The following is a 57,671-nucleotide window of genomic DNA, read 5'->3' as shown; positions in this document are numbered from 1 at the left end:
ACCCGTTGTCCGAGATCCGCGCCCAGTCCAGCTGGGAGGGCCTGCCGCTCCACTCGGGGTCGACGTAGACCGGGTAGGTGGTGCTCTTGGCGGTCAGCAACTTCTGGTCCAGGCGCAGCAGTTGCTTGCCGTTGTGCAGACTCACCCGCACCTGGGCACGGTGCCTGCCGACCTTGGCGGCTGCCTTCTGTTCGGCACGGGCCGAGGAGACGGTCGCCGTGTGGGCCGTCGGCACGCCGGAGGACTTCTTGCCGGCGCTGTCCCACATCAGCGCGGTGTCACTGTGGAACACCGTCTCGCCGGTGCGCTTGTCTGTGGCCCGGGCCCCACCGTCACGGGTGGGAGTCACCTCGACATGGGAGGAGGTGGTGTTCAACGTGAGGCTCCGCAGGCGCGGATCGGCCGCCGCCTTACGGGACTTGACCACGAGGATCGAGGAGTAACCAGAGGCGTCCGCGGTCAGCTGCAGGTCCACCTGCGGCAGGACGTCGGGGTAGGTGGCGGTGGCGCCGGAGATCACCGGCTCGGGCAGCTTGCCCGGCCAGGAGAAGCCCAGCCGGTCACTGCCGCTGCGCATCGTGACCAGCGCGCCCGAACCGCCGTCGGAGAACGTCACGTTGGTGACGGCTGCCCTGGGCGCCCAGGTTCCGTTCGCCTGCCGCACCAGCTTTGTGTCGATCGGCACCCACTTCCCGTGCTGCAGCGTGCGCTGCGGCATCGAGGAGTCGGTGCGGGTGAAAGTGCCGTTCGGGTTGGCCATCACCAGCGTTCCGCTGTCGGTGAGTTGGTCGATCGTCACCGGCTTGCCGGTCGCCTTCGCCCGCGCGGACGCCGCCTCCGTGGCGTTGAGACGCCGGCCGGCGGACTGGGAACGCGGGCTGTGCGATTTCGGGTGCGACGACTGGGCGGAGGCGGCAGGCGCCGCGTGGGCCGTCACCGTGGCGGTCAGCGAGCCGGCGGCCAGGGCCGCGACGACAGCGACGGCAACGGGTCTTGGCACGGGCCGTCTGGACGCGGGCATGCGTGTGCGGAAGGCGGACATTCGAAGTCGGGATCCTTTGCAGGTCTCGGGCGGTCCCCCCGTGGGCCCCGCGCCGAGGTGCATTCTGTGGGGCCGGTGTGAGCCGGGTCCATCGTCGATTGATCACCTGGTGACCGAAGTGGGTCCGTTTTTGACGTATGCAAGTCAAATTGGGTTCAACCCTGGGGGATTCCTTTGCAATCCATGTGCGTGCGCTTTGCAAGCTGTGTTGATCCCAGGACCTAGCGTGAAGCTTCCGTGGGGGCTTGATCAACTGTGCCCCCGCTTTGGCGTGCGCTCAACCGGCCCTGACCTAAGGCCACTTGGGCGCCCACAGCAACACCCGGGGGCGGCTTCGCCGTGCCCTGGGCCGGGAACGGGGGAGCGCTCACCATGACACGAACGGCCGGGTTGGGAAGACGGATACGACGGGGCGTCAGACGGCTTCGTGGCCTCAGCCTCGCGACGACGGGTGTCCTCATGGTGAGCATGCTCGCCCCCGCCGCGGACGCGATGGCTGCGCCGGGTTGGCATCGGCACGTCTCCGCCCCCGCCGTGGCCAAGGACAAGCGGATTTCCTTCACGCACGCGAAGCCGAAGGCGGCAGCCGTGTCGAAGGGATTCACACGGTTCGATCCCGCGGGGCACGCGTCGTTGCCGGGTGCGGGGAGCTCGACGGTGTCGCTGACCGCTCCGCCCACCGGCGGGCGCTCCGCGCACGCGCCGACGGGTTCGGCGTCCTCGCAGCGAAGGGCATCGCGTGTGCGGGCGGGGTCGTCGCCGGTGCTGCTGTCGGCGGTGCGTTCGGGCACCACGGCGCGCCGGGTCCAGGTGACCACGGTCGACCAGAAGACCGCGCGGGCCGCCGGTGTGCACGGCGTGCTGTTCACCCTGCGCAGCGTGGGCGGTACCGGCTCCGGCAGCGTCGGGGTCGACGTGGACGACGCGACCTTCCGCAACGCCTTCGGCGGCGACTACGCCTCCCGGTTGCACCTGGTGCGGCTGCCGGCCTGCGTGCTGACGGCCCCTCGACTGCCACGGTGCCAGGCGCAGACCCCGCTGCGCACCAAGGCCGGTGCGCCGTTGTCGGCCCAGGTCTCGCTGCCGGCGACGACGACGTCCAAGACCCTTTCCGCGCACACCGCCGCGGCCTCAGGCGGCATGGTGGCGCTGGCCGCGACCTCGGGTACGAGCGGCTCGTCCGGCGACTACACGGCGAGCAGTCTGTCGTCCGGTGGCACGTGGTCCACTGCGGGCAACACCGGCGCCTTCACCTACAACTACCCCATCGCCGTGCCCGGAGCCATCGGCGGTTCGGCACCCACACTGACCCTGAACTACAACTCGGCGACCCAGGACGCGCGTACCGAGGGCACCAACAACCAGTCCTCGTGGCTGGGTGACGGCTGGTCGACCTCGGACAACTACATCGAGCGGACCTACAAGTCCTGCACGGACGACTCGTCGTCGGACGCGCCCAAGAACGACGGCGACGAGTGCTGGGCGGGCCAGATCCTTACCCTGTCGCTGGACGGGAAGTCCACGCCGATCGTCTACGACGACAGCACCAGGACGTTCCGCCCCGCGCAGGACGACTCCACCACGAAGATCGAGGATCTGACCGGCGCGACCAACGGCACCGACAACGGCGAGTACTTCAAGGTCACCGAGAACGGCATCCAGTACTACTTCGGCTGGAACCGCCTGCCAGGCTGGAGTTCCGGCAAGGAGGAGACCAGGTCGGCCTGGACGATGCCGGTCTACAAGGCGCACGGCGGGGTGTCGGACTGCCCGGCGGGCACCGACTTCGCGTCCAGCTCCTGCACTCTGGGCTACCGGTTCAACCTGGACTACGTCGTGGACCGCCACGGTAACGCGATGGCGTACTACTACGCGCCCGAGACGGGTTACTACGGCCCGGACATGAAGAACACCGCGGTGGCCTACATCCGCGGTGGGACGCTGAAGCGCATCGACTACGGCATGACCTCGTCCACGGTCTACTCGGGTACCGCACCGGAGCAGATCCTGTTCGACGCGACGGCGGAGCGTTGCATCGCGGGCACGCCCGCGGGCAACACGTGCTCGGACTCCCAGTTCACCAAGTCCAACCCGGACTACTGGCCGGATGTGCCGGTCGACCTGAACTGCGCCAAGGACGCGACGGACTGCACCAACCACGGGCCCAGTTTCTGGTCGCGCAAGCGTCTGACCTCGATCACCACGCAGGTGCAGGTCAACGGGGCGACCAAGCAGGTGGACCGCTACGACTTCACGCAGTCCTTCCCCGACGGCGGGGACCACGCCCCGACCCTGTGGCTGGACAGCATCAAGCACACCGGCCTGGACCTGCTCGGCGGGGCCTCCGCCAGTGCCTCAACCCCGTCGGTCAGTTTCGATCCGCCGTTGCAGCTGGCGAACCGGGTCGGGACGATCCCGCAGATGCCGTTGATGTACCACGACCGGATCCAGACGGTCACCACCGAGACCGGTGCGCAGACCACGGTGGCCTACGACACCCCGGACTGCTCCAGCGCCCCGGCAAGTGATCCGTCCGACCCGGCGGACGCGGCGGCGAAGGGGTTCGCCTCGACGAACAAGCTGCGGTGCTTCCCGGCGTACTGGACGCCGGACGGACAACCCGCGCCGATGCTGGACTGGTTCTATCTGCACCCGGTCAAATCGGTGACCACCATCGACCCGCACAACAACTACCAGGACGGCACCGAGCCGGAGTTGCTGACGGAGTACTCCTACAAGGGGAATCCGGGCTGGCACTACGACGACAACGAGACGGTCAAGAGCAAGAACCGCACCTGGGGCCAGTTCCGCGGCTTCCCGGAAGTGGACGTCACCACCGGTGACCCGAACGTCTTCCACTACACCGACGGGGCCAAGGTCTACGACCGGAAGACCCTCACCAAGACCTACTACTTCCTGGGCATGAACGGCGACACCATGCCGTCGGGGACTCGTAGCGTGCCCCCGCTCACCAGCCAGGACGGCAGCGTCAGCGTCGCCGACGACAACCCGCTGGCCGGGCAGGTCTTCGAGACCGACACCTACACCGGTGTGAACGGCGACATCGACAAGGCCGTCGTCAACGTTCCCAAGATCATCGGCCCCACCGCCACGCGGTCCCGGACCGGAATCGCGGACCTGACGGCGAACATGGTCCGTCCCGCCAGAACGCTGACCCGCCAAGCCGTCTCCTACGGCTGGCGCAAGACCGAGACCGACTCCTTCTACAACACGACACTGGGCCAGACCACCACCGGAATGGCTGTCCAGAGCGACGACCGGGGTGAGGTGGGTGCCACCGGCAACACCGCCAGCTGCACCTTCACCCGCTACCTCGACGGCACCCACGCAACCGTGGTGGTTACCGCCGAGAAGATCGTCACCGACCAGGACTGCAACAGCTCCGGGGCCACCCCCTCCGGAAACCTGGTCTCCGACACCCGCACGTCGTACGACGGGCACGCCTTCGCGTACAACGGCGACGGTCAGACCAACCCGGACCTGCCGAGCACGGGCGACGCCACGCTCGTCCAGAAGGCGTCGGCGTCCAGCGGGGCGAGTGCCACCAAGTTCGTCGACCAGACCCAGAGCACGTACGACTCCTACGGCCGAGTCGTACTGGCCACCCGGACGCCGCATTCCACCGCCCAGGACGGCAGCAGCCTGGCTCAGACGGTGGCGACCTCGTACACACCGGCCGCCGGCGCGCTGCCGACCAGCACCACCACCGCCACACAGGTCACCCCGGGCGCGCCCTGCACACCGGCCACCGCCTCGTCCAAGGACTGCCAGGTGGCGACCTCCGACCTGGATGCCGCCCGTGGCCTGCCCGTCACCAAGACCGATGTCGCCGGTCTGGTCACCTCGCTGTCCTACGACGCGCTCGGCCGGCTGACCGGTGTCTGGCTGCCCAACGCGAACAAGGCGTCCGGTGCCGCCGCCAGCATGACCTACAGCTACGCGCTGTCCGCCACGGCTCCTTCGGTGGTGTCCACCGGCACCTTGCTGGACAACGGCAGCTACAGCGTCAACGAGACGCTGTACGACGCCATGCTGCGCAGCCTGCAGACCCAGGTGACGGCGGAGAACGGCAGCACCACGGTCTCGGACACCCAGTACGACTCGCACGGCTGGACCGTGGTCACCAACAACAGCTACGCCGTCTCCGGGAACCCGGGCTCCAGCCTGGTGTCGGTCTCCCAGGTGACCATCCCCGCCACCACCGTCACCGACCACGACGCGATGGGACGCACCACCCGGAGCACCGAGGAGCACGACGGGGCCCAGACCTGGAACACCCGCACCGCCTACACGGGGGACAAGACCACCGTCATCCCGCCCACCGGTGCGGTCGCCACCACCACGGTGACCGATGCTCGCGGTCAGAACACCGAGCTCGACCAGTACACCGCGGCACCGACCGTCGGCGGCAGCGCGACCGACGGCTTCACCACCACCGGCGGGACCTCCCAGGCCACGCGTTACGGCTACAACGCGGCCGGCCAGCAGAACAAGGTGACCGGCCCCGACAACGCGGTGTGGTCCTTCGGCTACGACCTGCTGGGCCGCAAGACCTCGCAGGCGGACCCGGACGCCGGCACCAGCCGCTACGGCGTCGACGACGCCGGGAACCTCTTCTCCACCACCGACTCACGCGGCGACGAACTGGACTTCACCTTCGACCTGCTCGGCCGCAAGCTGACCGAGACGGACAAGGCGAAGAACTTCAAGGTCGCCTCCTGGCTGTACGACACCCTGCGGATCGGCCAGCAGACCTCGTCCACCCGCTATGTGCAGGGCGTGACGGGCGGATACACGGTCGCGACGACCGGCTACACCACACTGGGCAAGTCGACCGGCACGAAGATCACGCTGCCCGACAGCGAGGCGCCGCTGCCGACCAGCTACCAGACCACCTACACCTACACCCCCAAGACGCAGTTGCTGGCCTCCCAGGTCGATCCGCGTACCCAGGGCCTGATCGGCGAGACCATCACCTACGGGCACGACGTGCTCGGCAACCCGACCACGACCGCGAGCAGCGCCCAGACCTACGTCGGCGGCACCGTCTACACCAACTACGGCCAGCCCTCGCAGCTCACTCTGGGCGCGTCCAGCAACCCCGCCTGGATCACCTACTCCTACGACGACCAGACCCGCAAACCCACCGAGCGCCTCGTCTCGCGCACGCAGGCCCCCGGGCCGCAGGTGGACGACACCACGTACGCCTACGACGCCGCTGGCAACCCGCTGCTTGCCGCCGATCAGCAGTCCGAGACCGGCAACACGGTCACCGACACCCAGTGCTACCGGTACGACACACTGGCCCGGCTGTCCCAGGCATGGACGGCGAAGGGCGCCTGCCCGGCGCAGGGCACCGACCCCACCGCCGCGACCGTGGCCGGTACGGCCGGGTCGTACTGGCAGTCGTACAGCTACAACGCCATCGGTGACCGCACCCAGGTGGTCGACCACTCCACCACCGGTGGAGCGGACGTCACCACCGGCTACGTCGAAGGCTGCACCGCCGGTTGCAACGCCACCGGCGCCCAGCCGCACACCCTCACCAAGACCACCGGCGGGAGCGGCCCGGCCGACTTCGTCTACGACGCTGCGGGCAACCTGCTCACCCGCACGCCCACCGGCGGCGGCGCCGGCCAGAACCTGACCTGGGACGACGAAGGCCACCTGGCCCAGGCCGACACCACCGGAAGCAGCCCCACCACCACCAAGTACGTCTACGACGCCGACGGCAACCAGCTGATACGCCGCGACCCCGGGAAGACGACGCTGTTCGCGGGCGACACCGAGATCGTCGTCAACACCGGCGTCACTCCGAACGTCCTGCTCGGTGCCGTACGCACCTACGCGCACGGTGGCGCCGGCAGCGCGGTGGCGGTTCGCTCCAGCCTGCCCGGCGGAGGCACCGACTACCTCTTCGACGACCCGCACGGCACCGGCACCATGGCCATGGACACCACCACGCAGAAGGTGTCCCGTCAGCAGTACACGCCCTACGGTCAGCAGCGGGCCAACGCGAACGGCACCGCGTGGCCCGACCCCACCCACTCGTACCTCGGCAAGTCCCAGGAAGCCGCCACCGGTTACACCGACATCGGCGTCCGCAAGTACGACCCGGCGCTGGGACGCTTCATCAGCGTCGACCCCAAGTTCGAGGCCACCGACCCGCAGCAGCTCGGCGGCTACGCCTACGCCGGTGACAACCCCGTCACGAACGCCGACCCGAGCGGCCAGATGTACCCGGCGGACATGGGTCCCGGCCCGTCCTACCGCCCGCCGACGGACGCGACGGACTGGCTCTTCCGCGGCTCCACCGTGGACTTCGGTGGTTCGGAGCACATTCAGTCCAGCGGGTTCACACCGACCTCTTCGGACCCTGGTGTCTCCGTCCACTTCGCCGTCCAATCCGCGAACGACTACCACACGCAGGGCGTACTCCACATCCTGAACAGACAGGACCTCACCGACGTGGAGGTGATCGACAACTACGAACTGTCGCTCCGGTACGAGAGCGAGGTGCTGGTCGGGGCGTCCGCCAAGGACATTGCCAACCGGGCCCGGGTGACGATTCCGGTCGAGCAGGCGCGGGACATCCTCTCCAAGATGGGGGTGGACGTCGATCCGTCAACCCGGCTCGGTGATCTCAAATACAACATCGAGGCGACCCCGAAGCTGACCCCCGAGCAGATCGGGGAGTTCGCCAAGAGCGCCGGAGCCGACAGCGGTTCGGGCGGCGGTGCCGCCTCGACCGCGAGCAAGCTGGCGGACTCGGCGGGCGGCGACGCGGGCTTCATCTCGGTCGGCGGCGCGCTGAAGGGCAGCCTCTTCGTCGGCGCGGTGGCGCTCTCCGCCTACGACGTCGCCAAAGCACCGCCGGCCCAGCGGCTCCACACCGCCACGCGGGACGCCGCGGGCCTCGCGGGCGGCCTCGCGGGCGCTGCCTACGGCGCGGAGGTGGGTGCGGCCATCGGCTCGGCCATACCCGGGGCGGGTACCGTCGTCGGCGGTGTCGTCGGGGGTGTCGTCGGAGGCATCATCGGCAGCGGTGTGGCGTCCGATGTGGCCGACAAGGTAATGAATTGGTTCTGACCCTGGATGGAGGCATCCTCGCAATGAGCGGTACCGAGCCCGTCGGCCTGCTGCAAGTGGACCTCGTGTACGAGCGGCCCTCGGCGAACAGGGTGGTCTGTCACGCCCGCTGCGTCAGTGTGGGGCGGAGTATCTTCCCCGGCGATTCGGTGCTTCCGGTGGACAGCCCAGTGGATGCCGGGCTTTCCCCGGCCCGGGTGGTCCGGATGCACCGGCCGCCGTTCGGAGAGTTCTCCGAACTGTCCCCCGGCTGGCACGCCGTCGTCGATCTCGAGGGCATCGAGGGCACAGACCTGTCCTGGGTGCAGCCCGATGCGAACCTCCGAGTGGTCCCGCCGACGACCGGCACGGAGCAGGGACAGGCGGGCTGAGCACCGCCCGCGGCGGCACCCGGCCAGAACCTGTGATGTGTGATCGGCCCGACGCGCTGAAGATCTCTCCTCCGAGAGCCTCAGCGCGTCGGGCCGCAGAGGCTGGGCGGCCGCCGCAGAGCACGGACGGTCATACGGCACCCGATGCCAGGCGAGTCGACGGATGCGGGGAGCCCCGTGCACGGGGGACCGGGGAAGGCCGCTCGGGGACGAGGTCTGACGTGATGGCGTCGGCGCGCGGGACACGATGTGCGCTGGTGCCGTCTCGGCCAGTGCTCCGGCGACAGGTCTCGACGCGGGCAGCCGGTCACTGGACTGCCGACTGGCCGCCCGGAGTTGGATTTTGACGAATTGATGTCAACTTGCGTTCCAGCATGGGTAGTTCCTTTGCCTTTTCTGTGGAGATCCTTTGGGATCGGGGTCGGCCTCGGGTCCTAGCGTGATCTCCCGCGGGGGGACGTGATCGACGCGTGCCTCCGTTCGGACGTGCAGTCAAATCGCCACAGGTGAAGGTGACTTGGGCGATCCGGGACGGGGGAAGGGACGCACAGCATGGCGCGGACTACGGGGTGGAGACGCGGTCGGGTGGCCTGGGCCACTCGGAGGGTTCGTCGCACGGCAGCGGTGATGGTCGGTGCCTTGGTGGTGGGCCTGCTGCCCGCCGGCGTGGCCACAGCGGCCTCGTCGGTGCAGGAACATGTGGCAGCTCCCGCCGTTCCGCGCAACAAGCGGGTCCCCGTCATTCATGCCAGGCCCAAGCGGGGCTCCACGTCCAAGAGTTTCAAGCACTTCGATCCCAGTGGGCATGCGAAGCTTCCCGCGGCGGGCAGTGCCGTGGTCACTCTGCCGATTGCCACCGCCTCCGCGCGGCTGACCGCCAAGGCGACTCAGCTGCGGGCCAAGGGCACGCCCGTCCTGCTGGGAGCCGTGGCAGGAGCCGGGTCCAAGGCGGGCGCCGTCACCGGATCGCAGCGGGTGCGGGTGACCGTGCTGGACCAGAAGGCCGCGCGGGCGGCCGGTGTTCACGGTGTGCTCTTCACTCTCCAGCGCACCAGCCCCGGTGCCGGAAGGGTCGCGCTGCAGGTCGACGACTCGGCGTTCCGCTACGCCTTCGGCGGTGACTTTGCCGCCCGACTGCACCTGGTCCAGCTGCCCGCCTGCGCCCTGACCACGCCGAAGACGGCTAAGTGCCAGTCACAGAGCGCCGTGCGCACCGCCGCCGGAACACCGTTGTCCGCCCAGGTCACCGTTCCGGGCCCGGGCGTGGCGTCGCCGGGTGCCGCCGGCGCTGCCCGCTCGGCGATGACGTCCTCCGGTGCGACGGTGGTCATGGCGGCGACCTCGGGCACCGCTGGTTCGTCGGGTGACTACTCGGCGACCAGCCTGTCGCCCGGCGGTTCCTGGTCGACTTCGGGGAACACGGGCGCGTTCACCTACAGCTATCCGATCTCGGTGCCGCCGGCGATCGGCGGCGCGGTCCCGAACGTCGATCTCGCCTACAGCTCCGCCGGCCAGGACGCACGCACCGAGGGGACCAACAACCAGTCCTCGTGGCTGGGCGACGGCTGGACCTCGGCGGAGAACTACGTCGAGCGCACGTACAAGTCCTGCAGGGACGACTCGTCGTCCGGGGCGCCGAAGAACGACGGCGACCAGTGCTGGGCGGGACAGATCCTCACCCTGTCGCTGAACGGCAAGTCCACCGACATCGTCTACGACGACTCGACCAAGACCTTCCGCCCCGCCGACGACAGTTCCACGACCAAGATCGAGGACCTGACCGGCGCCACGAACGGTACGGCGAACGGGGAGTACTTCAAGGTCACCGAAGGTGGCGTGCAGTACTTCTTCGGCCGTAACCGCCTGCCTGGCTGGAGCAGTGGCAAGGACGAGACGAAGTCGGTGTGGACCGAACCGGTCTACCACGCGCACAGCGGCGTGTCCGACTGCCCGGACAGCACCGACTTCGCCGCCACCTCCTGCACGCTGGGCTACCGCTTCAACCTGGACTACGTGGTCGACACCCACAGCAACGCCACCGCCTGGTACTACACGCCGGATACCGGCTACTACGGCGCGGACATGAAGGACACCGCGGTGACGTACACCCGCGGCGGCACTTTGTCCCGCGTCGACTACGGCATGACCTCCTCGACGATCTACTCGGCCACCGCGCCGGAGCAGATCGTCTTCGACACCGCGGAGCGGTGCATCCCCGGCGCTCCGTCGGGCAACACCTGTGCGGACAGCCAGTTCACGCCCGCCAACGCCGCGTACTGGCCAGACGTGCCGATCGACCTGAACTGCACCAAGGACGCCAGCTGCACCAACCACGGCCCGAGCTTCTGGTCCCGTAAGCGCCTGACGTCGATCACCACCCAGATCCAGTCGGGCGGGTCGACCAAGCAGGTCGACAAGTACACGTTCACCCAGTCCTTCCCCGACGGCGGCGACCACGCCCCCACGCTCTGGCTGGACTCCATCCAGCGCACCGGCCTGGACACCCTGGGCGGAGCCTCCGGCAGCACCTCGACTCCGGCGGTGAGCTTCGACCCGCCGCTGCAACTGCCCAACCGGGTCGGCACGATCCCGCAGATGCCGCTGATGTACCACGACCGGATTCAGGTGGTCACCAGCGAGTCCGGCGCGCAGACAACGGTCACCTACGACCGGCCCAACTGCTCCAGCGCCCCGGCCAGCGACCCGAACGACCCCACGGACGCGGCTGCCCAGACCTTCGCCTCCACCAACACGCTGTCGTGCTTCCCGGTGTACTGGACCCCTGACGGGCAGCCCGCGCCGTGGATGGACTGGTTTTACAAGTACAAGGTCACCTCGGTCGTCACCGAGGACCCGAACAACTCCTATCAGGACGGTACCCAGCCCAAGCTGGAGACGGACTACGCCTACAAGGGCAACCCCGGCTGGCACCATGACGACAACGAACTCGTCAAGGCGAAGAACCGTACCTGGGGCCAGTTCCGGGGCTATCCGGAAGTGGACGTCACCACCGGCGACCCCACCGTCTTCCACAAGACGGACGGCGCCGAGGTTCACGACCAGAAGACGCTGACGAAGACGTACTACTTCTTGGGCATGAACGGCGACACACTGCCCGGCGGCAAGACCCGCTCGGTACCGGCGCTGACCAGCCAGGACGGCGCCACCTCGGTCGCCGACGACAACGCCCTGGCGGGGCAGGCCTTCGAGACCGACACCTACACCAGTGCCGCGGGCAGCCTGGACAAGGCCGTCGTCACGGTTCCCACGATCATCGGTCCCACGGCCACCCGCGGCCGCAGTGGCGTGCCGGATCTGACGGCGCAGATGGTCCGCACCGCCAAGACGCTGACCCGGCAGGCCGTGTCCTACGGCTGGCGCAAGACCGAGACCGACACCTTCTACAACACGGCGTTGGGCAAGTCGACCACGGGCATGTCCGTGCAGGCCGACGACCGCGGTGAGCCCGCGGCGGGCGACAACGTCGCCAAGTGCACCTACACCCGCTACCTCACCGGTAGTACGGACACCGTGGTGGTGCCGGCCGAGACAATCACCACGGCGCAGGACTGCTCGACCGCAGGTGCCACCCCCGGCGGCACCCTGATCTCCGACACCCGCACCTCCTACGACACCAACGCCTTCGCCTACGACGGTGACGGGCAGACGAATCCGACCCTGCCCAAGACCGGTGACGCCACTCTCGTCCAGGTGGCATCCGCCGCCAGCGGTGCCAGTGCGACCGCCTTCGTCGACCAGACCGCCACCAGGTATGACTCCTACGGCCGCACGGCGAAGGTCACCCGGACCCCGAACTCGACCTCGCCGGACGGCAAGAGCCTCGCCCAGACCGTCTTCACCTCCTACAGCCCGGCGAGCGGCGCGCTGCCCACCGGCAGCACGGTCATCACCCAGGTCACGCCCGGCACGGACTGCTCCACGGCCACCGCGTCCTCCAAGGACTGCCAGCTCGCGAGCGACACCCTGGACCCGGCCCGAGCCCTGCCCACCGCCAAGACCGACGCGGCCGGCCTGCTCACCTCACTTACGTACGACGCGCTCGGCCGTCTGACCGGAGTGTGGCTGCCCAACGAGGTCAAGGCCAACAGCGCACCGGCGAACACGACCTACACCTACGCCATGTCCCAGTCGGCACCGTCGGTCGTCGCTGCCAACACGCTGCTCGACAATGGCAGCTACCAGACCAGCCAGACGCTGTACGACGCGATGCTGCGGCCCTTGCAGGTCCAGGTGACGGCGGAGAACTCCAGCACCGCGGTCTCGGACACCCAGTACGACTCCCACGGCTGGACGGTCGTCACCAACAACAACTACAGCGTCTCGGGCAGCCCCCGCAGCACCCTGATCCCCGTCTCCCAGGTGACCGTCCCCGACACCACCGTCACCGACTACGACGGGCAGGGCCGGACCGACCTGGTCACCGAGGAACACAACGGGTCCAAGACCTGGAACACGACCACCGCCTACACCGGAGACAAGACCACCGTCCTGCCGCCCAAGGGCGGGGTGGCCTCCACCAAGGTCGTCGACGCCCGCGGCCAGACCACCGAACTCGACCAGTACACCGTCCCGCCCACCGTGTCCGGGACCGCGGCCGCCGGTTTCACCGCCACCGGCGGAACTCCCTCGGCCACGACCTACGGATACACGGCCGCGGGCATGCAGCACCAGGTCACGGGCCCCGACAAGACGGCGTGGACGTCCGAGTACGACCTGCTGGGCCGCAAGAAGTCCCAGACCGACCCGGACGTGGGCAAGAGCAGCTACGGCTACGACGACGCCGGCAACCTCGTGTCCACCACCGACGAGGCCAAGCAGACCGAACTCGACTACACCTACGACCTCCTGGGCCGCAAGCTCACCGCCACCGACAAGTCGAAGTCCAACTTCCAGTTCGCCTCCTGGGCCTACGACACACTGCGCATCGGCCTGCCGACCTCCTCCACGCGTTACGTCCAGGGCGTCACCGGCGGCTACACGGTCGCCGCCACCGGCTACACCACCCTCGGCAAGCCGACCGGCACCAAGATCACCCTGCCCGACTCCGAGGCCCCGCTGCCCTCGACCTACACCACGACCTACACCTACACGTCCCGCGACCAGTTGCTCGCCTCGCAGAGCGATCCGCGCACCCAGGGACTCAGCAACGAGGTCATCACCTACGACCGCGACGCACTGGGCAATCCGAACATCACCAAGAGCAGTGCCTTCACGTACGTCAGCGGGACCGTGTACACGGACTTCGGCGCGCTGTCCCAGGTCACCCAGGGCGCCTCGACCAACCCGGCCACGACCACCTACGACTACGACGCCCAGACCCTCCGGATGACGGACCGTGTGATCAGCCGGACCCAGGCGCCCGGCCCGACGGTCGATGACACCAAGTACGCCTACGACGCCTCCGGCAACCCCACCTCCATCACCGACCAGCAGTCGGAGACCGGCACCACCGTCACCGACCAGCAGTGCTTCACCTACGACGCCCTGGCCCGGCTCACCGACGCCTGGACCGCCAACGACAACTGCACCGCCAAACCGCCCACCAGCAGCACTGTTACCACGGCGCCCGGCTCGTACTGGCAGACCCTCAGCTACGACGCCATCGGCAACCGCCACCAGAGCATCGACCACGCCATCGGCAGCACCAGCAGCACGGTCACCACCACCTATACCGACGGGTGCACCGCCAACTGCAACTCCACCGGCGCCCAGCCCCACACCCTCACCGCCACGACCGGCGGTACCAATCCCACGGCCTTCGGCTACGACGAGAACGGCAACCTGCACACCCGTACCCCCACCACCGGCCCAGGCCAGACCCTGACCTGGGACGACGAGGGTCACCTGGCCGAGGTGGACACCACCGGCGCCAGCCCCACGAGCACCAGGTACCTCTACGACGCCGACGGCAACCAGCTCATCCGTCGCGACCCCGGCCAGACCACGCTCTTCGCCGGCGACACCGAGATCGTCGTCAACACCAGCGTCACCCCCAACACCCTGCTCGGCGCCCTGCGTTCCTACCTCCACGGCGGCGCAGGCACCCCCGTTGCCCTCCGCTCCAGCCTCACCGGCGGCGGACTCAAGTACCTCTTCAGCGACACCCACGGCACCTCGACCCTGGCGATGGACGCCACCACCCAGCAGGTCGCCCGCCAGCAGTACACCCCCTACGGCCAGCCACGCAGCAGCGCCAACACCGTCACCTGGCCCGACCCCACCCACTCCTACCTCGGCAAACCCCAGGACAGCAGCACCGGCTACACCGACATCGGCGCCCGCAAGTACGACCCCACCCTGGGCCGCTTCATCAGCGTCGACCCGGTGTTCGAAGCCACCAACCCCCAGGAACTCGGCGGCTACACCTACGCCGCCGACAACCCCGTCGCCTCAGCCGACCCGACCGGCCTCGAATCGTGCTTCCCGAGCGCCTACTGCTCCGGCAGCAACGGCACCTACGGGCCCTACAAGTCGCACAACGACCCCCAGTCGCCCGACTACGACGGAACCAGCTACGACGCACCCGGAGACGAAGGCACCCTGCCGCCGATGAAGCTCATGAAGAGCTTCAACAGTGCGCATCCGGTACCCACCATCAAAATGATGGTGAACTACGGGACCTACCGTTCTGACCTTTCCCCGGCGAGAAACGTCGAACTGTACTTCCGGGAACGGTGCACCGGCGAAGATCTTCTGTGGACCAGTTCGTGCCAGGGATTCCAGCAGTACTACCACACCTGGGCCGACATCAAGGACGTCCCGAGCAACCCCTGCGAGGCTGTGAGTCTGTGTCAGTCCCTCGGCGATCTGGCTGTGGGAATGTTCGCCAAGGGTGGCCTGGCGGAGGAGGCTGCTGCGGAGGGTGTGCCGATCTGCAGCTTCGATCCGCAGACTCCGGTCCTCATGGCGGGCTGGAAGACAAAACCCATCGGCAGCATCGAACCGGGTGACCGGGTGGAGAGTGCCGACCCCGCCACCGGTAAGCACCGCGGCTCGCGCAAGGTCACCGCTCGCCTGGTTCACCATGACGACGACCTCGTCGACGTGACGATCCGCGGCGCAGACGGTCACGAAGCGACGCTCCACACCACGGCCCGGCACCCCTTCTGGGATGACACCCTCCACACCTGGATCCCCGCCGGCCAACTCAAGACCGGTCACGTCCTCAACACCGCCACCGACCACCACGTCCGCATCGACGCGGTGATCGCCCGCCCCGGTGCCGCGGACATGTACAACCTCACCGTCCAGCAACTCCACACGTACTATGTGCTGGCGGGGAACATACCGGTTCTGGTTCACAACTCCGGTGGTTGTATTCCGTGGTCGAGCGGAAGCGTTTCCAGAGCGTTCAAATCCCTGACTGATGGCGCGACGAGCGTCACGGTAAAGAGTCGTGCTGAAGCGGAAGAGCTCTTCTTTCGGACGTATCAAGGGGAAGGGTACAGGAACGCATCCGGAATGGACGGCGTCGGAACAAAGCAGTACTACGGAACCAAGCGCGGCACGTATCACTGGGATGACCAGCTCGGGGAGGACGGCCGAGTCCTTGGGCACGGTGAAGGAAACCGTGACGGGGATCTTCCGCATCTTCAAGTCCATACCTTCGACGGTCCGATCGTTCGAATCTTCTGGGAGCCCTGACATGCAGATTCAGGCGATGAACCGGCTTCTCATGTCCAAATCGGAGATCGCTGCTCGCAGGGCGCCCAGCTCCGCAGAGAGCGAGTCGTGGATCTGGGTTATACCGCTTCGATCCGGAGAATTCAGAGTTCGTGCATTCGAAGTTCTTCGTGATCTGTTGGCCGACGGCAATGACATCTATGACGGGAACATGTCGATCGTCCATGACGAGGTCGTCTCGTCGATCGACGATGTTGACGAGTCGGTCATCCGGGCGGGTGTCGACCCCGAAGAGCTGGATGTTCCATGGAAATGTGATTTTCCGCTTTAGTCGTACGGTCACCCATTTCGCAAAGGCCGAGTGGTGACGTACAAGAGTGGGTCTTTCGGTGGCTGAGCCAAGATATTTCCGAGTGAGGCACCCCGCTCATCGTCGCCCGCGAGGGTGACCGCCGCTGCGAACTCCCGCCGTGTCGGCGGGGCCGACTTCTCCCGCCGGCACCGCTGACACGGCGCTGCGGCACACCTGTGCATCGATCGTGCTGGAGGCCTGAAAGTCAGTCGTGAGAGTGCACGGCGGCGATCACCCTCGGTTACTATGTTCACTTCATACCGGAGGTCGGCAGCAAGGGGCGGTCCCAGGTCGGCCATGGGCTGCAAGGTCAATGAAGTGGATGGCCTGAGAGAATGCTGAGAGAGGTCACCGCGACCCGCTATGTCGCGCCCCTGCACTCCGGCGGCTCCGTGCCCGGCATCGTCGAGGCCGACGACCTGGGGACGTACGTCGTGAAGTTCACCGGGTCCGCGCAGGGGCGCAAGGCGCTGGTCGCCGAGGTGATCGTGGGGGAGCTGGCGCGGGCGCTCGGGCTGCGGTTCCCGGAGCTGGTCCTGGTGCACTTCGACCCGGTGATCGCCGGGGACGAGCCGCACCAGGAGGTGCGCGACCTGCACGCGGCCAGCGGCGGGGTGAACCTCGGAATGGACTTCCTGCCCGGTGCGGAGGACTTCACCCCCGAGGTCGCCGAGGTCTTCCCGGTGGACCCGCTGGAGGCGGGCCGGATCGTCTGGCTGGACGCGCTCACCGTCAACGTCGACCGTACGGTGCACAGCTCCAACCTCATGGTCTGGCCGACCCTCGGCATCGCACCCCCGCGCCTGTGGCTCATCGACCACGGCGCCGCGCTCGTCTTCCACCACCGCTGGGACACCTCGGCCCCCGGGAAGCCGTACGACTTCCGGCACCACGCCCTCGGCCGGTACGGCCCCGACACCCGGGCCGCCGACGCCGAACTCGCGCCCAGGGTGACCGAACAGCTGCTCCGGGACGTCCTCGCCGAGGTCCCGGACGCCTGGCTCACCGGCTTCGGGACGCCCGAGGAGACGCGCGAGGCCTACGTCGGCTACCTGCTGGCCCGGGTGCGGGCCTCCGCCGAGTGGCTCCCCACCGATTTCCCGGGCCGCGACCAACTCGCGGCCGAGGAGGCCGCCCGCGCGGACAGGACCCGGCGGGGCCGCCCGGCCTGGCTGCAGCGAGTCCCCGACCTGCACGGAAAGCCCGCGGCCCAACAGGATTGGTCGGTACACCTGGGATGAGCGACAGCCGACGCGTAGAGATCGAGTACTGCACCCAGTGCCGCTGGCTGCCACGGGCGGCCTGGCTGGCGCAGGAGCTGCTGACCACCTTCGAGACCGAGCTGACGGAACTGGCGCTGAAGCCCGGCAGGGGCGGCGTGTTCGTCGTACGGGTCGGTGACGAGGTGGTCTGGGACCGGCGCGAACAGGGATTCCCCGAGCCCACGGCCGTGAAGCAGGCCGTACGCGACCGAGTGGCCCCGGGGAAGTCCCTGGGCCACTCGGACAAGCCGGCGCAGGACTAGCTCAGCCGCGCAGCTGCTGGTACGCGGGCAGCGTCAGGAAGTCCGCGTAGTTCTCGTCGAGGGCGACCGTGAGCAGCAGGTCGTGGGCCTGCTGCCAGTGGCCGGCCGCGAAGGCCTCGTCGCCGATCTCCGCGCGGACGGCGTCGAGTTCCTCGGCGGCGATCTTGCGGGCCAGCTCCGGCGTGGCCTTCTCGCCGTTCTCGAACTCGACACCGGCGTTGATCCACTGCCAGATCTGCGAGCGCGAGATCTCCGCGGTGGCCGCGTCCTCCATGAGGTTGAAGATGGCCACCGCGCCGAGCCCGCGCAGCCACGCCTCGATGTAACGGATCCCCACCTGGACGGCGTTGACCAGACCTGCGTAGGTCGGCTTCGCCTCCAGCGAGTCGACCGCGATCAGGTCGGCGGCCTCGACGTGGACGTCCTCGCGCAGCCGGTCCTTCTGGTTGGGCTTGTCGCCGAGGACCCGGTCGAAGGACTCCATGGCGATCGGGACCAGGTCGGGGTGGGCGACCCAGGAGCCGTCGAAACCGTCGTTCGCCTCGCGGTCCTTGTCGGCGCGGACCTTCTCGAAGGCGACCTTGTTGACCTCGGGATCGCGGCGGGACGGGATGAAGGCCGCCATGCCGCCGATCGCGTGCGCGCCGCGCTTGTGGCAGGTGCGGACCAGGAGTTCGGTGTACGCCCGCATGAACGGGGCCGTCATGGTGACCGCGTTGCGGTCCGGGAGGACGAACCGGGGCCCTCCGTCACGGAAGTTCTTCACGATGGAGAACAGGTAGTCCCAGCGGCCGGCGTTCAACCCCGAGGCGTGGTCGCGCAGTTCGTAGAGGATCTCCTCCATCTCGTACGCGGCCGTGATCGTCTCGATCAGCACGGTGGCGCGGACGGTGCCCTGCGGGATGCCGACGTAGTCCTGTGCGAAGACGAACACGTCGTTCCAGAGCCGGGCTTCGAGGTGCGACTCGGTCTTCGGGAGGTAGAAGTACGGTCCCTTGCCGAGGTCGAGGAGCCGCTGCGCGTTGTGGAAGAAGTAGAGGCCGAAGTCGACGAAGGCGCCGGGCACCTGCTCGCCGTCCACCTCGACGTGCCGCTCGTTCAGGTGCCAGCCGCGCGGCCGCATGACGACCGTCGCCAGCTCCTCGTCCGGGCGCAGGGCGTACGACTTGCCGCTCGCCGGGTCCGTGAAGTCGATGTTCCGGCTGTAGGCGTCGATCAGGTTCAGCTGGCCCAGGACGACGTTCTCCCAGGTCGGAGCGGAGGCGTCCTCGAAGTCGGCGAGCCAGATCCGGGCGCCCGAGTTGAGGGCGTTGATGGTCATCTTGCGGTCGGTGGGACCGGTGATCTCGACCCTGCGGTCGTTCAGCGCCGCGGGGGAGGGGGCCACCCGCCAGGAGTCGTCCGCGCGGACGGCGGCGGTCTCCGGGAGGAAGTCCAGGGTCGAGGTGCGGGCGATCTCGGCGCGGCGCTCGGCGCGGCGGGCGAGGAGTTCGGCGCGGCGCGGCGAGAACCGCCGGTGCAGCTCGGCCACGAAGGCGAGCGCCGCGTCGGTGAGGACCTCATCCTGCCGGGGCAGGGGCTCGGCGTCGACGATGGCCGGCGGAGACGGCGCTGGTGCGGACATGAGCTGTCACTTCCTTCAGCGGTGGCACCGGGTGCCAGTCGTTCCGGGTAGAGCGAAGCACGCCTGATCAGGGGACCGGTGCTTCTGAACAGTGGATACTAGTTTTCTCATCGTGGAAGTTCAATGGTTTGTTGACGTCGAGATTCTCCGGGTCGAGCAAAGGTGGCGCTCGGTGCCATCCCGTTCACTCAAGGTGGCTCAGGTCCGCTTCCGTGTCTATGTCGTACGGCTCGGCCACGTCCCCGCACTCGACTAGCGTGATCGCCTCCTCGTGGGAACCGAGGTAGGCGCGGGCACCACGGTCCCCGGTCGCGCTCGCGGCGATCCCCGCCCAGTGCGCCGAGCCGAACAGGACGGGATGGCCGCGCACCCCGTCGTACGCGGCCGACACCAGCGAGTTCCCGTCCCGGTACCCGCCGAGTACCCGCGCCACGGCCGCGCCCCCGATCCCGGGCTGGTCAACCAGGTACACCAGGGCGGCCCGCGCCCCCGTCCCGGCGAGCGACTCCAGCCCCACCCGCAGCGAGGACCCCATGCCGTCGGCCCAGTCCGGGTTCTCCACGACCACGCAGCCGCCGAGTTCGGCCCGCGCCCGCACCTCGTCCGCGCGGGCCCCCAGGACCACGTGTACGGGTCCGCAGCCGCCCGCCCGCAGCACCCCGGCCGCGTATTCCACCAGCGGCCGTCCCCGGTGGGTCAGCAGCGCCTTGGGCCGCCCGCCGAGCCGTCTGCCACCGCCGGCGGCGAGCAGCAGCCCGGCGATCCGTTCCCGCGTGTCCGTCATGCGTCCTGCATACCCGACGCCGGAGCGGACGGCCGGTTCCGAAGGGCTGAAATTCGGTCCGCGCTGTAGCGCTTTCCGTACGGGAGGGCGTTTACTGACCCGCGTCCCCGGGCGCCCGACCACCGTTCAGGGCACCTGGAGAGGGGGGAGAGCTGTGTTGCGGAGCTTGGGACAGAGGCCAGTGACCGGCAGCGACGAGGATCCGAGGGTGACGGAACTGCGCACGGCGGTCTCCCGGCTGCGCCGTGAACTGGCCGCACATCCGGCCGAGTTCCCGGACCGCGCGATAGCCGAGGACGAACTGGCGGCCCTGGCCGCGATGGCCACCGGCGGCCTGCCGGAGATCCCCCGCCTGCGCCGCTCCCTGTTACTGGTCGCGGGCGCCATCGGCTCGATGAGCGCCCTGTCCAGGGGTCTGTCGGAGGTACGGCAGGCGGTGGACCTGTTCGGTGAAACGCCGAGACGCTGAGCGCCCCGTCAGGGGCGCGGGAACTGCGCGCTCGGCCCCCACCCACCCGCACCCGGCAACGCTCCCGTCGGCCCCACCCCTCAGGCCCCTGAACTCACCAGTGCCTGAGACAACTCGACGGCCACCTGCTGCAGCACCGGCACGATCTTCTCGACCGCCGCCTCGGTCACCCGCCCTGCGGGCCCGGAGATCGAAATGGCGGCCGCGGTCGGCGAGTCCGGCACGGACACCGCCAGGCAGCGCACCCCCACCTCCTGCTCGTTGTCGTCCACGGCGTACCCGAGCTCCCGCACCTCGGCCAGAGCGGCCAGGAACCCCTCCGGCGTGGTGATCGTCCTCTCGGTCGCCGCGGGCATCCCGGTCCGCCCCAGCAGCGCCCGCACCTCGGCATCCGGCACATTCGCCAGCAAGGCCTTGCCCACCCCCGTGGAATGCGGCAACACCCGCCGGCCCACCTCGGTGAACATCCTCATACTGTGCTTCGACGGCACCTGCGCCACGTACACGATCTCGTCCCCGTCGAGCAGCGCCATGTTCGCCGTCTCCCCGGTCTCCTCGACCAGCCGCGCCAGGTACGGCCGCGCCCAGGTGCCGAGCAGCCGGGACGCCGACTCGCCGAGCCGGATCAGCCGGGGGCCGAGCGCGTACCGCCGGTTCGGCTGCTGCCGTACGTAGCCGCAGGCGACCAGCGTCCGCATCAGCCGGTGGATCGTCGGCAACGGCAGCCCGCTGCTCGCGGACAGCTCGCTGAGGCCCACCTCGCCGCCCGCGTCCGCCATCCGCTCCAGCAGATCGAAGGCGCGCTCTAGGGACTGGACGCCGCCGCCGGACTTGGCGGAGTCGGAGGTGCTGGCGCTGGACGTCGGCACGGCGCGTTCCTTTCGGGACTGGCGGGAAGGGCAGAAGCCTACCCGCCGGTCGGTTGACTCCCTGGTGGTACGTAGCTACGTTCTGCTTGCCGGAAGTGTAATTCCGCTTCGTGGAAACGTCCAGAGTGGGCGCCTGCCGGGCCCCCGAGATGCAGTGTGCCCTTGACGGCGCGGGAGCGGGAGTGAAGACTCCTTCAACAGAACGTTGAATTCCGTTGCGTGGGTGTAAATCCCGTTTCGCGGAAGTAAAACGGCGGCAGAGAGAGGGGTCCGGGTGTCCGACGCTGAACTGGTGCTGCGCTCGACGCGCGTCATCACCCCGGAGGGGACACGGGCCGCTTCGGTCGCCGTCTCCGCCGGGACGATCACGGCCGTACTGCCCTACGACGCCCCCGTCCCGGAGGGCGCCCGCCTGGAGGACTTCGGTGACGACGTCCTGCTGCCCGGCTTGGTCGACACCCATGTGCACGTGAACGACCCCGGGCGCACCGAGTGGGAGGGCTTCTGGACCGCCACCCGCGCGGCGGCCGCCGGCGGCATCACCACCCTGGTCGACATGCCGCTCAACTCCCTGCCGCCGACCACGACCGTCGAGAACCTCCGCGTCAAGCAACAGGTCGCCGCGGACAAGGCGCACGTCGACGTCGGCTTCTGGGGCGGCGCGCTGCCCGGCAACGTCAAGGACCTCCGCCCGCTGCACGAGGACGGCGTCTTCGGCTTCAAGGCGTTCCTGTCGCCGTCCGGCGTCGACGAGTTCCCGCACCTCGACCAGGAGCAGCTGGCCCGCTCCCTGGCGGAGATCGCCTCCTTCGACGGCCTGCTGATCGTGCACGCAGAGGACCCGCACCACCTGGCGGCCGCCCCGCAGCAGGGCGGCCCGAAGTACGCCGACTTCCTCGCCTCCCGTCCGCGCGACGCGGAGGACACGGCGATCGCCCAGCTGATCGCCCAGGCGAAACGCCTGCACGCGCGCGTGCACGTCCTGCACCTGTCCTCCTCCGACGCGCTGCCACTGATCGCGGCGGCCAGGGCGGACGGCGTCCGCCTCACCGTCGAGACCTGCCCGCACTACCTCACCCTCACCGCCGAGGAGGTCCCGGACGGCGCCAGCGAGTTCAAGTGCTGCCCGCCCATCCGGGAGGCGGCCAACCAGGACCTGCTCTGGCAGGCCCTGGCCGACGGCACCGTCGACTGCGTGGTCACCGACCACTCGCCCTCCACGGCCGACCTCAAGACGAGTGACTTCGCGACCGCCTGGGGCGGTATCTCCGGCCTCCAGCTCAGCCTCGCCGCCGTGTGGACCGAGGCCCGCAGACGCGGCCACGGCCTCGAGGACGTGGTCCGCTGGATGTCGGCCCGCACGGCCGCGCTCGTCGGCCTCGACGACCGCAAGGGCGCCATCGCGCCCGGGCGTGACGCCGACTTCGCCGTCCTCGCGCCCGACGAGACCTTCACCGTGGACCCGGCGGGCCTGCAGCACCGCAACCGGGTCACCGCCTACGCGGGCAGAACCCTGTACGGCGTCGTGAGGTCCACCTGGCTGCGCGGCGAACGCATCGTCGCGGACGGCGAGTTCACGCCCCCGAAGGGCCACCTCCTCACCCGCACCCCCTGACTCACTTCTTCTCCTCCTTCTCCTCCCGCACCCGCAGCGGCCGACACCGAAAGGAACACCTTTGACGGCGATCCCGACCTTCACCGGCGACGCGCACCCCTACTCCGGCGGCGACCCGTACGCGGACTACCGCACCGCCGACTTCCCCTTCACCCAGTACGCCAACCTCGCCGACCGGCAGCTCGGGGCCGGTGTCATCGCCGCCAACGACGAGTTCTTCGCCCAGCGGGAGAACCTGCTGGTGCCGGGGCGGGCCGAGTTCGACCCCGAGCACTTCGGGCACAAGGGCAAGATCATGGACGGCTGGGAGACGCGCCGCCGCCGCGGGGTCTCGGCCGAGCACCCCTGGCCCACCGCCGAGGACCACGACTGGGCGCTGGTCCGTCTCGGCGCGCCCGGTGTGATCCGCGGGATCGTCGTCGACACGGCCCACTTCCGCGGCAACTACCCGCAGGCGGTGTCCGTCGAGGGCACGTCGGTCGCGGGCTCGCCGTCGCCGGAGGAACTGCTCGGCGGCGACGTGAAGTGGACGACCCTCGTCCCCCGCACCCCCGTCGGCGGCCACGCGGCGAACGGCTTCGCCGTCTCCGTCGAACAGCGCTTCACCCACCTCCGCGTCAACCAGCACCCCGACGGCGGCATCGCGCGCCTGCGCGTGTACGGCGAGGTGGTGCCCGACCCCGAGTGGCTCACCGTGCTCGGCACCTTCGACGTGGCCGCCCTGGAGCACGGCGGCCAGGTGGAGGACGCCTCCAACCTCTTCTACTCGCCCGCGACCAACACCATCCAGCCCGGCCGCTCCCGCAAGATGGACGACGGCTGGGAGACGCGCCGCCGCCGCGACCAGGGCAACGACTGGATCCGCTACCGCCTGGTCACCCAGTCCCAGATCCGGGCGATCGAGATCGACACGGCGTACCTGAAGGGCAACAGCGCGGGCTGGGCGTCCGTGTCGGTACGGGACGGCGAGGACGGCGAGTGGCGGGAGATCCTCCCGCGCACCCGCCTCCAGCCCGACACCGATCACAGATTCGTCCTGGCCTCCCCGGCCGTGGGCACGCACGCGCGCGTGGACATCTTCCCGGACGGCGGAATCTCCCGCCTGCGCCTGTTCGGCACACCGACGGAAGCGGGCGCGGCGGCCCTGACCACAAGGCACCGCGAACTGTCCTGACCCGTCTCCGCCCGACTCGCCTTTCGGGAACCCTTGGCTCTCGTGGGCTGCCGGACCCGGTATCAGCCGTCCGACCGGGGGGAGGCCTTCGCCGCGGGCGTCTCGGACCGTGAGTGGGGACGAGGAGCGTCCTCGGACGGCCCGGCGGACAGGTACGTCGTGCGCACGGTTCCGGCGTCGCTCTCGGCGTTGGACCGGGCGACCGTCCTCGCCTCCAGGAGCTTGGAGGTCTCGGGGTCGATGATCATACGGCTGCTCCCGTACCCCGACTTCAGCTCGACGGCGGTGCCGCCGCGTCCCGCGCTGTCCTTGACGCTTCCGGCCAGGCGCACGTGCGGGATGGCGGCGAGGACCTCGAAGAGCGCGGCCCGCAGACGGGGGCCGGCGGGTGCGTCGGCCAGCAGAGCCTCGATGCCGTTGAAGAGCTGCTCGTCGGCCTCCGTGCCGCCGGAACCGTCGAGGAGCCTCGCCCGGAGAGCCTTCGGCTCCGTCGGAAGTGTCTTCAGGTCGTCCCAGGTGATGGCCCTGCCGCGGGACGGGGGCAGGCCGCCGACGTTCCACGACGTCAGCTCGTGCCGGCCCGGCTGTGCGAGACGGTAACCCGTCGTGGACCGTGCACCGCCGTCGGGCGACAGGGCCCAGCCGTTCGCCAGGCCGGTGAACTCCATGACCTCGCCTTCGCCGGAGGAGGCACGGAGGAAACTGTTCCGGCTGAGCCACTCGGTCGCGGTCTCGGTCCTGGTCCTGGTCCCCGGCACCCCACCGGGAGCCGGGGAGGTCACCGACGTACGCGTCTCGACCTTCCAGTACCGGGCGTCGGAGACCGGCTCGGCGCCCGCGGTGTCCGCCATGCGGTGCAGGAATCCCGCCGCGTCGGCCGAGGCTGCCGGCGGGTTGCCCCCGACACCGATGGTGGGGTAGACGGCCGCGCCCGCCGTGACGGCGGCGACCGCCGCGGCGGAGACCAGGATCCGGCGCCCGCGGTGGCGCGGCCGGGACCCGAAGGGCACCACCGTGGCGCTGTCCGCCGCGGCCGCGCGCACCGCGGTGAGCGCCGCGCCGACGACCGCGGGGCTCGGCGGGGCGACGTCCCCCGCGGCCCGCAGCCGGTCCGCGCCGGGAAAGTCGAGAACATCCAGCTCGTGCCGCTCGTGCCGCTCGTGCTCGGTCATGCGAGATCTCCTGTCAGGGGAAGCGAAGGGGCCGAGCCGAGCGCGGTGCGCAGCCGGGTACGGGCACGGTGCAGCCGGGAGCGGGCCGTGCCCGCCGGGATGCCGACCACGGCCGCGGCCTCCGAGGGCGTGAGCTGCTCCCAGGCGACGAGCAGCAGCAGTTCGCGCTCCACGTGCGGCAGGCCGGCCAGCGTGTCGCGGATCAGCGGCGCGACCGCCGCGGCGTCCAGCCGCTGGTCGACCGCGCGCCACGGGTCGCTGCTCGCCTCGTCCCCGTGAAGCACCCGTCCGTCGTGCTCGTCGCGGCGCCGGTGCGCGGCCAGCACGTTCCTGGCCACACCGAAGAGCCAGCTGCGGAAGGTGCCGCGAGTCGCGTCGTACGTGGCGCGGCCGCTGAATGCCTGCAGCCACACCTCCGCCAGCAGATCGTCCGCGGCGCCCGGCGCCCGGCGCGCGAGGTAGCCGTGCAGCGCTCCCGAATGCCGTACCACCAACTGCTCGAACGCCTCTGGCTCCCGTATCGAGCGGGTGAGTAGATGCTCGTCCGTTTCCACCGGACCTCCCGTCGTCGCCGCGTGAACAGCGGCCCCACCCTGTACTTGTCGCAAGGGGCCCGGAGCGTTCGCCGCGGTGCGAGGAGAAGTCTCGTGCCGCCCGGGTGGGCGGGCGGAGGGAACCGCCGGGCCGTCGGTTACGTTCTCCTCTCGTGACCCTTCAGCAAGAAATCGTCGGCAACGCCATGCAGATGGCCGTCGTCAACCTGCACCCCGGCCAGACCGTGTACTGCGAGGCCGGCAAGTTCCTGTTCAAGACGACGAACGTCACCATGGAGACGCGGCTGAGCGGCCCCAACGGCGGCGGTCAGCAGCAGGGCGGCGGTGGCGGCATGGGCGGCATGCTGCGCCAGGCCATGGGCACCGCCATGCAGGTCGGCCAGCGCATGCTCGCCGGTGAGTCCCTGGCGTTCCAGTACTTCAGCGCGCAGGGCGGGGAAGGCACCGTCGGCTTCGCCGGCGTACTGCCCGGCGAGATGCGCGCCCTGGAGCTCAACGGCACGCGTGCGTGGTTCGCCGAGAAGGACGCCTTCGTGGCGGCCGAGTCCACCGTCGAGTTCGGCATCGCCTTCCAGGGCGGCCGTACCGGCATGAGCGGCGGCGAGGGCTTCATCCTGGAGAAGTTCACCGGCCACGGCACGGTGATCATCGCCGGCGCAGGCAACTTCATCGACCTGAACCCCGCCGACTTCGGCGGCCGCATCGAGGTCGACACGGGCTGCGTCGTCGCCTTCGAGGAGGGCATCCAGTACGGCGTCCAGCGCGTCGGCGGCCTCAACCGTCAGGGCCTCATGAACGCCGTCTTCGGCGGCGAGGGACTCTCCCTGGCCACCCTGGAGGGCAACGGCCGGGTGATCCTGCAGTCCCTCACCATCGAGAGCCTCGCCAACGCCTTGAAGAAGGCCCAGGGCGGCGACAAGCAGGGCCCGACCGGCGGACTGTTCTCCACGCACACGGGCTGAGGGCGCACCGGAGACCGGCCGGACGACGAGTTTCCGGTGGCCCAGGGGCCTGAACCGACGACAACGGACCGCACCCCAGGTCACCGTCGTGCCGCACCACTGCGATCGTGGCGCCGAGTTCCTCCATGACTTCGCGGCGCAGGGCCGCTTCGAGGTCGGCGGCGTAGCCTTCGACGCCGCCACCGACCGTCGTGCAACAGGCCGGGCAAGAGGGCGCCCGGCCCGGTGAGGAGCCCGAACCGGCCGCCGTGCCCCTCACCGTGGGGGGTGAGGGGCACGGCGGCCCCGGGCGGACAGGGGCCGGAATCCCTGAGGGGCGCACCGTTCCTGGCGTCGGCCGGCGGGTGGATCAGCAGCCGAAGTCGACGAGGTCGAACGTGACGTAGTGGTCGGAGGTGCAGTAGTCCTCCTGGTACTCCTCGCCCGTGATGATGCGGCGCGCACCGCGGGTGGAGGAGCCCGGCGTCTTCACGGTGTACTCGTGGTAGTAGCCGGTGGGCTCGCTCGGCAGCACGCCCTCCTGGTTGCGGAAGACGGTCCCGTCCTGGGAGTAGGGGAACGGACCGCCCGACGCGATCAGGTCGAGCGTGTCGTACGCCTGCGCCGGCAGGTCGCTGTAGCAGATACTGCCGACCGAGGCGGCAGCGGCGTCCGCCGTGACGGCGGAGACGGTGCCGCCCACGAGGAGGGCGGACAGCAGGGCGCCCGCAGCGCCGATACGGGTGATTCGTGGGGGAATCTCATGGGCCCATGATGACGCGCGTAGAGTATGGCATGTCAATGACAAGTTGAAAGAATTACCCGTCAAGTCCCGTTCGTTTTCGCGAAGTTAACCTGGGCCGCGGCGCCTTCGCGGACCCCTCAGCCGGTCAGGCGGCGCCGCCACCAGAGGTCGGAACCCCACTGCCGGTCAGCGGCGAACGGATCGGGCAGCGTGCGTTCGACGTACCGGGCGTCAAGGGCTCGCACTTGGCTCGCCAGTTGGGCGCGAGGCCGGGGCGGCACCTGCCGCAGAACCTCCGCGAGCACGTCGCGGGCGTGCCGCACGTCGTCGAAGGAGCAGCCTCGGCACGAACACTCCGCGTTCTGCGGATACCGGGGCCGTCGTCCGGGCGGCTGCAGAAACGCCCGGTACCGGCGCAGCGCACGGTCGGTGACGCCGGGGTGGACGTGGTAGTCGCCCGAGAGCCTCTCCACTCGGTCTATGGCGACGCTGGTGCGGGCGGAGAGCCCGTGGATCCGTTCCGGGGGCAGGGGGGACCACTCGGCACGGGGCAACCGTTCAGCGCGCAGCGCGCCGGGGCGCCTACGCGGCATCGGCCTTTCGGTACGAGGACATGGGCGACATCATGCCGGCAACTCCGGTCCGGGCGCCGGGGTACCTGTTGATGCCGCCCCGGCTACATCGCCGTCGCCGCTCGGCTTTCCGACCGGTGGGTGTCCTCCTCCGCGTCACGGTCCACGCATTTCGCCAGGCAGCGGGTGCGGGAGAGGGTGACGACGCCGTACGAGAGGAGGGCGACCCCGAAAAGGGCCGGCACGACCCACATGCCGTGGCGGGGTGTCTCCGCGTAGAGGGTGACTCCGAGACAGAAGCTGACCACGGCGTCGCCGAGGGTGAGTGCCGGCTGGGAGGCGATGAGGGGGCCTCCCTGCATGGCGTAGCCGAGCAGGATGATGGAGAACGAGCCGACGAGTGCGAAGCCGTAGGTCTGCCACGCGAGGAAGAACGCGGGGGCTCCCTGCCGGGACAGGATGTGCGTCGCGGACTTCACCAGGGCCGCCGTGAGCGCGTTGCCGACGGCGGCGGCCGCGGCCAGGCAGGCCGCGCGGGCCAGGCCGTGCGGTCGGCGCAGGCCGACGAGGACGAGCGCGGCGCCGGCCGCGCCCGTGACGGCGATCGTGGGCACCCACCACACGCCGGGGACCTGGGCGCGTCCGCCGGAGGGAGCGGCGGAGAAGAGGCTGATGGCCAGCCCCGCGAAGATCGCGGCGACGCATCCCCACGCCTTCCGGGAGACCCGGACCCGGAAGACGAGGCTGCCGAAGACGAGCGCGAGCGGCAGTTCGAGGATGAAGACCGGCTGGACGGCGGCCAGGGTCCCGAAGTTGAGCGCGAGTGCCTGGAACAGGGCCGAGCCGATCACTCCGAGGATTCCGCCGAGCCAGACGGGATTGCGCAGCAGGCTCCCGACGAGGGCGAGGGGGGAGCGGGATTCGGGCGTGGCCGTGGCGGCACGTCGCTGCAGGACCGTGCCCCATGCGTTGCTGGCAGCGGCGAGCACGGCACAGGTGAACGCGACAATCATGTCGATCGCATCGCTTCCGGGAGTGTCGGCCGCGTTCCGCGGGCGCGGCGCCGCGGCCCGGGAAGTGCCCCGGGGCCGGCGGTCCGGATGCGGTTCGCGACGGGGAACGGCGAAAGGGTGAGCGGTGCGCTCGTTCCAAGTGTCCGGCCGGAGCGCGGGGCGGGCGAACGGTGACGCCTTCGTCGCCGTCGCCGCAGCCGCCGCCTGCGGGCCGGTCTCAGGCCCGGTGGTACTGGACGGGCGCGCCGACGCTGCCGCCGAGCTGGTCCGCGGCGTGCCGGGCCCAGTAGGGGTTGCGCAGGAGTTCCCGCCCCAGCAGGACCGCGTCGGCGCTGCCGGAGGCGACGACCTTGTCGGCCTGCGCGGGCTCGGTGATCAGGCCCACGGCGGCGACGGGCATGCCGGTCTCGTTGCGGACGCGGTCGGCGAAGGGGACCTGGTAGCCGGGGCCGCTCGTGATCTTCGCGTCGGGGACGATGCCGCCGGTGGAGATGTCCATCAGATCGACGCCGTGCGCCAGCAGTTCCCTGGCGAGGCGGACGGTGTCGTCGGCGGTCCAGCCCGTCCGCCCGTCCTCGGGGTTCTCCGACAGCCAGTCGGTCGCCGAGATGCGGAAGAACACCGGCAGCTCCTCGGGCCACACGGCGCGCACGGCGTCGACGACCTCCAGGGCGAAGCGGATCCGGCCCTCGAAGGAACCGCCGTACTCGTCGGTGCGCCGGTTGCTCTGCGGGGAGAGGAACTGGTGGATCAGGTAGCCGTGGGCACCGTGGATCTCGGCGATCTGGAAACCGGCCGCGCGGGCGCGTACGGCGGCGTCGGCGAACTGCTGGACGATCTCGCGGATGCCGTCCGTGGTCAGCTCCTCGGGCACCGTCGACGTCTCGTCGAAGGCCACCGCGCTGGGGCCCACCGGCGTCCAGCCGTGCGGCTCGTCCGGGGCGATCGGGCGCCCGCGGTCGACCCAGGTGCGCTCGGTCGACGCCTTGCGCCCCGCGTGCGCCAGCTGGATCCCGGGGACCGTGCCCTGCGACTTCAGGAAGGCGGTGATGCGCCGGAAGGCGGCGACCTGCTCGTCGTTCCAGATGCCGAGGTCGTAGGGGGAGATCCGGCCCTCGGGGCTGACGGCCGCGGCCTCGGTGATGATCAGACCGGTGCCGCCGGCCGCGCGTGCGGCCAGGTGGGAGAAGTGCCAGTCCGTCGGGACGCCGGCCGCCGCACCGTCCGGCTCCGCGCTGTACTGGCACATCGCCGCCATCCAGATGCGGTTGGGGATCGTCAGCGACTTGAGGTCGAAGGGGGTGAAGAGCGGGTTCAACACGCGACTCCTTGGGAGGTCCATCGGTGGGTGCCGTGCGGTCGGGCCGTCGGCGACGGTCCTCTCGCCCGGCACAGGACTCATAATTGCATGCGCGGGTATTTTATTTCCGCCCACTATCGGCACTCGCATATATATCCCTGTGACTCACCCGCCACCCGGCCTCCGGCTCCCCGCGGCGGCGAACAGCGCGCACGCCGGCACGATCAGCGCGACGCTCGCGTAGACGCCGTAGGCGTCGAGGAAGGCAAGCCGCCGCAGGACACCCACCCGCCAGTGGGTGAACTCGTGCACCAGCCCCAGCACACCCTGTGCCAGGGCGAGGAATCCGAACAGTTCCAACAACCGTTTCACGGCACGACCCTCGCCCCGCGTCCTCCCCCCCGCACCATCGGCCGTGGGGCCGGCCACGCCCGCCGGAAGACCCTCCGCACGAGCGCGTGGCGCACCGAAAGTCCACACGGGCACAACTTTGGTCGACGATCCCGTGCGCGAGTAGGTGACACGGACCGGTCCTGCGTAGATTTGTCGACCGTGAGCGGTGACATCTCCATACGGACGTTCGAGGGGCGGCGGTGGCTGTTCCCCTCCGCCGTGATCCATGAACTGGACCCCGAGGCCGGTCCGGCCGGCCGTCGGCCCCGGCGCACCGCGCGTGACTGGCTCGTCGACTTCAGCTGTTTCCTGCTGGCCGTCCTCCTCGGCGCGGCCGCCGCCAACACCATGCGCCAGGACCCGAACGTCCCGCACGGCCTCGCCGTCGCCGACCAGCTGATCGGCGGTCTGGCCTGCGCCGCGGTCTGGCTGCGCCGCCGCTGGCCGACCGGTCTGGCCATCGCCATGATCCCGGTCAGCTTCGCCTCCGACACCGCGGGCGGCGCCTCCATGGTCGCGCTGTTCACCCTCGCCGTGCACCGCCCGTTCCGGCACGTCGCCTGGATCACCGCCGCCAACCTCGTGCTGGTCCCGCTCTTCTACTGGCTGCGACCCGACCCCGACCTGCCCTACCTGGCCGTCGTGATCCTCGTCGTGCTGCTCACCCTCCTGGTGGTCAGCCTCGGCATGTTCGTGCGCTCGAAGCGGCAGCTGATGGTCAGCCTGCGCGACCGGGCCCGGCGGGCCGAGACCGAGGCCGGGCTGCGCGCCGAGCGGGCCCAGCGGCTGGCCCGGGAGGCCATCGCCCGCGAGATGCACGACGTCCTCGCCCACCGGCTGACCCTGCTCAGCGTGCACGCCGGGGCGCTGGAGTTCCGGCCCGACGCGCCCCGGGAGGAGGTGGCACGGGCGGCCGGGGTCATCCGGGAGAGCGCCCACGAGGCCCTCCAGGACCTGCGCGAGATCATCGGTGTGCTGCGCGCCGCCGACGGCGACGAGGCGGGCGGCCGGCCGCAGCCGACCCTGGCCGCACTGGAGTCACTGGTCGCCGAATCACGAGGAGCCGGCATGAAGGTGGTGCTGGACAACCACGTCGGCGACCCGGCCGCCGTCCCCGCCTCCGTCGGCCGCACCGCCTACCGGATCGCCCAGGAGGGCCTCACCAACGCCCGCAAGCACGCCCCCGGCGCCGAGGTCACCGTCCGCGTCACCGGCGCCCCGGGCGACGGCCTGGACATCACCGTGCACAACCCCGCCCCCGCGACCGAGGCCCCGCACGTCCCCGGCTCCGGCCAGGGCCTGATCGGCCTCACCGAACGCGCCACGCTGGCCGGGGGGCGGCTGGAGCACCGGTCCGTCGGCGACGGCGGCTTCGAGGTGCGCGCCTGGCTGCCCTGGGCCGCCCCCTCCCCGGCCGCATGACGAGCGGGCGACCGGGCACGTGCCTCCTGACCCGCGTGATTACGTAGGCGCCATGACCACGATCAGACTGCTGCTCGTCGACGACGATCCGCTGGTGCGCGCCGGGCTCGCCCTCATGATGGGCGGGGCCGGGGACATCGAGATCGTCGGGGAGGGCGCCGACGGCGACGAGGTCGAGGCGCTCGTGGACCGCACCCGCCCGGACGTCGTGCTGATGGACATCCGGATGCCTTCCGTGGACGGACTCACCGCCACCGAGCGGCTCCGCGCGCGTGCCGACGCCCCGCAGGTCGTCGTCCTCACCACGTTCCACGCCGACGAACAGGTGTTGCACGCCCTGCGCGCGGGAGCCGCCGGGTTCGTCCTCAAGGACACCCCGCCCGCCGAGATCGTCGCCGCGGTCCGCCGGGTCGCGGCCGGCGACCCCGTGCTGTCGCCCGCCGTCACCCGGCAGCTGATGGCGCACGCGGCCGGCACCCGCGCGGACACCCGGCAGGCACGCGCGCGCGACCGGCTCGCCGCCCTCAACGACCGCGAGCGCGAGGTCGCCGTCGCCGTCGGCCGGGGCCTCGCCAACGCCGAGATCGCCACCGGCCTCTTCATGAGCGTCGCCACCGTCAAGACCCACGTCTCCCGCATCCTGGCCAAGCTCGGCCTCAACAACCGCGTCCAGATCGCCCTGCTGGCGTACGACGCGGGACTGCTGGAGGAATAGGGCGCCTGCGGGGCACCTGTGGGGCGGCCCGTGCGTTCTCCGGGTACGGGACGGCCTCGGGGACCTCCTGAAGGGGGAGCAGAGCATGCAGGTGACCGACCTCGGCGAGTACGGCGACGGTCTGCGCACGGACCCGCACACGGTGTACGCCCGGCTGCGCGAGCGCGGCCCGGTGCACCGGGTGCGGTGGCCGCTTCCGGACCAGTACCACGAGACCTGGCTGGTCGTGGGCTACCAGGAGGCGCGCGCGGCGCTCGCCGACCCCAGACTGGCCAAGGACACCGAGAAGATCGGCTTCAAATTCCTCGACGAGGAACTGATCGGCAAGTACCTGCTGGTCGCCGACCCGCCCCAGCACACCAGGCTGCGCGGCCTGATCACGCGCGCGTTCACCGCCCGCCGGGTGGCCGGTCTCGAGCCGAGGATCCAGGAGATCACGGACCAGCTGCTCGACGAGATGCTGCCGCGCGGCCGCGCCGACCTGGTCGACGCCTTCGCCTACCCGCTGCCCATCACGGTGATCAGCGAACTGCTCGGCGTCCCGGAGCTGGACCGCGAGCGGTTCCGGAAACTGTCCAACGAGGTGGTCGCGCCCAGCGATCCGGGCAGCGAGTACGACTCCTTCGCCGCGCTCGCCGACTACCTGGCGGAGCTGATCGAGGACAAGCGGTGCGCGGGCCCGAGCGGCGACCTGCTCAGCGACCTGATCCGCACCACCGCCGAGGACGGCGACCGGCTCTCTGTCGCAGAGCTGCGCGGCATGGCCTTCGTCCTGCTGATCGCCGGCCACGAGACCACCGTCAACCTCATCGGCAACGGCGTCCTCGCCCTGCTCACCCACCCGGACCAACTGGCCGCCCTGCGCGCCGACATGAGCCTCCTGGACGGCGCGATCGAGGAGACCCTGCGCTGGGAGGGCCCGGTGGAGAACGCCACGTACCGGTACGCCGCCGAGCCCCTGGAGATCGCCGGCACCGCCATCGACCGGGGCGACCCCGTGATGATCAGCCTCGCCGGCGCCGACCGCGACGGTGACCGCTACCCCGAGCCCGACCGCTTCGACATCCGCCGCGACCACCGCGGGCACCTCGCCTTCGGCCACGGCATCCACTACTGCCTGGGCGCACCCCTGGCCCGCCTGGAGGGCCGGATCGCCCTGCGCACCCTCCTGGAGCGCGCTCCGGACCTCGCCCTGGACGGCCCGCACGGGCAATGGCTGCCGGGCACCCTGATGAGAGGGGTCCGCAGCCTCCCCGTGCGCTGGTAGCCGCGGCCGGGGCGGCCGCCGCCGGGGCGGTCGCCGCCGGTCAGGCCAGGCGGTCCGGGATCTCCGCGAGCGCCACCGGCCTGCGCTCGTGCCGGGAGATCTCGCAGGCCTCCGCGATCCGCAGCGCCTGGAGCGCCTCGCGCCCGTCGCAGGGGTTGGCCAGCTGGCCCCGCACCACGTCGACGAAGGCGCACAGCTCGGCTTCGTAGGCGGGCCCGAACCGCTCCAGGAAACCGGGCCAGGGCTTGTCCGCGGGCGGCGGCCCGGTCGGCTCGGTCGAGGCCACCGGCGTACGGTCGTCCAGGCCGACCACCACGGTGTCCCGCTCGCCGGCCAGCTCCATCCGCACGTCGTACCCGGCGCCGTTCAGCCGGGTCCCGGTCGCCGTGGCCAGCGTGCCGTCGGCGAGGGTGAGCACCGCCGCGCCGGTGTCGACGTCACCGGCCTCGCGGAACATCGCGGGCCCCGCGTCCGAGCCGGTCGCGTACACGTCCACGACCTCCCGCCCGGTCACCCAGCGCAGCACGTCGAAGTCGTGGATCAGCGTGTCCCGGAACAGCCCGCCGGACAGCGGCAGCCACTCCGGCGGGGGCGGGGACTGGTCGGAGGTCAGCGCCCGTACGGTGTGCAGCCGCCCGAGCCGCCCCGAGCGCACCGCCTCGCGCGCACCCGCGTACCCCTTGTCGAAGCGCCGCTGGAAGCCCATCTGCAGCACCGTCCCGGCGTTCTCCACCTCCGCCAGGGCCTGCAGCGTGCCCGGCAGATCGAGGGCGATCGGCTTCTCGCAGAAGACCGGCAGCCCGGAACGGGCCGCCCGGCCGATCAGGTCGGCGTGGGCCGAGGTCGTGGCGGTGATCACCACGGCGTCCACACCCCACTTGAAGATCTCGTCCGTCCCGGGTGCCGCCGTCTCCCCGAGCCGGTGCGCCAGATCCTGGGCCCGCTGGGGATCCACGTCCGTGAGGATCAGCGATCCGACCTCGCGATTACGGCTGAGCGTGTTCGCGTGAATGGTGCCGATGCGGCCCGTCCCGATGACCCCGATGCGCATGGGAACAAGGTGCTGGTGCACCCCGCGCGCTGTCAATCCGTATGTCCGGACAATCGAACTACACAACTTCCCGTCAACCCGTCACGGAGATACGCTCGGCCCCGTGCCGAAACCAGATGTGGACCCGACCGTGACGCTCGAGCTCAGTGTGGACCGGAGTTCCCCGGTCCCGTTGTACTTCCAGCTCGCCCAGCAGCTGGAAGCGGCGATCGAGCACGGCTCGCTCACCCCCGGCAGCCTGCTGGGCAACGAGATCGAGCTCGCCGCACGGCTCGGCCTGTCCCGTCCGACGGTCCGCCAGGCCATCCAGTCCCTCGTGGACAAGGGCCTGCTCGTCCGCCGCCGGGGTGTCGGCACCCAGGTCGTGCACAGCCAGGTCAAGCGCCCGCTGGAACTCAGCAGCCTCTACGACGACCTGGAGTCGGCCGGCCAGCGCCCCGCGACGAAGGTGCTGGTCAACACCGTCGTGCCGGCGACCGCCGAGGTCGCGGCCGCGCTCGGGGTCGCCGAGGCCGCCGACGTGCACCGCGTCGAGCGGCTGCGGCTGGCGCACGGCGAGCCCATGGCGTACCTGACCAACCACCTGCCCCCCGGCCTGCTCGACCTGGACACCGCCCAGCTGGAGGCGACCGGCCTGTACCGGCTGATGCGGACCGCCGGGATCACCCTGCACAGCGCCCGCCAGTCCATCGGCGCGCGCGGCGCCACGGCCGCCGAGGCGGACCGGCTCGCCGAGCCGGAGGGCGCCCCGCTGCTCACCATGCAGCGCACCACCTACGACGACACCGGCCGCGCCGTCGAGTTCGGCGACCACATCTACCGCCCGACCCGCTACTCCTTCGAGTTTCAGCTGCTGGTGCGGTCCTGAGGATGCTGACGTTCTGGTTCTAATGTCCGGACAATGTGACCGACGTATCCCGGCGGGCGGCGGTGACCCGGACTCTCCACGCCACGAGCCGCAGCGCCCCGAAAGGGGCGCGGGGAACTGCGCGACCAGCCACAACGGACGGGCACCCGGCCGCGGTGCTCGCCCCTCCTTATCTCCCGCGAACGGCACCCTTTCTCGCGGTGAGGCACAATCAAGCCCGATGAGCACCTACCGCGACCTCACCGCCCCCATCGGCTCCCGCCGTGCCCCCGTCCTGCGGACCGTCGGCACCCGGGAACGCCGCTCCCACCTGACGGCCCCCCGCGTGCCCACGGTCGGCATCGACATCGGCGGCACCAAGGTCATGGCGGGCGTCGTGGACGCCGACGGCAACATCCTGGAGAAGCTCCGCACGGAGACCCCGGACAAGTCCAAGAGCCCGAAGGTCGTCGAGGACACGATCGTCGAACTGGTCCTGGACCTGTCCGACCGGCACGACGTGCACGCCGTCGGCATCGGCGCGGCCGGCTGGGTCGACGCCGACCGCAACCGCGTGCTGTTCGCCCCCCACCTGTCCTGGCGGAACGAGCCGCTGCGCGACCGCCTCGCCGGCCGGCTCGCCGTGCCCGTCCTGGTCGACAACGACGCCAACGCCGCCGCCTGGGCCGAGTGGCGGTTCGGCGCCGGCCGCGGCGAGGACCACCTCGTCATGATCACGCTCGGCACCGGCATCGGGGGCGCGATCCTGGAGGACGGCCAGGTCAAGCGCGGCAAGTACGGCGTCGCCGGCGAGTTCGGCCACATGCAGGTGGTGCCCGGCGGCCACCGCTGCCCGTGCGGCAACCGCGGCTGCTGGGAGCAGTACAGCTCCGGCAACGCGCTGGTCCGCGAGGCCAAGGAGCTGGCCGCCGCCGACTCCCCGGTGGCCTACGGGATCATCGAGCACGTCAAGGGCAACATCGGCGAGATCTCCGGCCCGATGATCACCGAGCTGGCCCGCGAGGGCGACGCGATGTGCGTCGAACTGCTCCAGGACATCGGCCAGTGGCTCGGCGTCGGCATCGCCAACCTCGCCGCCGCCCTCGACCCCTCCTGCTTCGTGATCGGCGGTGGCGTCAGCGCCGCCGACGACCTGCTGATCGGCCCCGCGCGGGACGCCTTCAAGCGCCAGCTGACCGGCCGCGGCTACCGCCCCGAGGCCCGGATCGCCCGCGCCCAGCTCGGTCCCGAGGCCGGCATGGTCGGCGCCGCCGACCTCGCCCGCCTGGTCGCCCGCCGGTTCCGGCGCGCCAAGCGGCGCCGGGTCGAGCGGTACGAGCGCTACGAGCGGTTCGCGGAGGCCCGCCGTACCCGGGACACCGCATGACCGCTTCGCTGCCCCGGCAGGCCGCGTCCCCGGAGGAACCGCAGCGTCCGCCCGAGACCCCGGGGCACAAGGCCCGCCGCCGGGCGCTGACGCTGCTGATCATCGTGCTGCTCATCGGCGTGCCGGCCGGCTATCTGGTGATCTCCGCCGCCCAGAGCCGCAACAGCGGCAAGGACAAGGAGTCCAAGTACTCGGCGACCGGCCTCTCCGAGGGCTGGCCGTCGAAGGTGCAGCGCCGCCTCTACCAGGTCCCGGTCCCGCACCCGGCCGACCGGATCGCGTACTACGAGACGAACAACTGGAAGACCAGCCGTCTCTACGTCCAGTTCCGCACCAACAGCGCCGGACTGGACAGCTTCCTGGCGGGCATGGGCGTCGACCGGGACGCGCTGAAGAAGGACGACATCAGCATCAGCTCGCGCGACCAGAAGGTCAGCGGCTGGAAGTTCACCGGCCCCGGGACCTGGTCGGGCCTGACGCACAAGCAGAAGAACCCGGCGCCCACCCAGGACGTGGTCGTGAACACCGCCGACCCGGACTACCCGATGATCTACGTCGTCTCCCGCACCGTCCCGTAGCGGCACCCCCCGGCAGGCCGCCGGGGCCGATTGTCAGACCCCGCCCGTACAGTCGAAGACGTCTGATCCGACGGGCGGGCGGGAGGTGGCAGAACGTATGAGCGGCACGACGGCCGGGGCCGACGTGGACGTACCGGTGCGCCTGGCGGCGGTCTACCTGCCCGCCGGCCTCCCGCGCCGGGGCCGGATGGCCTTCTGGGACCCCGCCGGGGACCCGCTGCCCGCCACCGCGACCGAGGAGCTCACGGTCGTACGACCGCACGGCGCCACCGGGGTCCGCCGCCGGCAGGTGCCCGCGCTCACCCTGCCGCTCGCCGCCGCCCTCCCGGTGCTCGTCCGGGCCCGCCGCGACCCGGCCGCCCACCCCGCCACCGCCTGCTGGGGCGCCGCCGCCCTGCACGCCCTGCGGCTCGCCGCCCGCGGCCGGCTGCTGCCCGGCCTCACCCCGGCAGGACACGACGCCTGGCGGGCCGGCCCCCTGGAGCCGGCCGACATCGCCCACCTGCGCGCGGTGGCCGCCGCCCTGCCCGCCGAGGGCCACGCCGTCCCGCTGCCCGGCCCCGGTCCGCTCCTGCTGCCCCAGCCGGAAGCACTGATCCGCTCCTTCCTGGACGCGGTCGCCGACACACTGCCCCGCACCCCGGCCGCGCAGCACACGGCGGGCCGGCCCTTCGCCGCCCGCGAAGCCCAGCGGCTGCCCGACGCCCAGGAGTGGGCCGCGGAGGTCGCCGCCGGCATGGACGCGGGCGTGCGGATCTCGCTGCGCCTGGACCTGTCGGCCTACGACCTGTTCGACGACGGCGAGGGCGCGCGCCGTGCGGGAGCCGCGATCGTCCAGGTGCACAGCCTGGCCGACCCGACCCTGGTGACCGACGCGGCGGCACTGTGGTCGGGGACCTCCGACGCCGCCTTCGGCCCCCGCGCGCGCGTGGACGCGGCGCTGGCCGTGCGCCGCGCGGCGCGGGTGTGGCCGCCGCTGGCCCGCCTGGCGGAACAGGACGTGCCGGACGTCCTCGCGCTCTCCGAGGAGGAGCTCGGGCAGCTGCTCGGGGTCGCGGCGACCAGGCTCGCGGCATCCGGGGTGGCCGTGCACTGGCCCCGGGACCTGGCCCAGGACCTGACCGCGGCGGCCGTGGTCCGGCCCGCCCCCGGCTCGGCCACCGACGGCACCGGCTTCTTCGAGAGCGAGGAACTGCTCCAGTTCCGCTGGCAGCTGGCGCTCGGCGGCGACCCGCTCAGCGACGCCGAGATGGACGCCCTCGCCGAGGCCCACCGCCCGGTCGTGCGGCTGCGGGACCGCTGGGTGCTCGTCGACCCCGCCCTCGTCCGCAAGGCACGCAGGCGCGAACTGGGCGTGCTCGACCCGGTCGACGCGCTCTCCGTGGCGCTCACCGGCGAGGCAGAGGTGGACGGCCAGCGGGTCGAGGCGGTCCCCGTCGGCCTCCTCGCGTCCCTGCGCGACCGCCTCACCGCCGGCGTCCGGCCGGCCGAGCCGCCCGCCGGCCTGCACGCCACCCTGCGCGACTACCAGCTCCGCGGCCTGGCCTGGCTGGACCTGATGACCGGCCTGGGCCTCGGCGGCTGCCTCGCCGACGACATGGGCCTCGGCAAGACGATCACCGTCATCGCCCTGCACCTCAAGCGTGCCCGCACCGAGCCGACCCTGGTGGTCTGCCCGGCCTCGCTGCTCGGCAACTGGCAGCGGGAGATCGCCCGGTTCGCGCCCGGCGTCCCGGTCCGCCGCTTCCACGGCCCCGACCGCACCCTGGACGGCCTCGCCGGCGGCTTCGTCCTCACCACGTACGGCACCATGCGCGCCGCCGCGAGCCGGCTCGCCGAACAGCCCTGGGGCATGGTCGTCGCCGACGAGGCACAGCACGTCAAGAACCCCTACTCGGCCACCGCGAAAGCCCTGCGCACCATCCCCACCCCCGCGCGCGTGGCGCTCACCGGCACCCCCGTGGAGAACAACCTCTCCGAGCTGTGGGCCCTCCTCGACTGGACCACCCCCGGACTCCTCGGCCCGCTCAAGTCCTTCCGCGCCCGGCATGCGCGCGCCGTGGAGAACGGCGATGACGACGAGGCCGTGGCGCGGCTCGCCCGGCTGGTCCGCCCCTTCCTCCTGCGCCGCAAGAAGTCCGACCCCGGGATCGTGCCCGAACTCCCGCCCAAGACCGAGACCGACCACCCGGTCCCGCTCACCCGCGAACAGGCCGCGCTGTACGAGGCGGTGGTGCGCGAGTCGCTGCTCGCCATCGAGACGGCCGACGGCATCGCGCGCCGCGGCCTGGTACTCAAGCTCCTCGGCGCCCTGAAGCAGATCTGCGACCACCCCGGGCTGTACCTCAAGGAGGAGCAGAGCCGCATCGAGGGCCTGGCCGCCCGCTCCGGCAAACTCGCCCTGCTGGACGAGCTGCTGGACACCGTGCTCGCCGAGGACGGGTCGGCGCTCGTCTTCACGCAGTACGTCGGCATGGCCCGTATGATCACCGCGCACCTCCAGGCCCGCGCGGTCCCGGTCGACCTGCTGCACGGCGGCACCCCGGTGCCGGAGCGGGAGCGCATGGTGGACCGCTTCCAGAGCGGCGCGACCCCGGTCCTCGTCCTCTCCCTCAAGGCCGCGGGCACCGGCCTCAACCTCACCAGGGCCGGCCATGTCGTCCACTTCGACCGCTGGTGGAACCCGGCGGTCGAGGAACAGGCCACCGACCGGGCCTACCGCATCGGCCAGACCCAGCCCGTCCAGGTGCACCGTCTGGTCACCGAGGGCACCGTCGAGGACCGCATCGCCGAGATGCTGGAGGCGAAGCGCGCCCTCGCCGACGCGATCCTGGGCTCCGGTGAAGCCGCCCTGACCGAACTGACGGACCGTGAGCTGTCCGACCTGGTGTCGTTGCGGAGGACGTCATGAGCGCGGGCGAGGAGCGGCCGGGGGACGCGGCACGGCGTGCGTTGCGGGCGGCGCGGGCGCGCGAGGCGGAGACCGGGGGCGACGGGGTGGCTCCGGACGGGGGAGAGGAAGAACGGGTGCCGAGGCCGGGGGACGCCGCGCGGCGCGCGCTGCGGGTGGCTGCCGCCGCGAAGGAGGCGGAGCAGGGGGACGCCGAGCCCGGGGGCGAGCCCGACGCCGTTGCCGACCGGACCGAGCAGGCCGGCACCGGCGCCTCCGCCGCGGTACCGCCGGGCGGCCGTCCCGGTGACGTGGCGCGGGCGGCGCTGCGGGCGGCGCGCGCGGAGGCGAGGCGGGTCGAGGAGGCGGCTGAGTCGGCAGCTTCCGGACAGTCCGCGGCCCGCCCGGTACGGCGACCGCCGTCGCCGCCTGCGCCGTCCTCTGCGGCCCCGGTGTCCGCAGCTCGCGGTCGCACCGCCCATGACCTGAAGCAGTTCCTGACGACCGCGTTCCGGATGCCACGGGACGAGGCCGAGCCGGAACCGTCTGGGCCGGGGCCGGGGCCGTCTGAGCCCGAACCCGCCGCCACCCCCCACCTCCCGCGCACCATGGGCACCCCCCACCGCGACACCGAACTCCGCCGTACCTTCCCGTCCCTCCCGTCCCATGCCCCCGCCCCCGCCGCTGCTTCGGGGTTCGCCGAGACCTGGTGGGGCAACGCCTGGGTGCGGGCGCTCGAAGAGGGCGCACTGGACGTGAAGCGGCTTGGGCGCGGACGGAGTTACGCCGAGCGCGGGCACGTGGACGCCATCACCGTGACCCCGGGACTGGTCCTGGCGTACGTGCAGGGCAGCCGGCCCCGGCCGTACCGCGTGCAGTTGCGGCTGCGGACCTTCGGCGAGGACGAGTGGGAGCGGCTGCTGGAGGCCGCCGCCGACCGGCCCGCCGACATCGCGGCGCTGCTCGACAAGGAGCTGCCGCAGACCCTTGCCGACAGCGGGGTTCCGCTGCTGCCGGGGCCCGGTGAGCTCGAACCCCGCTGCAGTTGCCCCGACTTCGGTCACCCCTGCAAGCACGCGGCCGCCCTCTGCTACCAGACCGCGCGTCTGCTGGACGCCGACCCGTTCGTGCTGCTCCTGCTGCGCGGCCGCGGGGAGCGCGAGGTACTGGACGTGCTGGCCCGGCGCAACGCCGCCCGCACGGCCCGGGAGCGGCGGCCGGCCGCGCTGCCGGGCATCCGGGCCACCGAGGCCCTCGTACCGCGTCAGCTCCCGCCGCTGCCGCCTCCGTTGCCGTTGCCGGCGCACCCCGAGCAGCCGCCGGTGTATCCGGCGGTGCCCGGCGGCCCGGACCCGTTCGCGCTGGACCAGCTGGCCACCGACGCGGCCGCCCGCGCCCACGCCCTGCTCACCACCGGACACGACCCGGTCGGCGACCTGACCCTCTGGCAGGACGCGGTGCGGCTCGCCGCGGCCCGCCCCGGTTCCGGCCTGACGGCGTCCACCCGCGCCCTCTACGCCACCCTCGCGGACGCCGTCGGCCGTACCCCCGGTGACCTGGCCCGCGCGGTCGCCGCCTGGCGGCAGGGCGGCCTTGAGGGGCTGGCCGTACTGGAGGAGCCCTGGGACCCCCCGGCCGGGCGCTTCGACCGGGCCCGGCCGCTGCTCCTCGCCGCCGACCTCCCGGCCTTCCGGCCGTGGCACAACCACCTCACCCACCCCGGCGGCCATCTCCAGCTCCGCTTCGGCCGCGACGGCCTGTGGTACGCCTACGAGTCGGAGCCGGGCCACGACGACTGGTGGCCCAGAGGCACCCCCGACCTGGACCCGGTGGGCGCGCTGACGGGCCTTGGCGCGTCGGACGACGTCTGAGCATCGCGGCTGTGCCGTCGGCCGGCTGCGGCTCCCGGCTCGTGGCGTCCGCGCCGGGCACCGCCACCACGGAGCGACGGCGCAGGCGGCTGCTCCCAGTCCCTCGGCCCCGCGCGGCGGCGGACGTCAGGCCTCCTCGACCGACACGGCGACCGGGGTACCGGCCTCGATCGTGCGGCTGACCGTGCACAGCCGGTCGTGGGAGACGGCGACCGCCCGGGGCAGGATCGCGCGGGCGCGGTCGCCGGCCGCGCCGGCCGGGAAGCCGACGGAGAAGGCGACCGCCAGGTCCGTCATCCGGTTTCCGTCCTCGTCGCTCACCTTGTGGCCGCTGACCGTGACGGTGAACGCGGCCGGCTCGACGTGACGGCTCGTGGACACGTCGACGTCCGCCGCCGTACAGCCTCCGATCGCGGCGAGCAGCAGCTCGACCGGGGTGAATCCGGTGCCGTCGCCGATCTCGAAGGCGATGGTGCCGCCGCGGGCGTTCGTGGCGGTGAAACGGCCGGTGCCGGTGCGCTCGACCGTGACGAGGCGCAGGGAGTCTTCGTTCGTGGAGCTCATGGGACGAACCTAGGGCACCGGCCGTCAGCGCAGGATGTTGACGGCCCGCGCCACCACCAGGACCACCGTCACCAGGGAGACCGAGGACTGCAGCATCATCAGCATCTTGGCCCAGCGCGACAACGGCATCACGTCGGTCGGGCTGAACGCGGTGGAGTTGGTGAAGGACAGGTACAGGTAGTCGAGAAAGCCCGGCTCCCAGTCCCGCGGCGCGGTCTCCGGACTCTGCATCTGCACGAAGAGGAAGTCCGGGTACTGGTGCCGACCGAGGACCCGTGCCATCGGCCCGCCGCGGTCCCACTCCCAGTACCAGAGGGCGAACACAATGACGTTGGTCAGCCAGATGCCCCCGCCGGTCAGCAGCAGCGGCCCGGCGTCACGGCCCTCGGTGCCGTTCACGAGCCCCACCACCAGGCGGGCCGCCGACCAGCCGTTGGCCAGGCTGATCACTCCCATCAGCACCAGGCCCAGCAGCCGCAGCCACCGGGTGCGGGGCTCGACCCGCCGGGGGTTGCCGGCGATGACGCCGGCCAGGAGCACCACCTCCAGGACCGGCAGGGCCCAGTACGGCTGGAAGACGAGCCGGCGCGGCAGCATCACCTGCAGGGCGATCGCCACGAGTATCACGGCGGTCACCGCCCACCGCGGCTCGCCCCGGGTGGCCCTGCGCCACGCGGGCACCACGCCGCGCTCGCCGCTCTCCAGCAGCCCTTCGATCCTCGCCAGCCGGTTCTCGGCGTCGGACATTCGGTCGTTCATGCTCATGATTGTCCCGAGCCCCGCACAGATCCACCGACCGGCCCGGCCGCCGCGCCGCCGGGCGCCGCCGTCTCTTTGCGTTTGTGAGGATGCTGTAGGCGACGGCGAGGAGGGCTTCCGGCCGCCGGAGCCCCTCCCTACGCTCCGGTTCTCATGACAACAGAACACGCGCAGCAGTCTCAGGGGCACGGCGGGCACAGCCGCAGGCGTTTCCTGGCCGCGGGCGGGGGAGTGGTCGCCGGAGCGGCCGCCGGAGCGGTCGGCGCCTTAGGGGCCGCCGGCAGCGCGGTCGCCGCCTCCGGCAAGCGTGTCGCCGTCCTCGGCGGCGGAGTCTCCGGCCTCAGCGTCGCTCACGAACTCGCCGAACGCGGCTACGAGGTCACGGTCTACGAGTACTACGACGCCCTCGGCGGCAAGGCCCGCTCGATGGACGTCCCCGGGACCGGAACGGGCGGCCGCAAGCCGCTCCCCGGCGAGCACGGCTTCCGCTTCTTCCCCGGCTTCTACCGGAACCTGCCGGACACCATGCGCCGCATCCCCTTCCCCGGCAGCGCGACCGGCGTCCACGGCAACCTCCGCAACGGCACGGAGGAGTTGTTCGCACGCGACTCGGGCCGCCCGGACCTGCACTTCCCGCTCCGCCGGGTCACCACCCCGCCCGCCCCCGGCGACCTCACCCCGTCCTGGATCCGCGACCAGGTCCTGTCGGTGCTGGACCTCGGCACCCACCTGCCCGCCCACGAGGCCGCCTACTTCGCCGACCGCCTCCTGGTCCACCTCACCAGTTGCGACGCCCGCCGCGAGGACGAGTGGGAGAAGGTCGCGTGGTGGGACTTCATCCGGGCCGGCGAGATGAGCCGCGAGTACCAGGTGCTCCTCGGCATCGGCCAGACCCGCAACCTCGTCGCCACCCGCGCCGAGGTCGCCTCCACCCGCACCGTCGGCCGCGTCATCATCGAGGCCCTCATCCTGTGGGGCCTGCTCGGCCGCGGCATGGACGGCGACGCGGACGTCGACCGGGTGCTGAACGCCCCGACCAGCGAGGCCTGGATCGACCCGTGGGAGACCCATCTGCGCTCCCTGGGCGTGGAGTTCGTGCTCGGCACCGAGGCCAGGGAGATCGTGTACGACGGGGGCCGGGTGACCGGCGTACGGGTGGCGGCCCGCGACGGCAGCCGGCAGCGTACCGTCACCGCCGACCACTACGTCTGCGCCCTCCCGGTCGAGCACGCGCGCGCGACCTGGGGCGCGGCCCTGCGCGCCGCCGACCCGCAGCTCGGGCGGTGCGACGCGCTGAAGACGGACTGGATGACCGGCGTGATGTTCTACCTGCGCACACCGACCCCGGTCGTGCACGGCCACATCAACTGCCTCGACTCGCCCTGGGCGGTCACCGGAATCGGCCAGACGCAGTTCTGGGACGTGCGGGACTTCGCACGCGACTACGGAGACGGGCAGGCCCACGAGTGCCTGTCCACGATCATCTCCGAGTGGGACAAGCCCGGCATCCTGTACGGCAAGACCGCCCGTGAGTGCACCAAGGACGAGATCGTCGCCGAACTGTGGGCTCAGCTGAAGGACGGGCTGAACGACTCGGGCAAGACGACGCTCAGGGACGAGGACCGGCTCGGCTGGTTCATGGACCCGGCGGTGACGGGCCTCGGCGGGCCCGACCCGCGCAACCGCGAACAGCTCCTCATCCACCCCACCGGCACGCTCTACCACCGCCCGTCGGCGAGGACGGCGGTGCCGAACCTCTTCCTCGCGGGCGACTACATCCGCACCGACGTGGACCTCGCGACCATGGAGGGCGCCAACGAGTCCGCCCGGCGCGCCGTCAACGCCCTGCTGGACGCGGACGGTTCGGACGCGGAACGGTGTCACCTGTGGGAGCTGTTCCGGCCGCCGGAGCTGGAGCCCCTGAAACGCGTCGACGAGGTGCGCTACCGGCTGGGCCTGCCCAACACCTTCGACCTGGGCTAGGTCCTGTCGTCAAGAACTGCGGGCCACCGTCCCCCAGGGCGTGCACCTGCACGGCGCCGGCGCGTGAACGGCCGGCCGGTCAGCTGCAACTCGGCGTGGACGACGTCCTCGACGCCCCTTCGGCGAGCTCACGGCCATGTCCTGGACCGGCCCCCGGCGTCGGCCGCACGTCGCAGCATCCGGAAAGCCAGCAGGACGGTGACGGGCCACAGCGCGGCAAGGCACCACAGGGCGGTCAGGTCCGAGGTGAGTATCCCGGTCACCAGCAGAAGCAACGAGACACAGGTCAGCACGGCGACCGACAGGGGCAGCCACGCCGGCCGTGTGCCCGGGTGGCGCATCCGTCGCGCGAGACGCCGGTCCTGGCGAAGTCCTGCCTCGATACCCCACAGCGCGAGGCGCTCGTGCGGCGACAGCGCGACGCCTTCGGGGTCGTTTCGGCTTTCCACGGTGAGTACCTCATTCGTCCGGCGCGGGGCACGGGACTTCTCCGCTCCGGCCGGTGCGGGAGTCCTGAGTGCGGATGGCCCGACGGGTTCCCCGCGCAGGCCGGCCGACGCCTCCCGGTGTCCGACCACAGACCCTGATCGGCAAGCGTGAGCGAGACCGTGGTACCGGGCGGCCCGCGCCGGATGGCAGCCGCGGCGCCCGGTTCAGGCCTCGGATGTCACGTTCCCCGGATGTCCGCCGGCGCGCATTTCATGCACGACTGCGGCTGGACGGCCGTGACGATGCGGTGCCGGCGCGATGCCCGCACCCTGGGAGAAACGACCCAAAGTATGCGGAGGAGTGCCGGTATGGCTCGGAGACGGGGTGCGGGCAAGGAGCTGAAAAAGGGCGACGAGGTGACCTGGGAGAGTCACGGCGGACAGGCCGAGGGTGAAGTGGAGGAGAAGATCACCGAGCGTACCGAGGCCGCGGGCCGCACGGTGGACGCGTCACCGGACGAACCGCAGTACCAGGTGCGCAGCGGCAAGTCCGGGCGGTCCGCGGTGCACAAGCCGTCCGCGCTGAAGAAGAAGTGAGCCGGCACGGACGCCTGTTCGGCCCGGACCGCCCTGACAGCGGGCCAGGACGGGAACGGGTCACGCCGTGGCCTCCTCCAGGCTGGCCTGGACCTTGAGGGCTTTGTCGGCGCCGGTGAGTTCCAGCAGGCGCCGCAGCTGTGACGACGGCGCGACCACGCGCAGGTCGGTCGTGTGGTGGGTGCTGATCAGCAGATTCAGGAAGGTCGAGTCGGCGAAGCTGACCGCGCGGGCGTCGATCACCACCCGGGAGAACTTGTCGGCGGCTGCCCGCAGCGCGTCCGCCAGCGGTGCGATCGAGGCGGCGTCGTAGGCGCCGTGGGCCACGAACACCCCGAAACCGTGCGACTCGTACCGGGTCATCCCGGACGTCCCCGTCTGCGCGCGCCCCGCCTCGGCTGAACGGTCGTCCTCGCTCCCCGGCCCACGGCTCGTGCCCCCGTCGTCTCCCGTGGCCGTGCCCTGGCGTTCGGCCTCGTCCCTGACCAGCAACGACAGCAGGGAGGCCACCGTCAGGCCCGCCTCGGCGGGATGGCGCAGCACCTTGCTCGGGTCGATCCGGTAGTGGTTGGAGCGGCCGCTGCGGGTGTGGGAGAGGTAACCGTCCCGTTCCAGGTCCGAGATGATCTTCTGGACCGCTCGCTCGGTGAGCCGGCAGCGAGCCGCGATGTCCCGGATCCGCGCGCTGTGGTTGTCGGCGATGCTGGCCAGGACGCGCGCGTGACTTGTCACGAACGTCCAGCCGGTGTGCGGCTCAGGGACCCCGTCGATTGCCACCATGGCCCAAATCGTACGACTGTTTTTTCACGCAGGCAAAAACACGAACTGAAGTTCACGTACACCTTGACGGGTCAGGGGGGAGCGTACGACGCTTGAGGGGGCACATGCAGAGGAGGCGATCATGCTGAGACCGTCCGAGGAAGCGCCGTTCGTGAGCGAGGGCGGCGGCCGTGTGACCATCAGCGTGAGCGGCGAGTTCTGTCTCGACAACAGCCACGAGCTCCGGCGCACACTGCACGACGCCCTTGTGAGGTCCGCCGCGGGTGTGGACCTGGATCTCGGCAGGGTGACGTTCGCGGACTGCAGCGCGCTCAACGAACTGCTGGCCGCGCGTGCCCAGGCGGTCGCCGCGGGGAAGGCGATCACCGTCACCGCCGTCAGCCCCGCCGTGGAGCGCCTGCTGACCTTGACGGGCACCTACGCCCTGTTCTCCGCCGCCCCCGACGGAGCGGCCGCGTCCGCCGCCCCCGTTCCGCCGGCGGCGGGCGACGGACGTCTGCGGACCGGGGTGGTGCACCTTCGCCGTGCCACGCGCACCCGTGCGGACATCGACCTGGCGCGCGGGGTACTCATGGCCACGTTCGGTCTGAACCGGGACGTGGCGTGGGAGGTGCTGGTCACGACTTCCCGGAAGACCGACACCAAACTGCACGACCTCGCCAGGGACGTGCTGACGACCGTGCACGGCGCTTCGCTGCCGGATCGCGTCCAGAAGGAGCTCACCGCAGCCGTTGCGACAGCCCGCGGGACCGGAGGCCGGCCGCACCGGACCGTCCGCACCGAACGAGCGGTACGGCGGGCGTGCGCTTGACGGCCGGTCCCGCCGGTGCCGGCCAGGCCGGAACGAGGGGGCCGTGCGCGGTGTCAGGGTCGGCCTGGTGCAGGCGCGTGCGGACGCCGCCGAGTTCACCGAGCCGGTCCGCTGGTCGTGAGCGGCCGGCTGGACCTGCGAGTTGCCAGGACGCTGCCGTTCGAGCGTGCCGCGAAGGCACACACCATGCCGGCGGCCGGGCCCGCCCGTCGTGCTACCCGGCGGTGTAGCCGGTGATCTCGCCCATCCACCTGATCAGGTCGCCCGGGTCCTCGTTGGCGCCGTGGCCGCCGTCCCAGTACATCTTGAGGTTGACGTCGTCGCCGAGGTTCTGCGACTTGAGGGCGAGGTTGTGATGGCGGTCAGGGAGTGCGTGGTGTCGCTGGTGCCGATGCGCAGCCACCAGTGCCTCGCCCGCCGCGGGTTGCGCCGCTGCAGGTAGGCCATCGGGTTCGTCAGCATGACCTTGTGCGGGATGTCGCCGTCGACCCCGGCGGTCCTGTCGCCGGTCGCGTACCGGAGGCCGAAGTCGGTGAAGTGCCGGGCGTCGTGGGTCTCGTCGCCGAAGTAACCCGGCTCCGGCTCCGACAGGGCCTTGTCGTCGAAGGCCGGCACCAGACGGGACCGGCCGATGTGCGCGATGTAGCCGTCCGAGGTAGACGGGGGGCCACGTCGACGATCGGAGTGACTCCGACCTTGACGTGCGTGAGGCCGTCACCGGCTGACGCGAAAGCACCGGAACCGCCCGACGATCCACAGGCGGTGGCCCCGAGCACGAGTGAGGCGGCGGCGAGGCCGAGGAATAGGCGTTGCGTTTTCTGTCCTCCCGCGGCCGTATCCGAAATGCTCCGGCCGGTCCGCGCAATGGCATGGGGATGTGGTGGGGCGAAAGACGAAGGGTCGCAAAATGGCGTCGAGTTCGACGTGCCCAAGGTGTCGTCCGCAGCCCGCCCGCACATCCCCGGGCACCGTCACCGGGCGGTACGGCAACTGCCGTACGGTGCGGGACGGGTACGGTCGCAGCCGTACGGGACCTTTGGACGGCCGCGGGGGAGGGCACCGGGCGTTTCCTCAGCAGCCGACGGCGTTCCCGGTGAAAGGAACCGACCGGTGCCGGACACGGACGGGTCGTGGAATCCATGACGGAACAGGAGACGCGTCGGCAGCGGCGCGCGCGCTTCGAGAGTCTGGCGCACGTGGTGGCGGAGCCCCTGCACCGGTATCTGCTGCGCCGAACGGCCCCCGACATGGTCGAGGACGTCCTGTCCGAGACCATGCTGGTGCTGTGGCGTCGCATCGACCACGTGCCCGGACTCGGAACCGCCGCACCGCCCGACCGCGACGACGTGCTGCCCTGGTGCTACGGGGTGGCACGCGGCTGCCTGGCCAACGCCCGCCGCGCGGACGGCCGCAGGCTCCGTCTGGTGGAGCGCTTGATGCACACACAGCCGGCCCCCGTGGCGGCCGACACCGATCACAGCGACCTGCACGTCGCGCTCGCCGCGCTCGGTGAGCTGGACCGTGAGGTGGTGCGCCTGTGGGCCTGGGAGGAGCTGGCGCCACGTCAGATCGCCGAAGTGACCGGCCTGACCCCCAATGCGGTGAGCATGCGGCTGCACCGGGCGAAAAAGAAACTCGCCGAAAAAATGCAGCCCGGGCGAAAGAACGCAGAACGCCCCGGACACAAGATGAGCGAAGGAAGGAGCAGTCAGTGAATGACGACGAGCTGCTGACCCTGCTGAGGGACGCGGATCCGGCACTGACCTCGAAAGCTCCGCCGCCCGACCTCACTCGTCTTGTGGAGGATGCCTTGAACACCGAATCCGAATTCGTGCTCCGGTCGGAAAACACCGCCACCGGCCCCACGCAAACGCCGAAGGCCACCGCAGGAAGGGGACGCCGAAGTCTCCTCGGGCTCGCGGCGGCTGCCGCCCTGCTTCTGGGAGGTGGCATCACCGCGGGAATCGCGGCGAACTCCGGCAGCGGTCACCCGGCCACGGACGGTGCCCCGCTGAACCTGACCCTCCCCGGCAGCGCCGCCCTCGGCAAGTGCCAGGCACCCGTTCCCGACCAGCTGGCGGGATACCCGACCCTCTTCTACGGGACGGTCACCTCCGTGAAGGGGCCCCTGGTCACCCTTCACGTCGATCACTGGCTGCGCGGCGGCGGCTCGCGGACGGTCCTGCTGAGCAGCGACCCCGACCTTCCGGAGCGGCTGACGTTCACGGTCGGTGGGCACTACATCGTGGCCGCCGAAAAGGACGGCACGATTCCCCGCTGCGGCGCGAACTGGGTCTCGGACGAGACCTGGCAGCAGTTCCGCCAGGCATTCTGAAATCCGAAAACCTACCCTCGGCCGGTGGGTCCGTCCGTGCCCGGTGGCGGCGGGCCGGTCCAGTTCGGTCCAGACGGGTCGAACCGCTTGCCGTAGTCCCCGCAGGGCAGCGGCTCCGAGTGCTCGGGACCGACCCGCAGGCCGTCCAGCAACAGCCTCAGATAGCGCCGCCACAGGTCCGGCCGGCCGCTCCGCTCGGTCACCGCGGCCAGCATCTGCTGCATCACGACCAGGTCCCAGGGCTCCGCGTCCGCGCGCAGGACGCCCTGTTCCTTGGCCCGCTCGACGACGAGATCGACGTTGCGCCTGATCTGCTCCCGGTGGCGCAGCCCCGCCGGCACCGTGCGGTCGCTGTGGAGCACGACCTCGCGCAGGCCGCGGTCGAGCGCCTGCAGTTCGGCCACCCGCTCCAGGCTGACCGTCAGCCCGCGCCAGGCGTCGGCGTCCTCGGCCCCCTCCCGGGTGGCATCCTCGACGCGCGCGAACATGTCGTCGACCAGCTCGTCGATCAGGGCCTGCTTGTTGGGGAAGTGGCGATAGGCCGTCCCCACCCCGAGCCCGGCATGGCGGGCGACGTCGTCCAGGGTCGCCTTCAGGCCGTGATCACGGAACACCTCGCGTGCGGCGGCCAGGAGCTTGCCGCGGTTCAGCTCGCGGTCACGCCGTGGCCTGGGCCTACGCGCCCCACCGGAACCGCCGGCTTCACCGGATGCGGGGGGTGCCGCCATGCGGAGGTCTCACTTTCGGGGCCGTACGTTCGTCCTGGCACATCGTACGGCCGCGCCGCCCGGGTGGGCCGGGCCGATCACGCATCGGGACCGGCCCGGCCCACCCGGGGAACCGGGTTCGTCCAGGACCGGACGGTCACCCCTGACAGCCCGGAACCCGGCACGGAACGGATCGGCCGGAAAAGGAGACGGGGGGTGAGCAGCTTCTCACCGCGGTCAGGGCGGCGGCGCGGGGACACATCTCCCGGCCGAGGCACAGGCTCAATGTGCGCGACCGCGCTCAGCTCGTCTCCTTCGCCCACAGCTGCGGGTTGCCCTGAGCCTCACCGCCCTGCGGACGTGCCGCGCCGGATCCGGCTGACGGCTCGTCGGCCGCGGAGGTCCCGGAGGTCCCGGAAGTCCCGGAGGTCCCGGAGGTCGATCCGGGGACCTCGACCAGGAACATCGCCGTCACCACGAGGGTGCCACCGGCCAGGGTGGAGAAGGTGAGGCGCTCGCCGCCGGCGAACACGGCGAACAGGCCCGCGAAGACCGGTTCCATGGTGAGGATCACCGCGGCCTGGGTCGCCGTCACATGCTTCTGCGCCCAGGTCTGCACCATGTAGGCGAAGGCCGAGGCCAGCACCGCCGTGACCAGGACCGCCGTCCAGGCGCCGGCGTCGTGCGGGATCCGCACGCCGTGCGGGACGGTGCCGATCAGGCACATCAGCGCGGCGGTGGCCAGTTGGACCACGGTGAGCGCGTAGGCGTCCCTTCCCGGGGACCAGCGTCCCAATGCCAGCAGATGCAGCGCGAAGCAGACGGCACACAGCAGGGTGAGCGCCTCCCCCGAGCCGAACGAGACACCGCTGAGCGTGATGAGTGCCAGGCCGGCGGTCGCGGTCAGTGCCGCCGTCCACGCGAGCGGGGAGAGGCGCTGGCGGAACAGCAGCCAGGCCAGGAGCGGGGTGAGGACGACGAAGAGGCCGGTGAGGAAGCCGCTGACGGCCGCCGACGTGTGCTGCAGGCCCAGGGTCTGCAGGATGTACGCCATGCCCAGCAGGAAACCGGCCGCCGCTCCGCGCCCCAGTGTGCCGCGGTCGACACGGCCGACGACCGACGGGCGGATCGCGGCCATCACCACGGCGGCGATGGCGAACCGCCAGGTCAGGAAGGAGAAGACGGCCATGCCGACGGTGGCGTCCTTGACGACCAGGAACGTGGCGCCCCAGACGGCGGTGACGAGCAGCAGCCCGGCCACGGCGCCCGTCCGTAACCTGCTGCGACCCGGCCGCAGCCGGAAGGTCCTGTTCATGACGGTCCTTCCGGCCGGGCGACGGCCGCGGTGTCGACCGGGCACGACTGCCTGGGGCACTCGTCCAGGGCGCACATGCGGCAGATGCGCTGTCCGTGGTCGGCGTCGGTGGTCAGGTGGGCCAGCATCCGCTCGATGAGGCCGGTCAGGACCGTTCTCTCGTCCGGGCGGAGCACGGACAGCGCGTCCCCCATGAGACCGCGCCGCAGCTCCAGCAGTCGCCCGGCCTCACGTGTTCCCTCCGGGGTGAGGAAGACGGACACCTTCCGCCCGGTGGCGCCCGGCTCCCGTCGCGCCTTGCCGTCGCGCTCCAGCCGGTCCACCAGCCGGGTGGCGGCGGACTGGGTCAGCCCGAGCGGGCCGGAGATCTGGTCGATGCCGGCGCCGGGTTCCTGCAACAGGTAGGTGAGGGCGGCCGGGGTGGCCCCGCTCTGCCCCGCCACACCCTCGCTCGCCATCCGCTGCGCGTCACCCAGCGCGGTGACCAGGGCACCCAGCAGGTTCCCCGTCCGGCCGTCCCCGGCCATGGAGTCCATACCCATGGGATCCACCATGTATGACTCATGCATGAGTGTCAACGGCCCCTTCACCGCGCCCGCACGGACATGCGGTGCCGGTGCGGCTCCGGACGACTTGAGGGAGCCTGCACCTGCACCGGTACCGGCAAAGGAAGATCCCGCCCGGCAGCGGTCCCGGTGGCGGCCACGGCCGCGGGCCGCCTGCGCGCAAGGCCGACCTCCAGCACCTACCCCGGGGCGATCGGCCTGCCGACGCCCTCGCAGTACCTGCACACCACCCAGGCACCGGTCCGCTTCACGGCAGGCACCCACGCCCTGAACCTGAAACAGGGCGCCCCGTCCACCTCTACCGCTACGCCACCCGCATCACCGGCTTCCACGCCTCCCCCGACCCGGGGGTGTTCCGCCGGACCCGGATCGGCCAGCCTGCTCTGGTCGAGCAGGCAATGGGACGCCAGACGCCAGCCCTCTTCGCCCAGCTCGACGAGGAGCAGCGGGGATGATGGGACCATTTGAATCTGGGTCTGTCCGCAGTTCTGTGACGGACGTCGCGGTGTTCACGACTATGGGGTGCGCCGGAGACCGGCGTCGGTGACGCGCCGGTGATGTTCGTCCTCAGCAGCCATGTCCAGGAAGGTCACCGTGTGCCACCGTGCCCGGTCGTAACCCTTGCTTTCGGACCAGGGGCGAACGATGCCGCAGAGTTGGTTCCAGTACTCCGCGATCCTGGTGAGCCGCCGCTTCTTCTCGACGATCCGCTCGTCCTCGGTCGGTGAAGGGCTGACAGCGGGCGGCGCGGCTGACCGGTTGCGGTGACGCCCTGCGCCAGGGCCTCGGATCTCCAACTCGAGTGCCAGAAAGAGTACGGACATAGCTTCACCGAGGGCTGCGGCCGTGCGGTGTTCTTCCGTACCACCATCGTAGGTGCGCTCCAATGACTCCAGACGCGGCGTCAGGAAATTGATGATCGCCCAGGCATCGTCCACCGTGACGTCCACGGCATAGTGCAGCGTGCGCTCCGGATCGCTGCTCACCAGGGGTTCCTCTTGTCGGTGTGGCGTCGGCCCCGTAGAAGTGGGGGATTGATCATTCGTAATTGGCGTGACTGTAGGCGACGTGCCGGATGACCGTCCATTCGCCCCTCGTGGCGAGGGAATCAGTCCCAGAAGACCTCGCGGTGCTGTCTTGGGAGCACAGTTGGCAACTGGCTGTTCGCGGTTCCTTGAGCAGAGGGACCGGCGGCCGACATCACCCGTGGCGTTGGTGGACGGCCATGCCGACCTGGTGCTGCGCCCGTTCGGGATCGTGACACTGTGGCTCGCCACGACGACACCGGACCGCCCGTGAACCAGGCCCGCGGGGCCGCGCTGCACCGCCCCGGGCACGGCTGGGACGGCGCGCCGGGGGGCGAACTCAGCGGCTCAGTGGGCCGATCACGTTCTCGACGATCCGCAGTGCCTCCCCGCTTCGCACGAGTTCGGCGATGTGCTCCAGGTCCGCGTGGAAGCCGCGGTCCGCGTCGACCGTCGGCACGGTCTCCCGGATCCTGGCCCGCAGTGCCTCCGCGGCCGGCGACGGCGAGCGCGGCGCGAGCAGGTCGAGTGCCTGCACGGCACACATCACCTCGATCGCCACCACATGGCTGAGCTTGCGGGCCGCACGGCAGGCCTTCAGCGCCGCCAGGTAGGCGTTGCTGACCACGTCCTCCTGACCCGCCGAGGTGGCGACGGTGTCCGCCGACGCGGGCACCGCCATGCCTCGCAGTTCCATGGTCAGCGCGGCGGCCGTGTACTGCGCGATCATGTAGCCGCTGTCGAGCCCCGGCCGCGGAGCCAGGAAGGCCGGCAGCTCGCTGAAGTTGCCGTTGACCATGCGGTCGGTGCGGTGCTCGGAGATCTTGGCGAGCACCGTCACCGCGTTCACCGTGGATTTTTGGGTCAGATCCGAAGCGACCACCCAGCCGTCATCACTGTGGATTTTGCTGGTCAGTCCACCGCGGGAGTGTCCCAGGCCGTGGTCGGCCGGCTCGACGAAGATCCCGCCGGGCGGTTCTTTCTGGAGGTCCCCTTTTTCGTTGCCCCGGCGGCGTGCCGGTGGGCCCGGCAGACGGTGGAGTCGACGTTGACGTCCCAGGTGATCAGGCCCTTCGCGTCCGCCTCGGCTGGAGCTGGGTGAGGATCCTTGCCCTGGTGCCGTCCCGCTGCCGGCGCCGGAACAGGTCATAGACCCGGTCCCACGGCCCAGAACGTTCGGGCACGTCCCGCCAGGGAGCACCGGTCCGGGTCCGCCACCGCCACCACGGCGGCGATCCGGGACCATCAACGATGTCCTTGCGGAGGGGCGGGGGAAGCCGCACCGTGGGCTGTCACGGCTTCCCCCTTCGTTTGTGGCGAGCCCCCTCAGGTACGGGTCCAGCGTTGGTTGGTGCCGTTCGAGCAGGAGTAGAGCTGGATCAGGGTGCCGTTGGCGGTGCCGCCTGAGACGGCGTCGAGGCAGAGGCCGGACTGGACGCCGACGATGGATCCGTCGGAGTTGAGGCGCCATTTCTGGTTGTCGCCGCCCCAGCAACTGTAGATCTGGACTTTGGAACCGTTGCCTGTGCCGGCGGCGTCAAGGCATTTGTTGCCGTAGACCCTGAGCTCGCCGGCGTCGGTGTACGTCCACTGCTGATTGGTGCCGCTGTGGCAGTCCCACAGCTGGAGCTGTGTGCCGTCGGTGGTGCCGGCTCCAGGCACGTCCAGGCAACGGCCCGAACCGACGCCCTTGATCTGTCCGCCATCCGCAGGGGGTGTCGTGGAGCCGCCGCCGTTGAGTGCGTTGAGGACGGCGGTGTAGGCAGGCTTCTTGCTGCCGTCGCCGTTGAACAGCAGCGGCGTGTCCCCCGATCGCCAGGAGTCGGTGTCGCGTACACCCCAGACGGTGATGCCGAGGCAGCGCGGGACGGCCAGGCAGTCGTTGGTCACGTTGGCGTAGGTCGCGGCCGAGGCGCCCTGTATGTCGAGTTCGGTGATGGCCACGTCGACGCCGAGGGCGGCGAAATTCTGCAGGGTGGTGCGGAAGTTGCTGTTGTAGGGGCTGCCGCTGTTGAAGTGCGACTGAAACCCGACGCAGTCGATCGGCACGCCGCGCTGCTTGAAGTCACGGACCATGGCGTACACGGCCTGGGTCTTGGCCCAGGTCCAGTTCTCGATGTTGTAGTCGTTGTAGCAGAGCTTGGCCGCCGGGTCGGCGGCGCGCGCGGTGCGGAAGGCGACCTCGATCCAGTCGTCGCCCGTGCGTTGCAGGTTGGAGTCTCGCCGACCTCCCGAATTGCCGTCGGCGAAGGCCTCGTTCACGACGTCCCACTGGGCGATCTTGCCCTTGTAGTGGCCCATGACGCCGTTGATGTGGTCGATCATCGCCTGGCGCAGTGAGCTGCCGCTGAGGCTCTGCATCCAGCCGGGCTGCTGGGCGTACCAGGCCAGGGTGTGGCCACGCACCCGCTTGCCGTTCAGCACCGCCCAGTTGTAGACGCGGTCGCCGGCGCTGAAGTCGAACTGGCCCCGCTGTGGTTCGGTGGCGTCGATCTTCATCTCGT

48 protein-coding genes and 1 pseudogene (2 of these 49 only partly in view) are annotated in these 57,671 nt (G+C 70.9%); 23 read left to right on the top strand and 26 right to left on the bottom strand.

The window, feature by feature from the left end; all coding sequences use genetic code 11:
* Window positions 1–1,000 carry the beginning of a LamG-like jellyroll fold domain-containing protein gene (locus ACFY0K_RS21835; protein WP_390641208.1) on the bottom strand. The gene continues 5,120 nt to the left of window position 1, outside the view, so the window shows 1,000 of its 6,120 coding nt (coding positions 1–1,000); it begins with the start codon at window positions 998–1,000; the stop codon falls past the left edge of the window.
* Between the two features lie 783 nt (window positions 1,001–1,783).
* Between ACFY0K_RS21835 and ACFY0K_RS21830 the strand changes: the two genes are divergently transcribed.
* The 6 genes from ACFY0K_RS21830 (at window position 1,784) to ACFY0K_RS21805 (ending at window position 18,044) form a co-directional block, all read left to right on the top strand.
* A complete protein-coding gene (locus tag ACFY0K_RS21830) occupies window positions 1,784–8,152 on the top strand; it encodes an RHS repeat domain-containing protein (protein WP_390641207.1) in 6,369 nt (2,122 codons plus the stop codon).
* Between the two features lie 23 nt (window positions 8,153–8,175).
* Window positions 8,176–8,523: a hypothetical protein gene (locus ACFY0K_RS21825; RefSeq protein WP_390641206.1), complete on the top strand. Its 348-nt coding sequence runs from the start codon at window positions 8,176–8,178 to the stop codon at window positions 8,521–8,523.
* A gap of 834 nt (window positions 8,524–9,357) precedes the next feature.
* Entirely contained in the window at window positions 9,358–16,188 is a 6,831-nt protein-coding gene (locus ACFY0K_RS21820) for a polymorphic toxin-type HINT domain-containing protein (RefSeq protein ID WP_390641205.1), read from the top strand.
* Between the two features lies 1 nt (window position 16,189).
* A complete protein-coding gene (locus ACFY0K_RS21815; protein WP_390641204.1) occupies window positions 16,190–16,498 on the top strand; it encodes a hypothetical protein in 309 nt (102 codons plus the stop codon).
* Window positions 16,499–16,854: 356 nt separating this feature from the next.
* The gene (locus ACFY0K_RS21810) at window positions 16,855–17,760 is read left to right on the top strand and encodes a HipA family kinase (protein WP_390641203.1); all 906 of its coding nucleotides are present in this window, start codon (window positions 16,855–16,857) and stop codon (window positions 17,758–17,760) included.
* On the top strand, window positions 17,757–18,044 hold the full coding sequence (locus ACFY0K_RS21805) for a SelT/SelW/SelH family protein (RefSeq protein WP_390641202.1): 288 nt from the start codon (window positions 17,757–17,759) through the stop codon (window positions 18,042–18,044). Before ACFY0K_RS21810 ends, ACFY0K_RS21805 begins: the two co-directional genes overlap by 4 nt.
* Window position 18,045: 1 nt before the next feature.
* Here the strand turns inward: ACFY0K_RS21805 and aceB are convergent, their stop codons facing one another.
* Window positions 18,046–19,668, bottom strand: a complete 1,623-nt coding sequence (aceB, locus tag ACFY0K_RS21800; RefSeq protein ID WP_390641201.1) for a malate synthase A — start codon at window positions 19,666–19,668, stop codon at window positions 18,046–18,048.
* A gap of 184 nt (window positions 19,669–19,852) precedes the next feature.
* Window positions 19,853–20,452: an NTP transferase domain-containing protein gene (locus tag ACFY0K_RS21795; RefSeq protein WP_390641200.1), complete on the bottom strand. Its 600-nt coding sequence runs from the start codon at window positions 20,450–20,452 to the stop codon at window positions 19,853–19,855.
* A gap of 154 nt (window positions 20,453–20,606) precedes the next feature.
* On the opposite strand from ACFY0K_RS21795, the gene ACFY0K_RS21790 reads away from it, so the two are divergent.
* Window positions 20,607–20,921: a DUF5955 family protein gene (locus tag ACFY0K_RS21790; protein ID WP_390641199.1), complete on the top strand. Its 315-nt coding sequence runs from the start codon at window positions 20,607–20,609 to the stop codon at window positions 20,919–20,921.
* Window positions 20,922–21,001: 80 nt separating this feature from the next.
* On the opposite strand, the gene ACFY0K_RS21785 is transcribed toward ACFY0K_RS21790, so the two are convergent.
* Complete coding sequence (locus tag ACFY0K_RS21785; RefSeq protein ID WP_390641198.1) at window positions 21,002–21,790, bottom strand: IclR family transcriptional regulator; 789 nt, start codon at window positions 21,788–21,790, stop codon at window positions 21,002–21,004.
* Window positions 21,791–22,064: 274 nt separating this feature from the next.
* Here ACFY0K_RS21785 and allB point away from each other — a divergent pair, with 274 nt between their 5' ends.
* Together allB and alc are read left to right on the top strand one after the other, a co-directional pair.
* Window positions 22,065–23,405: an allantoinase AllB gene (gene allB, locus ACFY0K_RS21780; protein ID WP_390641197.1), complete on the top strand. Its 1,341-nt coding sequence runs from the start codon at window positions 22,065–22,067 to the stop codon at window positions 23,403–23,405.
* A gap of 61 nt (window positions 23,406–23,466) precedes the next feature.
* Complete coding sequence (gene alc, locus ACFY0K_RS21775; protein ID WP_390641196.1) at window positions 23,467–24,579, top strand: allantoicase; 1,113 nt, start codon at window positions 23,467–23,469, stop codon at window positions 24,577–24,579.
* 62 nt (window positions 24,580–24,641) lie between these two features.
* On the opposite strand, the gene ACFY0K_RS21770 is transcribed toward alc, so the two are convergent.
* Both ACFY0K_RS21770 and ACFY0K_RS21765 read right to left on the bottom strand, forming a co-directional pair.
* Window positions 24,642–25,751, bottom strand: coding sequence for a CU044_5270 family protein (locus tag ACFY0K_RS21770; protein WP_390641195.1), 1,110 nt, complete (start codon window positions 25,749–25,751; stop codon window positions 24,642–24,644).
* Window positions 25,748–26,305: an RNA polymerase sigma factor gene (locus ACFY0K_RS21765; protein WP_390641194.1), complete on the bottom strand. Its 558-nt coding sequence runs from the start codon at window positions 26,303–26,305 to the stop codon at window positions 25,748–25,750. Before ACFY0K_RS21765 ends, ACFY0K_RS21770 begins: the two co-directional genes overlap by 4 nt.
* Window positions 26,306–26,457: 152 nt before the next feature.
* Between ACFY0K_RS21765 and ACFY0K_RS21760 the strand changes: the two genes are divergently transcribed.
* Window positions 26,458–27,267 carry an AIM24 family protein gene (locus ACFY0K_RS21760; protein WP_390641193.1) on the top strand — a complete coding sequence of 270 codons (810 nt, stop codon included), beginning with the start codon at window positions 26,458–26,460 and terminating at the stop codon, window positions 27,265–27,267.
* On the opposite strand, the gene ACFY0K_RS21755 is transcribed toward ACFY0K_RS21760, so the two are convergent.
* The 6 genes from ACFY0K_RS21755 to ACFY0K_RS21730 form a co-directional block, all read right to left on the bottom strand.
* Window positions 27,173–27,526, bottom strand: a complete 354-nt coding sequence (locus ACFY0K_RS21755; protein ID WP_390641192.1) for an NUDIX domain-containing protein — start codon at window positions 27,524–27,526, stop codon at window positions 27,173–27,175. The two genes, ACFY0K_RS21760 and ACFY0K_RS21755, sit on opposite strands and share 95 nt — an antisense overlap.
* A gap of 90 nt (window positions 27,527–27,616) precedes the next feature.
* Window positions 27,617–28,006, bottom strand: coding sequence for a ribonuclease domain-containing protein (locus ACFY0K_RS21750; RefSeq protein ID WP_390641387.1), 390 nt, complete (start codon window positions 28,004–28,006; stop codon window positions 27,617–27,619).
* Between the two features lie 122 nt (window positions 28,007–28,128).
* Entirely contained in the window at window positions 28,129–28,584 is a 456-nt protein-coding gene (locus tag ACFY0K_RS21745; RefSeq protein ID WP_390641191.1) for a hypothetical protein, read from the bottom strand.
* 83 nt (window positions 28,585–28,667) lie between these two features.
* Window positions 28,668–29,576 (bottom strand): DMT family transporter, encoded by a 909-nt coding sequence (locus tag ACFY0K_RS21740; RefSeq protein WP_390641190.1) that lies wholly within the window; start codon window positions 29,574–29,576, stop codon window positions 28,668–28,670.
* A gap of 217 nt (window positions 29,577–29,793) precedes the next feature.
* Entirely contained in the window at window positions 29,794–30,894 is a 1,101-nt protein-coding gene (locus ACFY0K_RS21735; protein ID WP_390641386.1) for an NADH:flavin oxidoreductase/NADH oxidase, read from the bottom strand.
* Between the two features lie 147 nt (window positions 30,895–31,041).
* Window positions 31,042–31,248, bottom strand: a complete 207-nt coding sequence (locus ACFY0K_RS21730) for a hypothetical protein (RefSeq protein ID WP_390641189.1) — start codon at window positions 31,246–31,248, stop codon at window positions 31,042–31,044.
* 171 nt (window positions 31,249–31,419) lie between these two features.
* Here ACFY0K_RS21730 and ACFY0K_RS21725 point away from each other — a divergent pair, with 171 nt between their 5' ends.
* The 3 genes from ACFY0K_RS21725 to ACFY0K_RS21715 all read left to right on the top strand — a co-directional run bounded on the left by ACFY0K_RS21725 (window position 31,420) and on the right by ACFY0K_RS21715 (window position 34,673).
* Window positions 31,420–32,691: a histidine kinase gene (locus ACFY0K_RS21725; RefSeq protein WP_390641188.1), complete on the top strand. Its 1,272-nt coding sequence runs from the start codon at window positions 31,420–31,422 to the stop codon at window positions 32,689–32,691.
* A 52-nt stretch (window positions 32,692–32,743) separates the two neighbouring features.
* Window positions 32,744–33,406, top strand: coding sequence for a response regulator (locus tag ACFY0K_RS21720; RefSeq protein ID WP_388598647.1), 663 nt, complete (start codon window positions 32,744–32,746; stop codon window positions 33,404–33,406).
* A gap of 85 nt (window positions 33,407–33,491) precedes the next feature.
* Window positions 33,492–34,673 carry a cytochrome P450 gene (locus ACFY0K_RS21715; protein ID WP_390641187.1) on the top strand — a complete coding sequence of 394 codons (1,182 nt, stop codon included), beginning with the start codon at window positions 33,492–33,494 and terminating at the stop codon, window positions 34,671–34,673.
* A gap of 40 nt (window positions 34,674–34,713) precedes the next feature.
* On the opposite strand, the gene ACFY0K_RS21710 is transcribed toward ACFY0K_RS21715, so the two are convergent.
* Window positions 34,714–35,724 (bottom strand): Gfo/Idh/MocA family oxidoreductase, encoded by a 1,011-nt coding sequence (locus ACFY0K_RS21710; RefSeq protein WP_390641186.1) that lies wholly within the window; start codon window positions 35,722–35,724, stop codon window positions 34,714–34,716.
* 130 nt (window positions 35,725–35,854) lie between these two features.
* On the opposite strand from ACFY0K_RS21710, the gene ACFY0K_RS21705 reads away from it, so the two are divergent.
* The 5 genes from ACFY0K_RS21705 to ACFY0K_RS21685 all read left to right on the top strand — a co-directional run bounded on the left by ACFY0K_RS21705 (window position 35,855) and on the right by ACFY0K_RS21685 (window position 43,297).
* A complete protein-coding gene (locus ACFY0K_RS21705; protein WP_390641385.1) occupies window positions 35,855–36,592 on the top strand; it encodes a GntR family transcriptional regulator in 738 nt (245 codons plus the stop codon).
* Window positions 36,593–36,812: 220 nt separating this feature from the next.
* The gene (locus tag ACFY0K_RS21700) at window positions 36,813–37,958 is read left to right on the top strand and encodes an ROK family glucokinase (protein ID WP_390641185.1); all 1,146 of its coding nucleotides are present in this window, start codon (window positions 36,813–36,815) and stop codon (window positions 37,956–37,958) included.
* Window positions 37,955–38,536 carry a sugar kinase gene (locus ACFY0K_RS21695; protein ID WP_390641184.1) on the top strand — a complete coding sequence of 194 codons (582 nt, stop codon included), beginning with the start codon at window positions 37,955–37,957 and terminating at the stop codon, window positions 38,534–38,536. The genes ACFY0K_RS21700 and ACFY0K_RS21695 overlap by 4 nt, the downstream gene beginning before the upstream one ends.
* A 97-nt stretch (window positions 38,537–38,633) precedes the next feature.
* On the top strand, window positions 38,634–41,447 hold the full coding sequence (locus ACFY0K_RS21690) for an SNF2-related protein (protein WP_390641183.1): 2,814 nt from the start codon (window positions 38,634–38,636) through the stop codon (window positions 41,445–41,447).
* Complete coding sequence (locus ACFY0K_RS21685) at window positions 41,444–43,297, top strand: SWIM zinc finger family protein (protein WP_390641182.1); 1,854 nt, start codon at window positions 41,444–41,446, stop codon at window positions 43,295–43,297. Before ACFY0K_RS21690 ends, ACFY0K_RS21685 begins: the two co-directional genes overlap by 4 nt.
* A gap of 126 nt (window positions 43,298–43,423) precedes the next feature.
* On the opposite strand, the gene ACFY0K_RS21680 is transcribed toward ACFY0K_RS21685, so the two are convergent.
* Window positions 43,424–43,861 (bottom strand): OsmC family protein, encoded by a 438-nt coding sequence (locus tag ACFY0K_RS21680; protein ID WP_390641181.1) that lies wholly within the window; start codon window positions 43,859–43,861, stop codon window positions 43,424–43,426.
* A gap of 24 nt (window positions 43,862–43,885) precedes the next feature.
* Entirely contained in the window at window positions 43,886–44,620 is a 735-nt protein-coding gene (locus ACFY0K_RS21675) for a hypothetical protein (RefSeq protein ID WP_390641180.1), read from the bottom strand.
* Between the two features lie 153 nt (window positions 44,621–44,773).
* Here ACFY0K_RS21675 and ACFY0K_RS21670 point away from each other — a divergent pair, with 153 nt between their 5' ends.
* Complete coding sequence (locus ACFY0K_RS21670) at window positions 44,774–46,603, top strand: FAD-dependent oxidoreductase (protein ID WP_390641179.1); 1,830 nt, start codon at window positions 44,774–44,776, stop codon at window positions 46,601–46,603.
* Window positions 46,604–46,731: 128 nt separating this feature from the next.
* Here the strand turns inward: ACFY0K_RS21670 and ACFY0K_RS21665 are convergent, their stop codons facing one another.
* On the bottom strand, window positions 46,732–47,052 hold the full coding sequence (locus tag ACFY0K_RS21665) for a DUF3040 domain-containing protein (RefSeq protein ID WP_390641178.1): 321 nt from the start codon (window positions 47,050–47,052) through the stop codon (window positions 46,732–46,734).
* A 348-nt stretch (window positions 47,053–47,400) separates the two neighbouring features.
* Here ACFY0K_RS21665 and ACFY0K_RS21660 point away from each other — a divergent pair, with 348 nt between their 5' ends.
* The gene (locus tag ACFY0K_RS21660; protein WP_390641177.1) at window positions 47,401–47,628 is read left to right on the top strand and encodes a DUF2945 domain-containing protein; all 228 of its coding nucleotides are present in this window, start codon (window positions 47,401–47,403) and stop codon (window positions 47,626–47,628) included.
* Window positions 47,629–47,688: 60 nt separating this feature from the next.
* Here ACFY0K_RS21660 and ACFY0K_RS21655 read toward each other — a convergent pair whose 3' ends face one another.
* Both ACFY0K_RS21655 and ACFY0K_RS21650 read right to left on the bottom strand, forming a co-directional pair.
* A complete protein-coding gene (locus ACFY0K_RS21655) occupies window positions 47,689–47,991 on the bottom strand; it encodes an STAS domain-containing protein (RefSeq protein WP_390641384.1) in 303 nt (100 codons plus the stop codon).
* A 99-nt stretch (window positions 47,992–48,090) separates the two neighbouring features.
* Window positions 48,091–48,399: pseudogene (locus tag ACFY0K_RS21650) on the bottom strand (helix-turn-helix transcriptional regulator); the annotation flags it as partial.
* Between the two features lie 130 nt (window positions 48,400–48,529).
* Here ACFY0K_RS21650 and ACFY0K_RS21645 point away from each other — a divergent pair.
* Window positions 48,530–49,219, top strand: a complete 690-nt coding sequence (locus ACFY0K_RS21645; RefSeq protein WP_390641176.1) for an STAS domain-containing protein — start codon at window positions 48,530–48,532, stop codon at window positions 49,217–49,219.
* A gap of 214 nt (window positions 49,220–49,433) precedes the next feature.
* On the opposite strand, the gene ACFY0K_RS21640 is transcribed toward ACFY0K_RS21645, so the two are convergent.
* The gene (locus ACFY0K_RS21640) at window positions 49,434–49,622 is read right to left on the bottom strand and encodes a hypothetical protein (RefSeq protein ID WP_390641175.1); all 189 of its coding nucleotides are present in this window, start codon (window positions 49,620–49,622) and stop codon (window positions 49,434–49,436) included.
* 736 nt (window positions 49,623–50,358) lie between these two features.
* Here ACFY0K_RS21640 and ACFY0K_RS21635 point away from each other — a divergent pair.
* Together ACFY0K_RS21635 and ACFY0K_RS21630 are read left to right on the top strand one after the other, a co-directional pair.
* A complete protein-coding gene (locus ACFY0K_RS21635) occupies window positions 50,359–50,934 on the top strand; it encodes an RNA polymerase sigma factor (protein ID WP_390641383.1) in 576 nt (191 codons plus the stop codon).
* A complete protein-coding gene (locus ACFY0K_RS21630) occupies window positions 50,931–51,554 on the top strand; it encodes a hypothetical protein (RefSeq protein WP_390641174.1) in 624 nt (207 codons plus the stop codon). The genes ACFY0K_RS21635 and ACFY0K_RS21630 overlap by 4 nt, the downstream gene beginning before the upstream one ends.
* A gap of 11 nt (window positions 51,555–51,565) precedes the next feature.
* Here the strand turns inward: ACFY0K_RS21630 and ACFY0K_RS21625 are convergent, their stop codons facing one another.
* From ACFY0K_RS21625 to ACFY0K_RS21595, 7 genes are all read right to left on the bottom strand, one after another.
* On the bottom strand, window positions 51,566–52,282 hold the full coding sequence (locus ACFY0K_RS21625) for a TetR/AcrR family transcriptional regulator (RefSeq protein ID WP_390641173.1): 717 nt from the start codon (window positions 52,280–52,282) through the stop codon (window positions 51,566–51,568).
* Window positions 52,283–52,562: 280 nt separating this feature from the next.
* Complete coding sequence (locus ACFY0K_RS21620; RefSeq protein WP_390641172.1) at window positions 52,563–53,576, bottom strand: DMT family transporter; 1,014 nt, start codon at window positions 53,574–53,576, stop codon at window positions 52,563–52,565.
* Complete coding sequence (locus ACFY0K_RS21615) at window positions 53,573–54,118, bottom strand: MarR family winged helix-turn-helix transcriptional regulator (protein WP_390641171.1); 546 nt, start codon at window positions 54,116–54,118, stop codon at window positions 53,573–53,575. Before ACFY0K_RS21615 ends, ACFY0K_RS21620 begins: the two co-directional genes overlap by 4 nt.
* A 539-nt stretch (window positions 54,119–54,657) precedes the next feature.
* Window positions 54,658–55,128, bottom strand: a complete 471-nt coding sequence (locus ACFY0K_RS21610) for a hypothetical protein (RefSeq protein ID WP_390641170.1) — start codon at window positions 55,126–55,128, stop codon at window positions 54,658–54,660.
* A 379-nt stretch (window positions 55,129–55,507) separates the two neighbouring features.
* Window positions 55,508–56,017 (bottom strand): aromatic amino acid lyase, encoded by a 510-nt coding sequence (locus ACFY0K_RS21605; RefSeq protein ID WP_390641169.1) that lies wholly within the window; start codon window positions 56,015–56,017, stop codon window positions 55,508–55,510.
* 214 nt (window positions 56,018–56,231) lie between these two features.
* Window positions 56,232–56,351: a hypothetical protein gene (locus ACFY0K_RS21600; protein WP_390641168.1), complete on the bottom strand. Its 120-nt coding sequence runs from the start codon at window positions 56,349–56,351 to the stop codon at window positions 56,232–56,234.
* A gap of 142 nt (window positions 56,352–56,493) precedes the next feature.
* Window positions 56,494–57,671 carry the 3' portion of an endo-1,4-beta-xylanase gene (locus tag ACFY0K_RS21595; RefSeq protein ID WP_390641167.1) on the bottom strand. Its footprint extends 256 nt past the window's final position, so 1,178 of the gene's 1,434 nt are visible here — the last part of the coding sequence; its start codon lies beyond the right edge, outside the window; it ends in the stop codon at window positions 56,494–56,496.

It is taken from the genome of Streptomyces sp. NPDC001507, from assembly GCF_042894765.1.
Taxonomy (GTDB): Bacteria; Actinomycetota; Actinomycetes; order Streptomycetales; family Streptomycetaceae; genus Streptomyces.
This window is presented reverse-complemented; position numbering and strand designations above follow the sequence as displayed.

Coding starts and splice junctions, on each gene's coding strand:
- ACFY0K_RS21770 (WP_390641195.1), bottom strand. CDS start 25,751: ATGACCGAGCACGAGCGGCACGAGCGGCACGAGCTGGATGTTCTCGAC.
- ACFY0K_RS21745 (WP_390641191.1), bottom strand. CDS start 28,584: ATGCCGCGTAGGCGCCCCGGCGCGCTGCGCGCTGAACGGTTGCCCCGT.
- aceB (WP_390641201.1), bottom strand. CDS start 19,668: ATGTCCGCACCAGCGCCGTCTCCGCCGGCCATCGTCGACGCCGAGCCC.
- ACFY0K_RS21740 (WP_390641190.1), bottom strand. CDS start 29,576: ATGATTGTCGCGTTCACCTGTGCCGTGCTCGCCGCTGCCAGCAACGCA.
- ACFY0K_RS21680 (WP_390641181.1), bottom strand. CDS start 43,861: ATGAGCTCCACGAACGAAGACTCCCTGCGCCTCGTCACGGTCGAGCGC.
- ACFY0K_RS21825 (WP_390641206.1), top strand. CDS start 8,176: ATGAGCGGTACCGAGCCCGTCGGCCTGCTGCAAGTGGACCTCGTGTAC.
- ACFY0K_RS21710 (WP_390641186.1), bottom strand. CDS start 35,724: ATGCGCATCGGGGTCATCGGGACGGGCCGCATCGGCACCATTCACGCG.
- ACFY0K_RS21625 (WP_390641173.1), bottom strand. CDS start 52,282: ATGGCGGCACCCCCCGCATCCGGTGAAGCCGGCGGTTCCGGTGGGGCG.
- ACFY0K_RS21635 (WP_390641383.1), top strand. CDS start 50,359: ATGACGGAACAGGAGACGCGTCGGCAGCGGCGCGCGCGCTTCGAGAGT.
- ACFY0K_RS21810 (WP_390641203.1), top strand. CDS start 16,855: ATGCTGAGAGAGGTCACCGCGACCCGCTATGTCGCGCCCCTGCACTCC.
- ACFY0K_RS21715 (WP_390641187.1), top strand. CDS start 33,492: ATGCAGGTGACCGACCTCGGCGAGTACGGCGACGGTCTGCGCACGGAC.
- ACFY0K_RS21645 (WP_390641176.1), top strand. CDS start 48,530: ATGCTGAGACCGTCCGAGGAAGCGCCGTTCGTGAGCGAGGGCGGCGGC.
- ACFY0K_RS21615 (WP_390641171.1), bottom strand. CDS start 54,118: ATGGGTATGGACTCCATGGCCGGGGACGGCCGGACGGGGAACCTGCTG.
- ACFY0K_RS21815 (WP_390641204.1), top strand. CDS start 16,190: ATGCAGATTCAGGCGATGAACCGGCTTCTCATGTCCAAATCGGAGATC.
- ACFY0K_RS21685 (WP_390641182.1), top strand. CDS start 41,444: ATGAGCGCGGGCGAGGAGCGGCCGGGGGACGCGGCACGGCGTGCGTTG.
- ACFY0K_RS21805 (WP_390641202.1), top strand. CDS start 17,757: ATGAGCGACAGCCGACGCGTAGAGATCGAGTACTGCACCCAGTGCCGC.
- ACFY0K_RS21670 (WP_390641179.1), top strand. CDS start 44,774: ATGACAACAGAACACGCGCAGCAGTCTCAGGGGCACGGCGGGCACAGC.
- ACFY0K_RS21700 (WP_390641185.1), top strand. CDS start 36,813: ATGAGCACCTACCGCGACCTCACCGCCCCCATCGGCTCCCGCCGTGCC.
- ACFY0K_RS21660 (WP_390641177.1), top strand. CDS start 47,401: ATGGCTCGGAGACGGGGTGCGGGCAAGGAGCTGAAAAAGGGCGACGAG.
- ACFY0K_RS21695 (WP_390641184.1), top strand. CDS start 37,955: ATGACCGCTTCGCTGCCCCGGCAGGCCGCGTCCCCGGAGGAACCGCAG.
- ACFY0K_RS21720 (WP_388598647.1), top strand. CDS start 32,744: ATGACCACGATCAGACTGCTGCTCGTCGACGACGATCCGCTGGTGCGC.
- ACFY0K_RS21795 (WP_390641200.1), bottom strand. CDS start 20,452: ATGACGGACACGCGGGAACGGATCGCCGGGCTGCTGCTCGCCGCCGGC.
- ACFY0K_RS21655 (WP_390641384.1), bottom strand. CDS start 47,991: ATGACCCGGTACGAGTCGCACGGTTTCGGGGTGTTCGTGGCCCACGGC.
- ACFY0K_RS21620 (WP_390641172.1), bottom strand. CDS start 53,576: ATGAACAGGACCTTCCGGCTGCGGCCGGGTCGCAGCAGGTTACGGACG.
- ACFY0K_RS21690 (WP_390641183.1), top strand. CDS start 38,634: ATGAGCGGCACGACGGCCGGGGCCGACGTGGACGTACCGGTGCGCCTG.
- ACFY0K_RS21675 (WP_390641180.1), bottom strand. CDS start 44,620: ATGAACGACCGAATGTCCGACGCCGAGAACCGGCTGGCGAGGATCGAA.